The following is a 57,164-nucleotide window of genomic DNA, read 5'->3' on the forward strand; positions in this document are numbered from 1 at the left end:
CCGCCGCCCTTCGGTTAACCTGGGGCCCGTGGCGGCCACGGTCCACCTGGGGGCTCAAATGTGCGCCCCGCGGGGCGCCCCGGCGGGGGGGGGGGGGGGGGGCGGGGGGGGGGGGGCCTGCCCCCCGCGCGCCGGACCCGCGAGGAGGAGGAACACGGCCAGGACCGGGAGGTATGCGGTGAGTGCGTTCATGAGGTAAGCATCGTGCGCGCATGACGCTCATGACAGTGGCAGGACTGCCGCACCTCTGTGAATTCCTGCCATCCGCGGGCACACTGGCGGCATGCTGGAGAACGTGGCCGTGATCCTCCTCGACGGCGTGCACCCCTTCGAACTCGGCGTGGTCTGCGAGGTGTTCGGCATCGACCGCAGCGACGAGGGGCTGCCGGTCTACGACTTCGCGGTCGCCTCGGCGGAGGGGCGGGCGCTGAGCACCCCCGCGGGGTTCACCGTCGGCACGGAACACGGCCTGGAACGGCTGGAGAGCGCCGACCTGATCGCCGTGCCGGCCGGTGAGACGTACGCCGCCCGGGACTACCCGCCCGAGCTGCTCGACGCGCTGCGCCGGGCCGTGGACCGGGGGACGCGCGTCCTCAGCGTCTGTTCCGGGGTGTTCGTGCTGGGGGCGGCGGGCCTGCTGGACGGGCGGCGCTGCGCGGTGCACTGGCGGCACGCGGAGCAGCTGGCCCGGCAGTACCCGCGCACGGTCGTCGAGCCCGACGTGCTCTACGTCGACGACGACCCGGTGATCACCTCGGCGGGCACGGCCGCCGGCATCGACGCGTGTCTGCACCTCGTGCGCAAGGAGCAGGGCCCCGACGTCGCCAACAAGATCGCCCGGCGGATGGTGGTGCCGCCGCACCGGGACGGCGGCCAGGCCCAGTACATCGAGCGGCCGCTGCCCCGGTCGCGGTGCGACACCGTCGGCGGGGTCCTCGCGTGGATGGAGGAGCACCTCGACGAGGAGGTCACCGTCGAACAGCTCGCGGCCCGCGCCCACATGTCCCCGCGCACCTTCGCCCGCCGCTTCCAGCAGGAGACCGGCACCACCCCCTACCGCTGGATCCTGCGGCAGCGCGTCCTGCTCGCCCAGCGCCTGCTGGAGGCGACGGACGAGACGGTCGACGCGATCGCCTGGCGCACCGGCTTCGGCACGGCGTCCGCCCTGCGCCACCAGTTCGTGCGGGCGCTGGGCACCACCCCGAACGCCTACCGGCGTACGTTCCGGGGGCCTCGGGCCGCCTGAACGCACGCCGCAGGCGCGCCCCTCACCGGGGCAGCGGCTTCAGCAGCAGCCGCTGCGGACGGAGCGTGATGCCCACCCGGACCGCGTCGTCGGAGCCGGCGGCCTGCTCGAAGCGGAACGTCGACGCGAGCGTCGCCGTGACCAGGGTGAGCAGGGCCATCGAGAAGTGGTCGCTGGGGCACTTGCGGTTGCCCACGCCGAACGGCCGCATGGCGTACTTCGGCACGTCCTTCGACCGCTGCGGGTGCCACCGGTCCGGGTCGAACTCCAGGTGCCGTTCGTAGGAACGCGGGTCACGCTGGATCGCGTACGGGCTGTACACGATGTCGGCACCGGCCGGAATGCGATACCCGCCGAGTTCCGTGTCGGTGACCGCGCGCCGCGTCAATATCCATACGGCGGGCAGCACCCGCATGGCTTCCAGGACGACGTTGTTGGTGTGCGTCAGCTTGCGTACGTCGTCGAATGCGACGGGCCTGCCTCCGGTTACGGCCTCGACCTCGGCGCACACTTTGTCCGCGTGTTCCGGATGATCCGCGAGGACCAGCAGCAGCGACATGATCGTGGACGCGATGGTTTCGCTGCCCGGAGTCAGTATCGCGACGACCTGGTCGTGGATCTCCTGTTCCCCGATGGGGTCGCCATTGTCGTCCTTCGCTTCCAGCAATGCCGTCAGCAAATCGTCCGGCTTTTGACCGGACGCCCGGCGTTCGGCGATGATCTCGTCGACCAGGAGATGCAAATCGGCCAGGGCGCGGTTGAATTCGCGGTTGGCCGGGAACGGCAGCCTGTACAGCGGTCCGAGCGGCACCACCATGCGGTGGTACATCCCTTGGAACACACTGGCGAGCGCGGTGCACAGCCGTTCGGCGCGCTCGTCCATGAACCGCCCGCGCAGCAGACAGCGGGCGGCCACCCGCACCGCTATGCGGAACGACTCCGAGGTGCAGTCGATCGTCCCGCCGCCCTTCCAGCGCCCGGCGAGCGCGCGGGTCTCCTCCTCCATGATCGGTCCGTAGGCCGGGATGGCGTCGAGCCGGAACGCGGGCTGGACGGTGCGCCGCTGGCGCCGGTGCAGCGGCCCGTTGGCGGTGGCCACGCCCTCCTTGCCGAGCAGGCCCTCCAGGGACTCCCACAGGGGCCCGGCGATGATGTAGTCGGGGCTGAGGGCCAGCGCCCCGGTCAGGTCCGGATCGGTGACGGCGTACACCGTCTTGGGGCCGAGCTTGATGCGGACGACGTCCCCGTGGTCGCGCAACCGGCTCATGAAGGCCAGGGGATCGCGGGCGAGCCTCCAGCCGTGGCCCAGAAGCGGAACCCCGCCACCGGCCGGCGGCGGCTCACGCAGTGGCGACGCCCCGGGTGTCGTGGGCTGCACCGACTCGACGGTCATTTCTCACCTGCCGCTTCGTTGTCGACGTACGGAGGGGTGGACCGGTCGTCCCAGCTGTCGACCCTGTAACGGCCCGACTCGTGGTGGAACCAGTAGACGGAGCTGAACCAGTTCCGCATGTTCCCGAGGCAGGCGTGCACGGCGACGCTCAACTGCTTCCCGCGGACCGTCCCGTCGGCGAGCCGGTCGGCCAGCCGCAGCACGTCCTTCTCCGCGACCAGGAATGCGGATGTGCATTCCTCGACGCGCCGCCGGACTTCCTCGACAGCTTCTTCCAGGGTCAGCCCCTCGTGGGTGACGAGACTGATTCCGAGATTGTGCACCTCCTCGCCCGCGATTTCCTTCGGGAGCGAACAGAGGTCGTTGTACCAGGCGGCGAATTCCTGGCTCAGCAGGGCCGCGCGCCGATAAGCCGGATGTTTCCGCACCGGGTCCGGGAGTTCGCATCCCGCACTCGGCTCCAGCAGGTCCGTCCAGATCCAGTGGGCGAAGGTGAGCCGGCGCAGCTCGAGGTACTCCTCGACGGTCGGTATCCGCCCCTCGACGCGGTTGCGGAATTCACGGTCGTACGCCTCGATCACGGCGTGGAAGTGCCGGGCGAACCGCGCGTTCCACGTCGCGGACAGGAAGGAGTACAGCCGGCCCACGCTGTCCGCGAGCCCGGCGACCAGCGGATCCGCGTGGCGCAGATGGGCCGCCGGGTCGTCCAGGGCCGCGTGCAGGCGGAGCCTCAGCCGGCGCCAGGCGCCGGGGCGGCCGTGCACGATGTCACGGTCGTGCCGGTCGTCCCAGACGAAGAACCACGCACTGTAGTCGGCGATGGCCTGGAGCACCTCGTCGGACGCGCCGACGTAGTAGCCCGCCATCAGGTCGGTGTAGCACAAGCCGTCGGCATATTCCGCGACCTTGTCCGCCGGCATGAGCCGCTTTTCCAGCAGCCACGAGCGCGTCCTCTCCTGCAACCGGGGCCAATACGGGTGCAGTCGCCGGGGAAACACCGCCTCGATGACCGGAAGGGAGAGCGAGGGAGGCACCGCCGCCGCGGTCACCGTCGCCGTGGTGTCGTATGCGGTCCTGCAGGTGGTGCTGTGTGGGAAAGCTGGCACGAACAACCCCTCTCAGCCGCCTGTCGCGCACACCCCTCCGCGCCGTGCCGGGCGTGCGCCGTCGCCTATCCCCGCACGTCCCATTCAGCACTACAACAGACCGTTCCGGGAACGGATTTGCTTTATTCACCACCCCAGCCTGCCGAGAATCCCGGCTTCGCATGACGGGTCCTGCACCGACAGATGCGCATAAGCGATCGAACGTGCGTCGGACACACGAACGACGCCCGGCCGGGAGCGGTCCCGGCCGGGCGTCTCGTGAGGGGTGTGCGGTTCAGTCGTTGGCGACCACGGGGTAGCGGGGCTCGTTCTCGGCCATCTGCCGCAGCGCGTCCTTGCGTTCCCGCTTGGAGAGGCGGTCGATGTAGAGGTACCCGTAGAGGTGGTCGGTCTCGTGCTGCAAACACCGTGCGAAGTAGCCGGTGCCGCGCACCTTGATCGGGTTGCCCTTCTCGTCCTGACCGGTCACCTCGGCGTAGTCCGGCCGCGCGAGCGGCGCGTACGCGGTCGGCACCGACAGACAGCCCTCGTTGCTGTCGTCCAGCCGGCGCCGGTCCGCCGGCAGTTCGACCAGCCGGGGGTTGCAGACCACGCCGACGTGCCGCACGCCCTCGTCGTCGGGGCAGTCGTAGACGAAGACCTTCAGGTCCACACCGATCTGGTTGGCGGCCAGGCCCACGCCCTCGGCGGTGCGCTGCGAGGCGAACATGTCCGCGACCAGCCGCTGGAGCTCCTCACCGAACTCGGTGACGTCCTGGCACTCCTTGTGCAGCACCGGGTTGCCGACGACCGTGATCGGCCGCGAGGTCCCGGCCTCCCGCCAGGCCTGCTCGCGCTCCTCCGTCTCCTCGGTGTCGATGACGAAGCCCTCGTCGTCCACGGGGAGCACGCCCGCGTGCTGCTGATCGGTGTCCTGCTGCGCCATGACCGACGTACGCCTTCCTCAGGAGAACAGGGGGTAGATGCTCGATACAGGGTACGGGGAACGCGCCCCCGCGGGACGCGGGACCGTACCGGTGCGCGGCTCCGCCGTCAGCAGACCTCCTCGAGGTCCCGCCAGTCCCTGGAGTCGGGGCTGTCGGCCACCCACCCGTCCAGCAACCCCCTCACCAGCGACGCCGGCGCGGCCACCCCGCACTCCCGCTCCGGCACCCACAGCTGCCCGTCCGTGCGGTGGCCGAGCGGCCCGGGATGACCCGGCTCGCTGTGGTCGTGCGGGTCGAGGTGCTCGCCGTCGCCCTCGTCGGACGGCATCCGCGACTCCGAGCACATCCGGCACAGCAGCCGCACCGACGACGACCAGTCCTCGGCCGCGAAGCCCGCGTCCGCGGCGAGCTGCTCCAGGGCGTCCCGGTCGGCCTCGGTGGCCGCCTCCAGCAGGACCACCCAGGTCGGCACGGGAGACGGCGCCCACAGCTCGATCTCGTCGAAGACGGGGTAGGCGTGCCCGGTCGACGTGGTCCGCTCGCCGTGCGGCACCCCGTCGTGCAGGACGACCTCGCCCCAGCGCCGCCCCGAGGACGGCAGCGGGATCGACAGCACCTCTATCCGGGCGGGGTCCAGCCGCCGCCCCCACACCACCTCGGCCTCGCCCTCGGGCGACAGCCGTACGGCGGCGCTGCCCAGGGCCATCCCGAGGGGCTCGCCGGCGGCGGTGGCGCCGCCCGGCACGTGCAGTCCGTAGGCCTGCCAGGCGCGCCGGGCCAGCGGCCAGTCCTGGAGGGCGGTGGCCGCGATGCCGACGTTCCACCAGTCCGGGGCCCCGGTCCCCCGCTCCAGCAGGGCGACCGCCCGCAGACCGGCGGAGCGGGCCTGCTCCCAGTCGTGCCGGAACTTGTGCAGCAGGGCGAGGTTGAACCAGGACTCCGACAGCCAGGGCTCCAGGTCCGCGGCACGTGTCAGCAGCGCGCCCGCGTCCTCGTACCGGCCGTCGCCGATCAGCGTGAACGCACGGTCGGTGGCCTGCCGCCAGGAGGCGGAGGGCCGGTGCCGTCCCTTGCCGAAGATCCTCACGATTCCCGCCTGCCAGTTCCGTGGTGTGGGCTGGCCGGTGCCCCCGGACACCCTCTCCCTCGCATCCAACCACGTGGGGCTGGAAGGTCGCTCATTACCCATGGGTTACCCACCGGCGGGGAGGGTCAGACAGTCCCGTCGCCGCCCGGCGGCCCGCCCTGCCGGGGCGCTCACGCGCCGCACCCCTGGTTCAGCAGGACCCGGCCCAGCGCCTCCACCACCTCGGGCGCGTAGTCCCCGCCCGTCCCCAGCCGCAGCTCCTCCAGGGCGGTGAGCGGCCCGCCGGGACCGGCGTCGCGCACCTTCTCCTCGTAGGCGTTGACCACCCGCACGATCCGGGCGGCCACCGGCTGCTCCGGGTAGGGGTCGGCCTGCCGCTCCACCACCCTCGCCACCTGGGCGCTCGCCCCGGTCTGCCGGACGACGGCCCCGCCGAGCAGCGCGATCCGCCGCTGCTCGGCGACCGGCAGCCCGGCCGTCGCCCCGGCCGGGACCGGGTCGACGAGGCTGAGCTGCCCGATGTCGTGCATCAGGGCCGCGTACTCCAGGACGGTCAGCTCGGGCTCCGTGAGCCCCAGGTCCCGGCCCACCGCCTGGCTGAGGGCGGCGACCCGGCGGGCGTGCCCGGCGGGGGTGTACCCGGCGATCTCGGTGGCGCGGGCCAGCGAGGCGATGGTCTGCCGGTAGGTGGCGCGGACGGCGGCGTACCGGCGCAGGGAGCGCTGGGTGAGCAGCAGCGGCACCGAGAACACCGGCAGCGCCCAGAGCCCGACCACGGCCACCGCGAGCGCCATCACCGCGCCGGTCGCGCACACGGCCGACCCGATCCCGGGCACCGACCGCAGCTCGTCGCGGAGCAGCGGGCCGAACGGCCAGCAGGTGCGGGAGTGCGCGAGCGCGGCGGCGACCACGGTGTCGCACAGCACGGTGAGGACGAGCAGCGCGAGCAGCAGCAGCGCGTACGCCGGGCCGCTCCAGTCGTCGAACACCCCGCGGTTGTAGAGGGGCTGGAAGCACACGGCGGCGAAGCCGACGGCCAGCACCCGCCGGGTGAGACGGTCCGGTACGGACCCCTCCTGGCCGCGCGCGAGGTGCGGCACGCTGCCGAGCAGCGAGGCGGCGAACACGACCGAGACGACCTGGACCACCCCGTGGTGCGTGGGGTGCCCGGCCTGCTCCCCGAGGAGCGCGTACGACAGCGACCCGGCGGCTCCGAGCGGCGCGGTTCCGCGCAGCCCGGGGCCGCTCGTCCGGCTCCCGCCGCTCAGCGGGGCCCTTCCGCCCGGGCGGGTCCGGGTGGGCGGGACGCACCCGGCGTGGGGGAGGGTCAGCTCGCCGACGGCGATCAGCACGCCGAAGGCGAGGGCGACGGGCCGCTCCTGGACGCCCGAGCGCAGGGTGGCGAGGAGGCAGACGGCGACGAGGACGGCCGCGGTGGCGTGCAGGGCGGCCAGGGGGCTGCGGAGGGTCACCGGCGCGCTCCGGGCCGGTCGGGGACCGGCGCCTGGGACGGCACCGCGGGCCATGTCTCGTCGGCGGTCACCACCGGGTGCCATCCGTCCCGCGCGACGACCCGCACCAGCGCGGTGACCATCCGGGGGTCGAACTGGCTGCCGGCGCACCGCTGGAGCTCGGCCAGGGCCGCCTCCACCGGGCGGGCCCTGCTGTACGAGCGGGTGGAGGTCATCGCGTCGAAGGCGTCCGCGACCGCCACCACCCGCGCGCACTCCGGGATCTGGCTGCCCACCAGCCCGTAGGGGTAGCCCCTGCCGTCGACGCGCTCGTGGTGGTGGAGGATCGCCGAGCGGGCCTCGCCGAGGAAGGAGATGCCCCGGGTGATCTCGTGCCCGTACTCGGGGTGCAGTTCGATCACGCGCCGCTCCTCGGGGGTCAGGGGCCCGTCCTTGCGCAGCAGCCGGGTGGGCACGCCGAGCTTGCCGACGTCGTGCAGGATCCCGGCGAAGCGCAGCACCTCGACCCGTCCCTCGTCCATGCCCAGCTCGCGCCCGATCATCATCGAGGCCTGTCCGACCCGTTCGCTGTGCCCGCGCGTGTAGCCGTCCTTGATGTCGACGGCCCGCACCAGCGCGCGGACGGTCGCCTGGTGGGCGGCCCGCTCACGGTGGTACTGGGCGAACACCCACCAGGAGACGGCCATCGGGAACAGCACGAGCAGCGCGGCGAACGGGCCGAAGGGGCTGCGCCACAGGACGGCCATCATGAGCCCGGCCAGTCCGTGCACCGCCACGGGTGCGAGGGACCGCAGGAAGAGCCCGCGCCGGACCCGGCGCAGCGGCGACCCCTCGGCCAGCGCGAGGATGACGCCGTCGAGCGCGCTGAGCACCAGGCAGAACACCAGGACGGCGGCTCCCGCCGGCACCAGGACCCGGGGGAAGTCGGAGGCCTCGACGGCGTCCCGCGCGTCCAGCGCCCCGTGGAGCCGGGCCGCGGCCCACACGGCGATCACCAGGTGCGCGGCCCGGCAGATCCGCCGCAGTGCGAAGGGCCGCTGGTCGACGGCGGAGAACAGCGCGCCGGGCAGCGGGACGAGCGCGGCCGCGTGCGGCGGCAGCAGGAAGGCCCCGGCGAGCAGCACGGGGTAGAGGGTGCCGGCGAAGGGCCGGCGGGCGATCCGCTCGCCGGCGGCGTACAGCGCGGCGAGCGGCGGGGCCGCCCACCAGGAGGCGGGGGCCGACGGCGGCGGGAGCAGGCAGAGCAGGGCGCCGAGGGCCACGCAGATGACGTAGGCACGCGCCCGTGCCGGGATTCCCGCCATGTCGCCCTCCCCCCGAGCACGCCCTCTCAGGCTCCGGTTCAGGCTCCGGAGCCTAGGGTGGCGGGGGGTGGCACTGCGGGCGTATCACCCGCGGATTAGCACATTCGGGTGATGCCGCCCGGTCAGGACTCCGGCGGGGTGCCGGCCACGTCGTGCTCGGGCACGGCCTGGCCGGACCGGATCAGCTCGATCCGGCCCATGACCTTGGAGCGCAGGTCGGTCGGCACGTCGTCGTGCCCGCAGCACCGCTTGACCAGCTTCTTCACGGCCTCTTCGAGGCCGTACTTCTCCAGACACGGCGAGCACTCGGTGAAGTGCTGCTTGAACTTGTCGCGATCGACGTCCGGCATCTCACTGTCGAGGAACTCGTAGAGATGACCGAGGACCTCACTGCAGTCCGTCTCGTGCGGCTCTCCGCAGCTCATGAGCCCGAGCCTTTCGCTTCGTCCGACTCTCCGGCGCCGGCCGGGACCAGCCCGCGCTCGCGGGCGTAGTCCTCGAGCATGCCGCGCAGCTGACGGCGGCCCCGGTGCAGTCGGGACATCACCGTACCGATGGGTGTCCCCATGATGTCCGCGATCTCCTTGTACGCAAAGCCCTCTACATCGGCGAGGTACACGGCGATGCGGAATTCCTCGGGAATGGCCTGAAGTGCCGCCTTCACGTCCGAGTCGGGCAGGTGGTCCAGCGCCTGCGACTCGGCCGAGCGCAGACCGGTCGACATGTGCGACTCGGCGCGCGCCAGCTGCCAGTCCTCGATCTCCTCGGCCGCGGAGCGCTGGGGTTCGCGCTGCTTCTTGCGGTACGAGTTGATGAAGGTGTTGGTCAGGATCCGGTACAGCCAGGCCTTGAGGTTGGTGCCCTCGCGGAACTGGTGGAAGGACGCGTACGCCTTGGCGTACGTCTCCTGCACCAGGTCCTCGGCGTCCGCCGGGTTGCGCGTCATGCGCAGCGCGGCCGAGTACATCTGGTCGAGGAACTCGAGCGCGTCCCGCTCGAAGCGCGCACTGCGCTCCGCGGCCGACTCCGCGCTCGCCTCCACGCCCGTGCCCTGGCCCTCGGGCAGCTCCGCCTGGCCGTTGTCGGTCCCTGCGTCGGTACCGGTGACCGGACCCACCTCCTCAAGTTCTCGGGCAGGACCGAAACCGATCCCACTCGAATCGGAGGATAGACGACGACCGGTACCTGATGCCGCTCCGAACGGAGCGGTTCTGGCCGCGTGCAGCACCGTCCAGTCCAGGTCGGCGCGGCCGGAGCGGCTCGCATCAGGTTCTGCCGGGGGCGGCCCGTCCACGAGATGGCGGGTGGCGGGCGGGCAGATGGTCGAACCCATGCGGCGGACTTCCTCTCCCGATGACATCCGTGCCGGATGTCCGGCACCTCGTCGACGTCAACAGTCGGCGCCACCGCGGCATTCCCGAATTTTTACCCGAGGGCCCCGGTCCACTTCACGACGGCGTCGGTGACGACCGCCACGGCCTCCTCCTGTCCGATCTCCGCCCGCTTGGGCACGGCGAAGCCGTGATCGCCGTACGGCACCTCGACGATCTCGTAGTCCCCCTCGGGGAACTCGCCGGGCCGGCCGAAGGTGTCGTTGCCGCCCTGGACGACGAGGGTGGGCACCCCGGCGCCGAGCAGCTCGCCGGCGCGGGACTTCTCCGGCCTGCCCGGCGGGTGCAGCGGGAAGCCGAGCGCGAGCACGGCGTGCGCGCCGAGCACGGTGGCGGTGCGGCAGGCCACCCGGGCCCCCGCCGACCGCCCGCCGGAGATCACCGGCAGCCCCTTGCGCGCGACCGCGGGCCAGATCCCGCGCCAGCCGGCGTCGAGCGTCCTGGGCGCGGGCGCCACCTTCTTCCCGGCCACCCGCCAGGGCTGCTCGACGAGGGCGACGCTCACCCCGTGCCCGGGCAGCACGCGCGCCAGCGCCTGGAGGTCCCGGGCCTCGATCCCGCCCCCGGCGCCATGGCTCACGGCGAGGACCAGCCGCGCCCTCACCGCCTCGTGCCAGGTGATGCGGGCGTCGCCGGCGTCGGTGGGGATGAGGTCGGTCGTCACAGTGGTCACGTCAGAAGAGTGTGCCCTCCTCGGGACCCTCCAGCTCCCGCAGCAGCTCCGGGCCGTTGTTGCGGACGTTGCTGACCGCGGTGGCCACCGGGTAGGCGCGCATCAGTCCGGCGGGCGGCGCGTCGAGGAGCCCGCGCAGCTCGTCCACGTCCGTGCGGGCCGGGTCCAGCCAGGCGTCCCAGCGGTCGGGGGTGAGCATCAGGGGCATCCGGGGGTGGATGTCGGCCAGGGTGCGCGGGCCCTCGGCGGGGGCCACGGCCAGCGGGCTCCGCTCGGCCTCCGTGGTGATGACCGAGCAGGTCACCCACCAGGCCCGCGGGTGGTCGTCCGGCAGGGTCCGGTCCCGCCAGAACTCGTACAGCCCGGCCATCGCGAAGACCGAGCCGTCGGCCGGGAGCACGAAGTAGGGCTGCTTGCGGGGCCGCTTCTTCTTCCCCTCGACCTCCAGGTCCCGCTCCTGCTCGCCGGTGACCCACTCGTAGTAGCCGTCCGCGGGCAGGATGCAGCGCCGGGCGGCGAAGGGGCGGCGGTAGGACGGCTTCTCGTGGACGGTCTCGGCGCGCGCGTTGATCATCCGCGCGCCGCCCTCGGGCGACTTCGCCCAGGAGGGCACGAGCCCCCACCTCAGTTTGCGCAGCTGCCGAACCGGGCGTTCGTCGTCGGCGTCCTTCAACGGACGGTCGAGGACGGCGTAGACCTCCTTGGTCGGCGCCACGTTGTAGTCGGGGGCCAGGGTCTCCTCGGGCTCCCACTTGTCGATGTCGAAGATTCCCGCGAGATCCTCGGGGCTGCGACTCGCTGCATACCGTCCGCACATACGTGCCACACTGCCAGGCCCACCCGTCACCCGGCCACCACGCCCGACGGCGCAGCGCGCCGCCCCCATCGATCACGAGGACAGGGAGCCACCAGGAAACATGGACAGCACCGCCGCCACCGCGCTGCCCGACCTCTGGGACCGTCTCGTCGGCACCCAGCCCGACCCCGACCTGTGGGTGGTGCTGGCCACCATGGCCGCCGCGCTCGCCCTCGTCGTCCCGCACGGTCTGTGGCGGCTCTCGCGCAACGCCGTCACGATCGCCCACGAGGGCGGCCACGGTCTGGTCGCGCTGCTGACCGGCCGCACGCTGACCGGCATACGCCTGCACTCCGACACCAGCGGCCTGACCGTCAGCCGCGGCAAGCCGTACGGCCTCGGCATGATCCTGACCGCGGCCGCCGGCTACACCGCTCCCCCGCTGCTGGGGCTGGGGGGTGCCGCGCTGCTCGGCGCCGGCCGCATCACGCTGCTGCTGTGGCTGGCGACGGCCCTGCTGGTGGCCATGCTGGTGATGATCCGCAACGCGTACGGGGCACTGACGGTGGTGCTGACCGGCGGCACGTTCCTGCTGGTGTCCTGGCTGGCCGGACCGCAGGTGCAGGCGGCGTTCGCCTACGCGGTGGTGTGGTTCCTGCTGCTGGGCGGTGTGCGGCCGGCCTTCGAGCTCCAGGCGAAGAGGGCGCGGGGCGGGGCGGGCGACTCGGACGCGGACCAGTTGTCGCGCCTGACGCACGCGCCCGCCTGGCTGTGGCTGTTCCTGTTCCACGCGGTGAGCCTGTGCTCGCTGCTCGGCGGCGGCCGGTGGCTGCTGGGGATGTGAGGCCCGGCGGACCGGGTACGCGGCTCGCCGACCGGTGGTCGGCGGTCCCGCCGGGTGACGAGCACCGGTCCGTGGTCCCGCGCGGTGATGAGCCGTGATCCCGTCGGCGCCGGTCGGCAGTCCCGCCGACGCCGGCCCACGATCCTGTCGGCGCCGGTCCGCGGCTCCGCCCGGTCTTGGTCCACGATCCCGCCGACGCCGGTCCGCGGCTCCGCCCGGTGAGGTCCACGATCCCGCCGACGCCGGTCCGCGGCTCCGCCCGGTGAGGTCCACGATCCCGCCGACGCCGGTCCGCGGCTCCGCCCGGTGCCGGTCCACGATCCCGTCGGTGCCGAGCCGTGGTTCCGCCCGGTGCCGGTCCACGACCCCGCCGACGCCGGTCCGCGGCTCCGCCCGGTGCCGGTCCACGATCCCGCCGACGCCGGTCCGCGGCTCCGCCCGGTGAGGTCCACGATCCCGCCGACGCCGGTCCGCGGCTCCGCCCGGTGCCGGTCCGCGGTCCCGTCGGTGCCGGTCCGCGGCTCCGCCCGGTGCCGGTCCACGATCCCGTCGGTGCCGAGCCGTGGTTCCGCCCGGTGCGACCAGCCCCTACGGCGCCGCATCCGAACCTCGCCCCCTGCCGTCGGAGACTAAAGTGGGCGCATGCCCGAAATCCCCGCGCACAGCGCCCTCTGGCCCGCCCCGCACGCGAGCGGAGCCGTCGACGCGACGGTCCACGTGCCCGGGTCCAAGTCCGTCACCAACCGCGCCCTCGTGCTGGCCGCCCTCGCCTCCGAGCCCGGCTGGCTGCGCCGCCCGCTGCGCTCCCGCGACACCCTGCTGATGGCCGACGCCCTGCGCGCCATGGGCGTCGGCATCGAGGAGACGGTGTCCTCCAGCTCCGCCGTCGCCGGCGGCCCCGGGAGCGGCGGCGAGGCCTGGCGGGTGCTGCCGAACGGCTTCAGCGGTCCGGCCACGGTCGACGTGGGCAACGCCGGCACGGTGATGCGGTTCCTGCCGCCGGTGGCCGCGCTCGCCGACGGCCCCGTCCGCTTCGACGGCGACCCCCGCTCGTACGAGCGCCCCCTGAACGGCGTCATAGACGCGCTGCGGGTCCTCGGTGCCCGGATCGACGACGACGGCCGGGGCGCCCTGCCGCTGACGGTGCACGGCGGCGGCGCGCTGGACGGCGGCCCGGTGGAGATCGACGCCTCCTCGTCGTCCCAGTTCGTGTCGGCGCTGCTGCTGTCCGGCCCGCGGTTCAACCAGGGCGTCGAGGTCCGCCACACCGGCTCGACCCTGCCCTCGCTGCCGCACATCCGGATGACGGTGGACATGCTGCGCGCGGTCGGCGCCCAGGTGGACACGCCGGAGTCGGGCGGCGAGCCGAACGTCTGGCGGGTCACGCCGGGCGCCCTGCTCGGGCGGGACCTGACGATCGAGCCGGACCTGTCCAACGCGCAGCCGTTCCTGGCGGCGGCGCTGGTCACCGGCGGCAGGGTCGTCGTCCCCGACTGGCCGGCCCGCACCACCCAACCGGGCGACCGGCTGCGCGAGATCTTCACCGAGATGGGCGGTTCCTGCGAGCTGACCGAGTACGGGCTCGTGTTCACGGGTTCCGGCGCGGTCCACGGCATCGATGTCGACCTCGGTGACGTCGGCGAGCTGACCCCGGGCATCGCCGCGGTCGCCGCCCTCGCGGACTCCCCGTCCACCCTGCGGGGCGTGGCCCACCTGCGGCTGCACGAGACGGACCGGCTGGCCGCGCTCACCAAGGAGATCAACGAGCTCGGCGGGGACGTGACGGAGACGGCCGACGGCCTCCACATCCGTCCGCGCCCGCTGCACGGCGGGATCTTCCACACCTACGACGACCACCGCATGGCCACGGCCGGCGCGGTCATCGGCCTGGCGGTCGAGGGCGTGCGCATCGAGAACGTGGCGACGACGGCGAAGACCCTGCCGGACTTCCCCGAGCTGTGGGCCGGGATGCTCGGGATCTGAGGACGTCCGCCATGCGCCGCTACGGCAAGCACACCGACGAGGACGACATCCGCAGCCGTCCGAACCGCAAGGGCAACCGCCCCCGGACGAACATCCGGCCCAAGCACGAGGACGCGGCCGAGGGCATGGTCCTCACCGTCGACCGCGGCCGTCTGACGTGTCTCGTCGACGACCGGGTCGTGATGGCCATGAAGGCCCGCGAGCTCGGCCGCAAGGCGGCGGTCGTGGGCGACCGGGTCGCCCTGGTCGGCGACCTGTCCGGCATGAAGGACACCCTCGCGCGCATCGTCCGCATCGAGGAGCGCACCTCGGTGCTGCGCCGCACCGCGGACGACGACGACCCCTACGAGCGGGTGGTGGTCGCCAACGCCGACCAGCTGGCGATCGTCACGGCCCTGGCCGACCCCGAGCCCCGCCCCCGCCTGATCGACCGCTGCCTGGTGGCGGCCTACGACGGCGGCCTGGAACCCCTGCTGGTCATGACGAAGTCGGACCTGGCCCCGCCGGACAAGCTCCTGGAGCTCTACGGCGACCTCGACATCCCGTACGTCGTCACCAGCCGCGAGGAACTGGAGAACGGCGACGCGGCGGACCGGGTGCGCGAGCACCTGGCGGGACGGAACACGGCGTTCGTCGGACACTCCGGCGTCGGCAAGACGACCCTGGTCAACGCGCTGGTCCCCGAGGAGCGGCGGCGGCTGACGGGCCATGTGAACGCGGTGACCGGACGCGGCCGCCACACCACGACGTCCGCACTCGCCCTCCCCCTGGCGGGCACGGACGACTGGGTCATCGACACCCCGGGCGTACGGTCCTTCGGCCTCGCCCACATCGATCCGTCCCGGGTGATCCACGCCTTCCCCGACCTGGAGCCGGGCACGGTGGACTGCCCGCGCGCGTGCAGCCACGACGAGAAGGACTGCGCGCTGGACGCATGGGTGGCCGAGGGCCACGCGGATCCCGCGCGGCTGTACTCGCTGCGGCGGCTGCTGTCCACGCGGGAGCGCACGGAAGGCGACTGACGGAAACGGGAGGTGACCGGCGGGAGTCGACCGACCTCCGCGTTGTTTGTGGGGCCGTGAGGCCGGTAAGTGCATAATCGCACCGAGCCGCACACACGGGAGGACAGCACATGGCGTGGCTGCTGGTCATCGTCGCGGGACTGCTCGAGACCGGCTTCGCCGTCTGCCTGAAGCTCTCCCACGGCTTCACCCGGCTGTGGCCGACGATCGCCTTCTGCGTCTTCGCCCTCGGCAGCTTCGGTCTGCTGACCCTGTCCCTGAAGAAGCTCGACGTCGGTCCCGCGTACGCCGTGTGGACCGGCATCGGGGCCGCGGGCACCGCGATCTACGGGATGATCTTCCTGGGCGACCTGGTGTCGGTCCTGAAGATCGTCTCGATCAGCCTGGTGATCATCGGGGTGATCGGGCTGCAGTTGTCGGGGTCGGCGCACTAGGCGCAGCCGCCGGTGCCGCGTCGGCCGCGCGCTAGCCGACGGGTTGCCGGTGCAGTGCGCCGCGCACCAGGTCCGCGACCCCGCCCTCGCCGGGCGGGGCGGTCACGCAGGACAGCGCGAGCCGGACGGCCAGCTCGCAGGAGCGGGCCAGTTCGGTGGTGTCCGGCGTCGCCCCGGGGCCGGTGAGCGCGGCCACGGCCCGGTCCCGGACGATCGCCACGAGGTCGCCGGGTGAGGGCAGCGGCCCGTCCGCCCGGCGCTGCGCGGGCACCGAGGAGGAGGACGGCACGGCCGACAGCGTCGGCGCCGGCAGTCGTTCGGTCCAGCACCCGGTGAGCACGGCCCGCACGAGCACGTTGGTCCGGGCCACCGACGCCGTCCACTCGGCGGTGGCGGTGAGCCGCTCCCGGGCGTCGCCGCGCACGGCCAGCGCCCGCTCGACGCCGGCGAGGTAGCCGTCGGCCTCCCGCCTGACGAGCGCCCGGGCCAGCCCTTCCTTGCTGCCGAACTCGTTGTACAGCGTCTGCCGGGACACCCCGGCCGCGGCGGCGACGTCCACCATGCGCACCGCGGCCCACGGCCGGCGCGCGAGCGCCGTCAAGGCGGCGTCCAGTAGGGAATCCCGGGCTGCCGGCATCATCGCCTCCCTGGGGCGAGCGGCTCTGCGCCCAGATTTGACGCGTGCTCAGGCACTGTCAAGGGGCCGCGGGAGGGCGGAGGGGGCCGTGCGCCCCGGAGTCGGGGGCGGGAGGGGGCGCCGACGCCCGGGCGGACCGCGGGCACGTGCTCACGCCCGCCGGGCGGGCGCCGGACCGTCCGCTCCCCGAAGCCCCGGTGTGGCACCGGGCCGACCTCGGCGGATACCGTTTGTCCCATGCCGGACTACCTCGACGACCTCCGTCTCGCGCACGTCCTCGCGGACGCCGCCGACGCCGCGACCATGGACCGCTTCAAGGCCCTCGACCTCAAGGTCGAGACCAAACCGGACATGACCCCGGTGAGCGAGGCCGACAAGGCCGCCGAGGAGATCATCCGCGGCCAGCTCCAGCGTGCCCGCCCGCGCGACGCGGTCCTCGGCGAGGAGTACGGCGTCGAGGGGACCGGCCCCCGCCGCTGGGTGATCGACCCGATCGACGGCACCAAGAACTACGTGCGCGGCGTCCCGGTCTGGGCCACGCTGATCTCCCTGATGGAAGCGGCGGAGGGCGGCTACCGGCCCGTCGTCGGCGTCGTCTCCGCGCCCGCCCTGGGCCGCCGCTGGTGGGCGGCGAAGGGCCACGGCGCCTACACCGGGCGCAGCCTCTCCTCCGCCTCCCGGCTGCACGTCTCCCGGGTCTCGAAGCTCTCGGACGCCTCCTTCGCGTACTCCTCGCTGAGCGGCTGGGAGGAGCAGGGGCGGCTCGACGGCTTCCTCGACCTCACCCGGGAGGTGTGGCGCACGCGCGCGTACGGCGACTTCTGGCCGTACATGATGGTCGCCGAGGGTTCGGTGGACCTGTGCGCCGAGCCCGAGCTGTCCCTGTGGGACATGGCGGCCAACGCGATCGTCGTGACGGAGGCCGGCGGCACCTTCACCGGTCTCGACGGGCGGCCGGGCCCGCACAGCGGCAACGCGGCCGCGTCCAACGGCCTGCTCCACGACGAGCTGCTGGGGTATCTGAACCAGCGCGACTGACCGACACACATGAGCGCGTGCGCCCTCAATTGGTCGCGCGCGCCCCCTTGTTGACCCGTGCTTTACCTGGGACTCTGGGGCCACCCTCAATGTGTGAACTTGTGAACCGCTGAACCACCCCGGTGGTCCGGGCGGTTCCCAGGAGGTGACCCGGAACCCATGCTCGTCCGCGACGCCATGAGCTCGGTGGTCCTCACCATCGGCCCCACCCACACCCTCCGTCAGGCCGCCGCCCTGATGTCCGCACGCCGCGTCGGCGCGGCCGTGGTCCACGACCCGGACGCCGGCGGCATCGGCATCCTCACCGAACGGGACGTCCTCGACTCCGTCGGCCTGGGCCAGGACCCGGACACGGAGCCCGTCCACGCCCACACCACCACCGACGTCGTCTTCGCCGCCCCGACCTGGACCCTGGAAGAGGCGGCCCGCGCCATGACCGACGGCGGCTTCCGCCATCTCGTCGTCCTCGACCGCGGCGGGCCCGTCGGCATCGTCTCGGTCCGCGACATCATCCGCTGCTGGGTGCCGGCCCGGGAGCGGATCCCGGCCTGAGCGGGCGGGACCCGCCCCGGGCCCCGTCCGGGCACGCGAACGGGCCGGACCCCCACGGGGGGATCCGGCCCGTCGCTCGGTTCACGCGGTGCGTGCCGTCAGGCTCAGACCAGGTCGAACCGGTCCAGGTCCGAGACCTTGGCCCACGCGGCGACGAAGTCGTTCACGAACTTCTCCTTCGCGTCGTCGCTCGCGTAGACCTCCGCGAGCGCGCGCAGTTCGGAGTTCGAGCCGAAGACCAGGTCGGCGCGGGTGCCGGTCCACTTGACCTCGCCCGTGGCCGCGTCGCGGCCCTCGTACGTGGTCTGGTCCTCGGACGTCGACTTCCACGTCGTGCCCAGGTCGAGCAGGTTGACGAAGAAGTCGTTCGTCAGCGTGCCGGGCCGGTCGGTGAAGACGCCGTGCTTCGACTGCTGGTAGTTCGCACCCAGGACGCGCAGGCCGCCGACGAGGACCGTCAGCTCGGGCGCGCTCAGGTTCAGCAGGTTCGCCTTGTCGATCAGCAGGTACTCGGCGGGCAGGCGCTGGCCCTTGCCGACGTAGTTGCGGAAGCCGTCGGCCTTCGGCTCGAGCGCGGCGAAGGACTCCACGTCCGTCTGCTCCTGCGTGGCGTCGACCCGGCCCGGGGTGAAGGGCACCTCGACGTCGAAGCCGGCGTCCTTGGCGGCCTTCTCCACGCCCGCGGCACCCGCGAGCACGATCAGGTCGGCCAGCGAGACCTGCTTGCCGCCGGTCTGGGCGGCGTTGAAGGACTCCTGGACGCCCTCCAGGGTGCGCAGCACCGAGCGCAGGCGGTCGGGCTCGTTGACCTCCCAGCCGATCTGCGGCTCGAGGCGGATGCGGGCGCCGTTGGCGCCGCCGCGCTTGTCGCTGCCGCGGAAGGAGGCGGCCGACGCCCACGCGGTGGACACCAGCTCGGACACCGACAGGCCCGACTCGAGGACCTTCGCCTTGAGGGAGGCGACGTCCGCGGCGTCGATCAGCTCGTGGGTGCGCTCCGGCAGCGGGTCCTGCCAGATCAGCGTCTCGGAGGGGACCTCCGGGCCGAGGTAGCGCACGACCGGGCCCATGTCACGGTGGGTGAGCTTGAACCAGGCCCGCGCGAAGGCGTCCGCGAACTCGTCGGGGTTCTCGTAGAAGCGGCGCGAGATCTGCTCGTAGACCGGGTCGAAGCGCAGCGCCAGGTCGGTGGTGAGCATCGTCGGCCGGTGCTTCTTCGACGGGTCGTGCGCGTCGGGGACGATGGCCTCGGCGTCCTTGGCCACCCACTGCTTGGCGCCGGCCGGGGACTCGGTCAGCTCGTACTCGAACTCGAAGAGGTTCTTGAAGAAGCCGTTGCTCCACTGGGTGGGCGTGGTGGTCCAGGTGACCTCGAGGCCACTGGTGATCGTGTCGCCGCCCTTGCCGCTGCGGTAGGTGCTCTTCCAGCCCAGGCCCTGCTCCTCGAGCGAGGCGGCCTCGGGGTCGTTGCCGACGTGGTCGGCCGGGCCGGCGCCGTGGGTCTTGCCGAAGGTGTGACCGCCCGCGATCAGGGCGACCGTCTCCTCGTCGTTCATCGCCATGCGGCGGAAGGTCTCGCGGATGTCGCGGGCCGAGGCGATCGGGTCCGGGTTGCCGTTCGGGCCCTCCGGGTTGACGTAGATCAGACCCATCTGGACCGCGCCGAGGGGCTCCTCCAGCTCACGGTCGCCGGAGTAGCGCTGGTCGTCGAGCCAGGTGGTCTCGGGGCCCCAGTACACGTCCTCGTCGGGCTCCCACACGTCCGCGCGGCCGCCGGCGAAGCCGAAGGTCTTGAAGCCCATCGTCTCCAGGGCGACGTTGCCCGCGAGGATCATGAGGTCGGCCCAGGACAGGCTCTGGCCGTACTTCTTCTTGACCGGCCACAGCAGACGGCGGGCCTTGTCGAGGTTGGCGTTGTCCGGCCAGCTGTTCAGGGGGGCGAAGCGCTGCTGACCGGCGCCGGCGCCACCGCGGCCGTCGCTGATCCGGTAGGTGCCGGCGCTGTGCCAGGCCATACGGACGATCAGCGGGCCGTAGTGACCGAAGTCGGCCGGCCACCAGTCCTGCGAGGTGGTGAGCACCTCGGCGATGTCACGCTTGACGGCGGGGAGGTCCAGCGACTGGAAGGCCTCGGCGTAGTCGAACTCCTCGCCCAGCGGGTTCGCCACGGCGGGGTTCTTCGCGAGGATCTTCAGGTTGAGGCGATCCGGCCACCACTGGCGGTTTCCGCCGCCCTGGGTGGGGTGCGCGGCGCGCCCGTGCGCGACCGGGCACTTGCCTGCCTCCGCCGGCTTCTCGTCAGTGACGATCGCGTCATGGTTCTCGGTCATGGGGGAATCCTTTTGGGGGGCTGGGCGGATCACGGGCTCGGGAACCACGGGCGCGCGGACGGCGGGGCGCTGACCCCGCCGTCGCTCGTTCATGGTGCCGACGTCGCTTCTTCCTGGACCGCCTGGACCTGATTTCTCCTGCTCCTGCGGCTTGGCCGAAGCCGATCCTGATCCTACAATGGACAATGTCTAAGTCAAGTGAGGCTCCAAAGTCACACCCGTTCGGGACCTGGTCCCCCTGCTGTTAGGCTGATTCGTATGAGTGACCTTCTGGAACGGCTGCGCGGCCGCGGATGGCGGATGACCGCGCAGCGGCGCGTCGTGGCCGAGGTCCTCGAAGGCGATCACGTCCACCTGACGGCCGACGAGGTGCACGCCCGGGCCGTGGCCAAGCTGCCCGAGATCTCCCGGGCGACCGTGTACAACACGCTGGGTGAACTCGTGTCGCTCGGCGAGGTCATCGAGGTCGCCACCGACAAGCGCGCCAAGCGGTACGACCCCAACGCCCACCGTCCGCACCACCACCTCGTCTGCGCGCGGTGCGGCGCGATCCGCGACGTCCACCCGAGCGGCAACCCGCTGGCCGACCTGCCCGACTCCGAGCGCTTCGGCTTCGCGGTCTCGGACGTCGAGGTGACGTACCGCGGCATCTGCCCGAACTGCGCGGCGGCGTGAGGGCACGAGGCACCCAGGTCCGCGAAAGGGCCCCGGCACGATGAGTGCCGGGGCCCTTTTTCGTCGCCGGAGGCGGCCGGGCGGGCTCGGGGCGGGCGGACACGCCGAAGGGCCCGGATCCTGGGATCCGGGCCCTTCGGGCTTCAGTAGCGGGGACAGGATTTGAACCTGCGACCTCTGGGTTATGAGCCCAGCGAGCTACCGAGCTGCTCCACCCCGCGTCGATGAAGGCAACGTTACGTCAATACGGCGGGAAGAGGCAAATCACTGTCCTGGGCCGGTTCGGCGCCGGCCGAGGACGGGGCGGGGGCGTGGTGGCGTGGAGGCGCGGGGGTGCAGGGGTGCGGGGGCACGGGCTCAGAGAGGACCGGGTGCGGTGCTCGCCCCCGCCGGGCCCGCATCCGCCGGGCCCGCATCCGCCGGACCAGGTCGGACCAGGCCTGGCCGGATTCGGCGCGGCCGGACTCGGCCCGGTCCCGGCTCGGGCACGGACGGGCGACGGGCTCGGGGCGCCGTCAGCCACCGGTCGGGACCGCGACGGCGGGGCCGCGACGACGGTCCGGTCCCCGGTCGGGGGCGCGCGGCCGGCCGCGACCGTCCGGTCCCGGGCGGGCCGCCACCGGGTTCCCGCGCGGCACGGCGGTGCCCGGCTCCCGCCCGGGGTGCCGCTAGGCGGACAGTTCCTCCCGCAGGGCGTCCCGCAGGCGAGCCGCGCGTTCCGCCACCTCGCGGGGCCCCAGCGCCACCGCCCGGTCCGCCCAGCGCTGGCCTTCCGCCAGCTCGCCGCGACGCGCGTAGACGAGGGCGAGCCGCAGCGCCGCCCGGCCGTGGCCGGCGTCGGCCGCCCGGGTCCACCAGACGGCCGCCTCCGGCTCGCTCCCCTCACGGGCCAGCAGCAGCCCGAGGTTGAAGGCGCCGTTGCGGGACCCGGCCTCGGCGGCCTGCCGGTACCACCGGGCCGCCTCCACCACGTCGCCCCGCGCGGCGGCCAGCATGCCGACCCGCACCTGCGCCCGCCGGTGCCCCTGGGAGGCCGCCCGCTCGTACCACTCCTCGCACTCGGTCTTCTCGTGCGCCGGCTCCCCGAGCTCATGCGCGGGCGCGGGCGGCCGGCGCGCGTCCAGCACGGCCGCCAGCCGGTACGCCGCCTCCGCGTTCCCCCCGCCGGCGGCGCACCGCAGATGCCGTTCGGCCTCCTGTTCGTCCCCGTCGCGCAGCCGCGCCATTCCCACCTGGAGCGCGGCCTCGGTGTGCCCGGCCGCCGCCGCCCGCTCGTACCAGCGCAGCGCGTGTTCGTCCTCGCCCCGCCCCGCGAACAGGATGCCCAGGTTGAACGCGGCGTCGACGCTCCCCGCCTCCGCGGCCTTGGAGAACCACGGCTCGGCGCCGGCCGTGTCCCCGCCCTGGAGCAGCAGGACGGCGAGGGCGTTGGCCGCCTCCCGGTGCCCCGCGTAGGCGGCGCGCCGGTACCACTGCTCGGCCTGGGAGGTGCGGCCCTGCTCGGCGCAGAGCAGCCCGAGGTTGTAGGCGCCGTTGTCGTCACCGGCGTCCATCGCGGCCCGGTACCAGCGCTCGGCGGTCTGGGTCTGGCCCCGCTCGGCGTACAGCGCGCCCAGCGCGTTCGCCGCGTTGCCGTCGCCGTCCTGCGCGGCCCGCAGCCACCACATGGCGGCGTTCTCCGTGTCGCCGGCGTCGCGCAGCAGGAACCCGAGCGCGCAGGCGGCCTGCGGTTCGCCGTCCTTGGCGGACGTCAGGTACCAGCGACCGGCCTCCTTGAGATCGCCCCGCCTCTCCAGGATCGCGCCGAGGTACAGGGCGGCCCGCCGGTGGCCGCGCGCGGCGGCCTGTCTGTACCACTGCTCGGCCTCCGCCGACGCGGGGCCCCCCGGTTCGGCGACGTCCGTCTCGCCGTCGGCGGTCCGCGCCCCCGGCGGCCGGTCGAGGGCGCGCGCCAGCCGGTACGCCGCCTCCCGGTGCCCCCGCTCGGCCGCGGCCCGCATCCACCGCTCGGCCTCCCGGTCCCCGCGGTGCTCCAGCAGGTCGGCCAGGGCGTACGCGCCCAGCACATGTCCCTGCTCGGCGGACTGGCGCAGCCAGTACTCGGCGGCGGGCTCGTCCCCGCGCTCACGGTGATGGCGGCCCAGCGCGTGCGCGGCGGCCGCGGAACCGGCGACGGCGGCGACCCGCCACCATCCGGCGGCGTCGTCGGCGTAGCCGCGCTGGTGGAGGAGGACACCGAGGTTGTTGGCGGCGGCACGGTCGCCGGCCGCGGTCGCGGCCCGCAGATGGGGCTCGGCGCCGTCGAGATCACCGCGGCGCAGCAGCATGGCCCCGAGAACGCTCATCGCCTCGACGTCGCCGGCCTCGGCGGCCAGCCGTCGGCGGACCTCCTCGACGGCCTCCCCCGTCTCGTCCCGGTTCATCTCCCGGTTGTCGTCCGCACTCTCGTCACTCTCGTCCAGGGTCGCTTCCTCACTGGAAGGCCGCACAAACCGCCCTGTCCCGTACAGAGTTGCCTTGTCCCCCATAACGTCCATCGTCGCACCACCTGCAACCCGGGTACACCTGGTATACCGCAGCCCGTGAGGTCACTTCAGCGTTTTGTCGACATGCCCACAGAGAGACAAGTCAAACACAGTTCCCCCAACTACCCGAGGCGGCACGGCGGTACGAGTTCCGAGTACATGCGTTCGCACACCACGAAGGCCCGGATCCTTTTCAGGATCCGGGCCTTCGCTTTCAGTAGCGGGGACAGGATTTGAACCTGCGACCTCTGGGTTATGAGCCCAGCGAGCTACCGAGCTGCTCCACCCCGCGCCGTGTTCCACAACCGTATCACGACGCGAGGTGGGCCTTGACCAGCCGCTTCGACCGGCCGCTCAGCTCGACGGCCCCGCCGGCAGCCGGGGCCGGTCAGCCGCTGGGGCTGGCCCCGGGGGTGGGACTGCTGCTGGGCTTGCCGCTCGGTGCGCTGCCCGCGCCCGGACTGGCGCTCGGACTCGGGCTGCTTCCGGCCTTGTTGCCGCCGCTTCCGCCCGTTCCGGCCTTGTCCGCCTCGGCCTGTGCCTTCGCGGCGCGCTGCAGTGCGGCCTCGAGGTCCTTCTGCGCCTTGGCGTACGCGTCCCAGTCGGGCTTCTTCAGTGCTTCCTGACCGGCGGTGAAGGCCTCCTGGGCGTCCTTCAACGCCTCCTGGACCGTCGCGTCGCCGGACGCCGGCGGGGTCGTGGTGCCGCCCTCGTCCGGTGGCGTCGGTGTCGTGCCCTCCGCCCCGAAGACCTTGTTGAGGGCCTCGTCGAGGGTGTCCTCGAAGGCGGTGACGCCTCCGTAGGTCACCAACACCTTCCGCAGCAGCGGGTACTTGAGTCCACCACCGCGTACGTAGACCGGCTCCACGTAGAGCAGTCCTCCGTCGAGCGGCACCGTCAGCAGGTTGCCGTACTCGACCTCCGAGTCGCCGCCTCTCAGCAGCCTGATGGACTCGGCGATGTCCTGTTCGGAGTTGAACTGGCTCTGCACCTGCTTGGGTCCGTCGACGGTCGTGCTCGTCGGCAGTTTCAGGACTCTGATCTTGCCGTAGTCCGGTGTCCCGGCCTCGGAGTCGACGGCCATGAACGCGCTGAGGTTGTCCCGGCCGTTGGGCGTGAACGTCGTCGTCAGCGAGAACGCCTGCGCCGCCTGGTCGGGCATCCTCATGCTCAGGTAGTACGGCGGCACCGCGTCACCCGACTTGTTGGTCGGGTCGTCCGGCACCTGCCACACCTCGCTGCCGCTGAGGAACGTCGTCGCGTCCTTCACGTGGTAGCGGGTGAGCAGCTCGCGCTGGACCTTGAACAGGTCCTGCGGGTACCGCAGGTGCGCCATCAGGTCGGTGGAGATGGCCGACTTCTTCTCCACCGTGCCGGGGAACGCCTTCATCCAGGTCTTCAGGACCGGGTCCTCGGTGTCCCACTGGTAGAGCTTGACCTCGCCGGTGTACGCGTCGACGGTCGCCTTCACCGAGTTCCGGATGTAGTTGACCTGGTTCTGCTGGGCCACCACCGCGCGGTTGTCGTTGGTGGCGGTCAGCGAGTCGGCCGTCGTGTCACCGAGGGTCGTGCGCGAGGCGTACGGGTATCCGTTGGTGGTCGTGTACGCGTCCACGATCCACTGGATCCTGTCCCCGACGACCGCCGGATAGGCGTCGCCGTCGATCGTCAGCCACGGGGCGACCGCCTCCACGCGCTCCTTCGGCGTCCGGTTGTACAGGATCCGCGATCCCTCGCCGATCGCACCGGAGTACAGGATCTGCGGCTCGCCGAACGCCACCGCGTAGGCGGCCCGGTTCACCGGGTTGGAGAGGTTGACGCCGCTCTTGCCGGTGTAGCTGGTGGTCTTCTCGCCGCTGTCGTCGGAGTAGTCGATCTCCTTCTGGGGACCGCCGACGATCGAGTACGTGGTCGTCTTCTCGCCGTAGTAGATCCGCTGCTGGTACTGCCCGAGGACCCCCTGGGACGGCAGGTTGGACTCGGTGAAGGAGGGCCGGCCCTCGGAGTCGGCGGTGGTGCCCTTGGCGGCGACCACACCGTAGCCGTGGGTGTAGCGGAAGTGGTTGTTGATCCAGTTCTGCTTGTCCACGCCCGCGAGGTTCAGCTCGCGCAGGCCGATGACCGTGTCCTGGTCCTCGCCGTTCACGCTGTAGCGGTCGACGTCCAGGTTGTCCGGGAAGGCGTAGTATTTCCGCATCTGCTGGAGCTGCTGGAACGTCGGCGACGCGATGTTCGGATCCATGATGCGGATGCTCGCCGTGGCGTCGACGTCGTCGCGCAGCCGCGTCTTGTCCTCGGTGTTGCTCGTCCCCGAGTACTCGGTGACCTGGGTGCCGTCGATGCCGTAGGCCTCACGCGTCGCCTTGAGGTTCTTCTCGACGTACGGGGCTTCCTTGGCCTGCTCGTTCGGCTGGACCTGGAACTTCTGGACGATCGCCGGGTACAGGCCGCCGATCAGGATCGCGGAGAGCACCATCAGGCCGAAGCCGATCACCGGGAGCTGCCAGGTGCGCCGCCACAGGGTGGCGAAGAACAGCAGCGCGCAGATGACGGCGATGCAGAACAGGATCGTCTTGGCCGGCAGGTAGGCGTTGGCGTCGACGTACCTGAGGCCCGTCCAGTTGTCGGTGGCCTTGAAGTCGCTGGACTTCACCGCCAGGCCGTACCGGTCGAGCCAGTAGGCGACCGCCTTCAGCGCGACGAAGACGCCCAGCAGCACCGACAGGTGCCCGGTGGCCGCGGCCGTGGCGCGCGCGCCGGGGCTGGTGACGCGCAGCCCGCCGTACAGGTAGTGGGTGAGCGCGGCGGCGATCAGGGAGAGGATCGTGGCGGCGAAGCCGAAGCCGAGCAGGAACCGGTACCAGGGCAGGTCGAAGGCGTAGAAGGACACGTCGAGGTGGAACTGCGGATCCTTCTGGCCGAAGGACACGCCGTTGACCCACATCAGCCAGGTGCGCCACTGCCCGGACGCCGAGGCGCCGGCGATCAGCCCGACCAGGGCGGTGATCCCGAACAGCAGCCACTTCTTGTACGGCGCGATGCCCATCCGGTAGCGGTCGAGGCTCTGCTGCTCCATCGACATCGCGCTCAGCGGCGGACGCAGCCGGTGGGCCAGCCAGATGTTCAGGCCGACCGCGAGGGCCATCAGCAGGCCGAAGACGAAGAAGAGACCGACCTTGGTCCACAGGGTCGTGGTGAAGACGGACGAGTAGTTCACCGACCGGTACCACAACCAGTCCGTCCAGAACCCGGCGAACATCGTGAACGCCATGCCGAGTACGGCAAGGACGCCCAGTGTCATGAGCAGGGTCCGGACACGCCGGGACGGGCGTCCCACTCTGATCCGCGGCCCTGTCGGGCCTCCGCCGCGGTCCGGCATCTGGAAAGCCAAGGTGTGCACCTCGAAAGTCGCTGTTGAGTCCGTCAGGCCCGCGTGTTCGTGGACCGTGGGTGGCCCCCCGTGATCGTGGGCCCACACCTATGAAACTTACTCACCGTTTACCCGGTTCCCGATTCCGTCCAGGAACGAGGCAGGATTGTGACCATGTCCAACACTCCCATGGCGGCGAGCCCGCTCACCCGGGCCGTGCTCGAGATCGACGAGTACGCCTCCGGCCTCGGCTGGGACCAGCCCGCCCGCCTCTTCGCCCTCGTAGACACCGCACGGCTGCGGGTCGAGGAACCCGCGCTCGCCGCCCAGCTCGGTCTGGAGGACGAGACCGAGACCACGGGTCTCACCCCGATCGAGCAGGACGAAGTGCCAACGGACAAGCCGCTCGACGAGTTCCTGGCCACGATCGCCTGGCCCGACGCCGTGGCCGGCTGCGCCCTGACCGTGGAGCGACTGATGCTGCCCCCGTCCGCCGAGGCCCAGGTCCCGCAGGGGATGAGCGAGGCGAAGCTGGCCCGGTGGGTGGCGGAGCACCCCGACCGCCAGGAGGTCCGGATGACGGTCGCCGTGCTGCGGGACGGCTCCCGCGAGTCGGCCCTGCGGCTGCGGGAGAAGGACGCGTCGACGGAGGTCCTCACGGGCTCCGGTCTGGTCCCGGGCCTGGCCGACGCCCTGTCGGCGACCTTCGAGGAGTAGTCGGCCGGCTCCGGACGGCGGCGGACCCGGCCGGCGCTCCCGCCCGCCGGGCTACCCGGCCGTGCACTTCGGCAGGCCGGCCGTGTCGCCGTCGCGGATGTCCTCCAGTGCGCCGAGGGCGTCCTCGATGGTGCCGACCTTGACCAGCGTGAGCCCGCCGGGGGTGTCCTTGGCGGCGGCCGCGCAGTTGTCGGCGGGCGTGAGGAAGTACTGGGCGCCCTTGTCGCGCGCGCCGACGGTCTTCATCTCGATGCCGCCGATCGGTCCGACCTTGCCGTCGTCGTCGATGGTCCCGGTGCCGGCGACGAACTTCCCGCCGGTGAGGCTGCCGGGGGTGAGCTTGTCGTAGATGCCGAGCGCGAACATCAGGCCGGCGCTCGGCCCGCCCACGTCGGCGAGCTTGATGTCGATGGTGAAGGGGAAGGTGTGGTCGGTCCCCGCCGAGATCCCGACGATGGCCCGCTTCTCGCCGCTGTCGTCGGAGGCCGCCGTGGTGATCGTCACGTTCCGGCTCTCGGTCGCCGTCCGCTTCTCCTTCTCGGCGGCGGCCTGTTCCTTCGCCGGCACGATCGTGAAGACGACCTTCTCGCCGGGCTCGTGCTTGGTCACCAGCTCCGCGACGTCGGAGGGCTGCTTGACGGCCGTGCCGTCCACGGCCTTGATCACGTCACCGGCGTGCAGCCTGCCCTCGGCGGGCGAGCCCTTCACCACGGTGGAGACGATCACCCAGGACTGCACCGGGATGTCCAGTTCCTTCAGGGCGGCGACCTTGGCGCTCTCCTGGGACTGGCTGAACTCCTCGGCGTTCTCCTGGGTGGACTCCTCCTCGGTCTTGCCGTCCGGGTACAGCGTGTCGTGCGGCACGACCTTGTTGTCGTGCGCGAGCCATCCGTAGACGGCCTCGACGAGGTTCATCCGGTAGTCGGCGCTGGTGACCCGCACGGTGGTCATGTTGAGGTGGCCGGTCGTGTCGTAGGTCTTCCGGCCGGAGATCTGCAGCACCGGCTCGCCGTCGTGCTCGCCCAGGGTGTTCACCGTGGGCCCCGGGGACATCTCCGCGTACGGCACGGTGATGAGCACTCCCGCGCACAGGAGCGCGATCAGCATCAGGGTGGAGGCGAGCATCGTCGCGGTGCGGCGTGGCATGCCTCGACAGTACGGGACGCTTCTGTCAGCGCACCGTCAGGGCCACCGCCCGGGTCACGGACCTCACGTACCGGAGTGGGTCTTCTCCATGGCCGCCCGGAACCTGGCGTATCCGTCCAGCTCGGGGCCGTCGCCGCGGGCCTTGCGGGTCCGGTTGGCCCAGCTGCCCCACAGACCGGCACCGATCGCAGCCACCAGCGGAATCAGCAACCAGGCAAGCGCCGCCATGCCGACCTCCCAACCCCATGCGAGCGACCGCGACTGACTGATCAGCAGATTAACCATTCGCACTGACAACGCTCACGGCAGGGGTGCGGTTACGCAACCGGAGTCCGGCGCGGGGCGGGGCCCTGCCCGGGAACCTGCGATCAGCAGGCGCCCACCCACTCCTCGGTCCCGTCGGAGAACCTCTGGTGCTTCCAGATGGGGACCTCGTGCTTGAGGTCGTCGATCAGCTTCCGGCAGGCCTCGAAGGCCTCGCCCCGGTGCGGACACGACACGGCGACGACGACGGCGAGATCGCCGACCGACAGGTCTCCCACCCGGTGCACGGCCGCGAGCGCCCGCACCGGGTACTCGGCGGCCACCTTCTCCGCGATCCGCCGCATCTCCGCCTCGGCACTGGGATGGCAGGAGTACCCGAGCGCGTCGACGTCGGCGCCCCCGTCGTGGTTGCGCACGGTCCCCACGAAGAGTGCCGTCCCGCCGGCCGCGTCGTCGCCGACGGCCGTGAAGACCTCGTCCACGGAGAGCGCGCGGTCACGGATCGCGATCAGCTTGACGGGGTCCTGAGCCGGCTGCTCACCGGGGTGATCGTTGCTGGGTGCCATGCCTTCATCGTGCCGCATGCCGGGGAGCGGCGGGAACGGTGTCGCCGACCGGCACGCGCGCGTGGGTCCCGGCGTCTCCTCCCGGGCGAGCGCTTCGGCGCGGGAGGCGCGGTCCGGCCCGTTCGTCGTCCGCGGGCCGGGGCCGCGTCAGGGCCGTCGGCGGCCGGGGGCCGGGCCCGTCCGCGCGCCCCCTGTCACCGCCGCGCTTCGTGGTCGCCTCCGCGCCGCGCCGTCCGGACGCGCCGTCCGGTCACCTCCGCCGCGCCTTCCGCGCCCTGCGCACCACGGCTGCCGCGCCCAGCAGGGCGACCGTCGCGCCCGCGGCGCCCGCGGCCGTCGCGTCCTTGCGGCCGAGCCGCCGGCCGGCCACCGTGTGCCGTCCGGACACCTCCTCCAGCAGCTCCGCGAGCACCTCCTCGTTGGTCCACTTCGCCCGCCACCCGGCATCGTGCAGCCGGCTGCCGCTCACCACCCACGGGTACATCGTGTACGCCAGGTCCCCCGCCGGAGACGGCGTGAGCCCGATGCGGTGCAGCCGGGCCGCGGCGCCCAGCGCGACCGCCGACGGCAGCTCCATCCGCCGGATCCCGCTGAGCTCCTCGACCTCCTCCTGCTCCAGCCAGCCGTCGCACCCGACGGCCAGCTCCCCGTCGACCTTCTCCAGGACGGCGTACTCCAGCGCGCTGCACAGGTCCTCCACGTGGCAGAACTGCCAGGCCGGCCGTGACCCGGCGACGACCAGGAGGCGGGGCGACTCAAAGTACCGGGTCAGCGCGGTGTCCGTACCGCCCACCAGCACCGCCGGCCGCACCACGGTGACGTTGAGCCCGGGGTGCGCCCGCGGGGCGCGCCGCGCCAGCCGCTCGATCTCCAGCAGGTCGCCGACGCCGGTCGCCTCGGCCGTCGCCTTCAGCTCCGCGTCCTCCGACAGCGGCAGCTCGTTGTCCGGCAGCGCGCCGTAGACCATCGCGGAGGTGCACAGCACCACGCGGTGCACCCCGGCCGCCGCGGCGGCGGTCAGCACCGTCTGCGTCCCCCGCACGTTGTACGCCGTCCGGGCGGCGCTGTCACTCCCCAGGTCGAGATCGAGCGCGAGGTGGACCACCACGTCCGCGCCCCGCAGCTTGTCGGCGATCGCCGGGTCGCGGACGTCGAGGATGTGCCACTGGGCCGGCTCGCACTCCCCCCGTCGCTCGTCGATGGCGACGACCTGCTTGATCTCGTCCGACGCGGCGAGGCGCTCGGTGAGCAGCGCACCCACTCCGGTCGCCGCGCCGGTGACGGCGACGACGGGCCCCCGGCCGCCGGCCGGGGTCGAGTGGTTTCGCGCTGCGCGAACCTGCGGATCTGGGGAACTCACCAGGTGTCTCCAGCGGTTGTTTTCCATACGAGCGCGAGTGACGCGTACGTACCAGGTGGCATCCATCCTGCCGCAGGCCGAGAGTCGGCGAAGCACCGAGGCCCGATCGAGCCGGGGTGTCTACGCTGGGTGGTGTTACAGGGCAGCCGCGCCGCCGGACGAGAGCCGGTGGCCTTACCAGCCGAGGAACCCCGTGAGTGACACCCCATTCGGATTCGGCCTTCCGCCGGAGGAGCCGGACGACGGCGACGAGGGCAAGAAGAAGGACCCGCAGGGCGGCGGTGGTCAGGGACCGGCCGGCCCGTTCGGTTTCGGGCTGCCCGGCGCCGGAGGTTTCGGCGGCCCGGGTGCCGACAATCCGCTCGCAGCCATGTTCGGCTCGCTGAACCCCACCGACCTGGGTGCCGCGTTCCAGCAGCTGGGCCAGATGCTCTCGTACGAGGGCGGCCCGGTGAACTGGGACATGGCCAAGCAGATCGCCCGCCAGACCGTCTCCCAGGGCACCGCCGACGGCGTCAAGGACACGAGCGTGGGCCCCGCCGAGCGCACCGCCGTGCAGGAGGCCGTGCGTCTGGCCGACCTGTGGCTGGACGACGTGACCTCCCTGCCGTCCGGCGCCGGCTCGGCCGTGGCCTGGTCGCGCGCGGAGTGGGTCGAGGCGACCCTGCCCGCGTGGAAGGAGCTGGTCGACCCGGTCGCCGAGCGGGTCGGCGCCGCCATGGGCGACGTCCTGCCGGAGGAGATGCAGGCCATGGCCGGCCCGCTGATCGGCATGATGCGCTCGATGGGCGGCGCGATGTTCGGCTCCCAGATCGGGCAGGCCGTCGGCGTGCTCGCGGGCGAGGTCGTCGGCTCGACCGACATCGGCCTGCCGCTCGGCCCGGCCGGCCGGGCCGCGCTGCTGCCGGTGAACATCGAGACGTTCGGCAAGGACCTCGGCGTGCCCAAGGACGAGGTGCGGCTCTACCTCGCCCTGCGCGAGGCCGCCCACCAGCGTCTCTTCGCGCACGTGCCGTGGCTGCGCTCGCACCTGTTCGGCGCGGTCGACGGCTACGCGCGCGGGATCAAGGTCGACACCGCCAAGCTGGAGGACGTGGTCGGACAGTTCGACCCGCAGAATCCCGAGCAGCTGCAGGACGCCCTCCAGCAGGGCATGTTCCAGCCGGAGGACACCCCGGAGCAGAAGGCCGCCCTGGCCCGTCTGGAGACGGCGCTGGCCCTGGTCGAGGGCTGGGTGGACGCGGTGGTGCACGCGGCCGCCAAGCCGCGTCTGTCGTCCGCGGACGCGCTGCGCGAGACCCTGCGCCGCCGCCGCGCCTCGGGCGGCCCCGCGGAGCAGACGTTCGCCACGCTGATCGGCCTCGAGCTGCGCCCCCGCCGGCTGCGCGACGCCTCCCGGCTGTGGGCCTCGCTGACGGACGCGCGCGGTGTCGACGGCCGCGACGCCCTGTGGGCCCACCCGGACATGCTGCCGACGGCCGCCGACCTGGACGACCCGGACGGCTTCGTGCACCGCGAGCACATGGACTTCTCCGAGTGGGACAAGATGCTCGGCGAGGCGGCGAGCGGCTCCTCGGGCGAGAAGCCGGACCTGAAGAAGGACGACGAGACCGACGGCGAGGGCGACGGCACCGAGTGAGCCTGCACGACGACGCGGTCCTCGTCCTGAAGCGGTACGAGGGCCAGGAGGCGCTGCGCCAGGTCTACCTGGAGCACCTGGAGGCCCACCCGGACGGCATGTGGAAGGCCTGCGGGGCCGGACACCTCACCGCGAGCGCCCTGGTGATCGACCCCGACCGGGGGCGGGTGCTGCTGACCCTGCACAGGAAGCTGCGGATGTGGCTGCAGATGGGCGGTCACTGCGAGCCGCAGGACGTCTCCCTGGAGGCGGCCGCCCTGCGCGAGGCCGCCGAGGAGTCCGGCATCGCGGGCCTGGCGCCGCTGCCGGGCGGCCCGGTCCGTCTGGACCGCCACCCGATCCCCGCCCCGTGCCACTGGCACCTCGACGTCCAGTACGCGGCCGTGGCCCCGGCCGGCGCCACCCAGACGATCAGCGACGAGTCCCTCGACCTGCGCTGGTTCCCGTACGCCGAGGTCGCGGACGTGGCGGACGAGTCGGTCGTACGCCTACTGGAGGCGACCCGCGCGCGACTGTGAGCGCGCGCGACGCGTTCGAGCCGGGACGTGTGACACGGCGGTGAGCGCGAACGTGCAAGGGGCGACCGCCTGGACGGTCGCCCCTTGCGTTCGCTTCCCGGACGGTGCGGGACCGTGCGGAAGCGGTCAGCTCCAGACGTTGCCCTGGTTCTGCCCGCGCGCGCCCTGCTGGCCCATGCCGTACTGGGCGGCGAGGCCGGATCCGATCTGGGCGTTCTGCGGCGGGAGCAGCTCACTCGGCTGGACGAGGGCGAAGCCCGTGCCCATGAAGCTGAGTTCCCAGCCCTCACCGGTGCTGCCGCGCCGGCGCCACACCCCGGAGGAGTGCGTCTGGGCCTGCATCTGCACCCGCAGCCCGGTGGACCAGGCGACGATCGCGTCCGCGTCGCAGTTGACGTACTTGTCCGGCGTGACCTGGAGCATCAGCGGGGCGCCCGAGGTCATCAGGGCCACCCGGCCGCGGCCGGTGATGTTGAGCTGGTACTTCCCGGAACCGGAGATGCCGTAGAGGCTGTCGACGGCGATGACCTCGTGGTGGAGCGAGGAGTCCATCGCCAGCACGTAGCTGCTGTCGACGGTCAGGCCGTCGTTCTCCACGTCCACCAGGTGGACGTGCTGGGCGAGGTTGGCGAGGTAGACGGTCCCCTGGCCGTGACAGCGCATCAGGTCCAGGCCCTCGCCGGTGCGCGCACGCGCGCGTGACTGGCTGTTGGTCTGGAACTCGGCGTCGAACTCGACGAGGCCCTGGTAGGCGACCATGGTGCCCTTGCGGGCGAGGACGTCGTCGTGGCCCTCCAGGGCGACACGGAGCATCTGCTTGTTCTGCAGGCTCCACCGCTCCTGGGTCGGCTGGTCGTTGTAGGCGAAAAGCGGGCTCTGCATGGTGACTCTGGCTCCCCCTCAGCCCCGGATCCGGAGGCGGTCGGTGCTGTCCTCGCTGGGCTGGACGACGACGATCCCCTCACCGGAGAAGGCCATCTGGTAGGCCTCGCCGCTGCCCCGGCCGATGAGCGACTGCGCCCTGAAGCTGCGCTTGCCCTTCACCTTGAGGTTCGGCGACCAGGCGACGAGTGCGTCGGGGTCGACGTACGTCTCGTTCTCGCCGCCGCCGCAGTCCACGACGATCGGCTTGCCCCGGGAGGTCAGCGCGACCCAGCCCTGCCCGGAGATCTTCGTGTTCCACAGGCCCTGGCCGGCGAACTTCGCCAGCCCCTTGACCCGCTCCACACCCCAGGTGAGATGCGCGTCGAAGGCGAGCAGGTTGGTGGCGTTGACCGAGATGCCGTCGCCGTTGAGGTTGATCACGACGACGTTGGCGCCGTAGTCGGCGAGGTACAGCAGGCCGTCGCCGGAGCACTTCATCAGGGGGGCGCCCTCGCCGGTCATCCAGTCGCGCGCGATCTGGCGCACGGCGGGCGGGTTGGGCTCGTACTGCACGAAGCCCTCGTAGGCGACCATCGAGCCCACGCGCGCGAAGAGGTCGTTCCCGGTCTGCATGGCGACCTTCAGCATGTGGTTGCCGTGGTTCTCCATGCGGGCGGTGACGGGTGCGGAGGCGTAGCCCGCGAGTGGCTGGTTCATGACGGGCTCCCTCAGACCTCGTACGGCTGGACGACGATGAAGTTGCCGGGCGCGCCCCGGAACTGGAGGTTGACGCTCTCGCCGGTGTCGCCGGGGTAGGCGTTGCGGCGCATCCGCACCTGGCTGGAGACGACGACCTGCGAGGCGGCCGACCAGGCGACGACGGCGTTGCAGTCGGCGAAGGTGGTGGGCGTGACCGGCAGGACGACGGGGACGCCGTGCGTCTTCACGACGATCGTGCCGGTGCCCGTGAACTGCATGGTGAACAGCGCGCCGCCGGGGATGCCGTGGCCCTCGATGCGGCGGACCTCGTACTGGAGGCCCTCGTCGAAGGCGAGGACGTTCTCCGCGGAGACGCAGATGCCGTCGCCCTGGAGCTCGATGGGGTGCAGCATGGTGGAGTTCTCGGCGAGGAACACCTGTCCCTGGCCGGTGCAGCGCATCAGCTGCATCTCCTGGCCCGTCGCGTTGCCCACGATCCGGCCCGCGAACCCGGCACCCTTGTAACTGAAGTCCACTTTGCCCTGGTACAGCACCATGCTGCCCTGGCGGGCGAGCACGGGCTGGCCGCCGACGCCGAGGTCGACGCGGACCATCTTCCGGTTCTGCTGCGTCCAGCGCTGCCCGGTGGGGGTCTCCTTGAACTGCTGGAGCGCGGCGGCCACACCGGCGCCCGCCTGGGGCGCGCCCTGCGGCACACCGTACGGCTGCTGGCCCGGCACCTGCCCGAACGGGGGCTGCTGGCCGTAGCCCGGCGGCGGGGCCGGCTGCCCGTAGCCGGGCGGGGCCGGGGGCTGGGCGTAGCCGGGCGGCGCGGGGGCGGTCGGCGCGGCGGCCTGGCCGTACGGCGGCTGCTGGGGCGGCTGGCCGTAGGGCGGCTGCTGGCCGTGGGGCGCGGGAGCCGGGGCCGGCGGCGGGACCTGGACGCCGCCGGGCGGAGTCATGGGCGCGACGATGGTGGGCGCGCTGTGCACCGGCTGGGCCGGGGGCGGAGTCGCGGCCGGAGGCGCCGCGGCGGGCGGGGCGAAGCCCTGCGGCGCGGGCTGCGGCTGCTGCGGGGCGGGCGCGGGAGCCGAGGGGGCGCCGAACGCGGGCGGTGCGGCGGCCTGGGCGGGCGGGGCGAAGCCGGGCGCGGCGGCCTGCGGCTGCTGCGGGGCAGCGGGCGCCTCCTCCTCGGCGACCTCGCCGCCGAAGTTCTTCAGCAGCGCCTCCAGGCCGCCGTCGAAGCCCTGACCGACGGCCGCGAAGCGCCACACGTCCTTCAGGTAGAAGTCGCCCAGCATCACCGCTCGTTCGGTGGAGAACTCCGAGCCGTCGAACGCGTAGCGGGCCACCTCCTCGCCGCCCGCGACGATGCGGATGTACCCGGGACCGATCTGCGACATCTGTCCGGCGCCGTCGACGGTCGCCGTGAAGGACAGCTTCCGGATCTGCGGCGGGATCCGGTCCAGGGTGACGCGGAAGGACTCCGTGTCGCCGGCCTGGGCGCCCAGGAGCTGGATGGACTCCTCGGGCGACTTCGGCTGGTTGAAGAAGACGAAGTACCGGTCGTCCGAGAGCCGCTCGTCGGCGTCGAGGCCGAAGCAGCTGATGTCGAAGGTCAGGCCGGGGGCGGAGATCTGCACGCCTACGTACAGATCCGTGCCCGCCGTGAGGTCACTGATCCTGGCCTTGTGGCCGCGTTGGAATTCCCTGGGCATGCGTAACGACCGTCCCCCATCCCGAATGCGAGTGCGTCGCGCCAGGCTAACGGCAAACTCCGACACCGGACGAAGTCGGTACGGACCCGGTACACAACCCGTGCAGGACGGTGCCGCGGGACCCGCGGGCCGGGCGTCCCGTCCGCCTCACGCGTCGCGCGTGCCGCCTCACTCTCCGCGCGCGCCGGGCAGGTGCGGCAGGCGCTGCGCGGCCACCACGCCCTCGAGGTAGCCGCGGGCCCGCTCGGTGCGCGGGTAGGCCTCCAGCAGCCGCCAGAAGCCGGGGCCGTGGCCCGGCACCAGCAGGTGCGCCAGCTCGTGCAGGAGCACGTAGTCGATGACGTACTCGGGCATCCCCTTCAGCCGGTGCGACAGACGGATGCTGCCTTCGGCCGGGGTGCACGAACCCCAGCGCGTGTTCTGGTTGGTGACCCAGCGCACCGAGGCGGGGCGGGCCCGGCCGTCGAAGTACTGGTCCGACAGCCGCTCGGCGCGCTCGGCCAGATCGGCGTCGCCGGGTACGCGCCGGCTCTCCTGGGCGGCCAGCTTGTCGAGCATGACGCTCACCCAGCGCCGCTCCTCGGCCTCGGACATCCGGGCGGGGATGAGCACCACGGTGCGATCGCCCTCGCGGTACGCGGAGACCGTCCGGCGTCGCCGGGTGCTCCTGCGGACCTCGATCGCGCTCGCCAGCGAGCCGCTCGGCGGCTGGCTCGTCGTGCTGCGCTGTGGTGTTCCGGCGCGGTGCGGTGGGTCGGCGGGCACGCCAAGACGTTACCCGGTGCGCCTGGCGGAAGTCCCGGTCCCGGGACGGTTCGGCGGTGAGCCTCCCCCGCGTGTTCGCCACGCACGGCGGATTTATACGAACAATCCGGCCGCCTGTGGACAACTTGCGGCACGCCCTCGGAGGGACCCGGCATGCTGGCAGGCGTCGGTGGAGCGAGGTCGCCCCCACGCCCCCGCTCCGCCGGCGTACGGGGAGTCTCCAGTGGACGGGGGTCTGCGATGCATCCGGTGGTGAAGCCCGCACTGCGGCGCGGCTGGCGTGACCTGAACACCGTGCAGTTCGGGATGACACCGGCGCACGCGATGACGCTCGGTCCGGTGGACACGGCGACGGGCAGCTTCCTCGACCTGCTGGACGGCACCCGCGGGCTGGCGCTCCTGAGGGAGGAGGGACGCCGCATGGACCTGCCCGACGGCCATGTCGACCGGCTGGTCGAGCGGCTGGCGCGGGCGGGCCTGCTGGACGACGCGCGCGGGGGCGGACCGGACGCCGCCTCGCTGCGGGAACGGAAGGAGGCCCTGGACCGGTTGCGCCCCGACCTCGCGTCACTGTCGCTGACCACGCAGGAGCCGGGCGAGGCCCTCGGGCACCTGGCGGCCCGGCGCCGGCTGCGGGTGCAGGTGCGGGGCGCGGGCCGGGTGGGCGCGGCGCTGGCCTCACTGCTGTCGGGTGCCGGGGTCGGCGACGTGTGCGTACGCGACGGCGGCCGGGTGGAGGCGGGGGACGTCGCACCGGGCGGGCTCGCGGCCGAGACGGTCGGCGAGCGCCGGGACGAGGCCGCCCGCCGTGCCGTGCGGCGGGCGGCCCCGGACCGCCCGCCCCGCGGAAGCACCCGGTCAGCGGCCGAGACGGACGCCCCCGGTCTCTCCCTGGTGATCCTCGCCCCACGGGACGACGTGTCCGTGCACGCCCCCGCGCCGGCGGCCGCCGAGGGCCTGATCGCCTCGGGCACCCCGCACCTCTACGCCGGGGTCGTGGAGGCGACCGGAGTGGTCGGCCCGCTCGTCCTGCCCGGTGAGACGGGCTGCGCCGGCTGTCTGCACGAGGCGCGCACCGACCGGGACCCGACCTGGCCGCGGCTGGTCGCCCAGTGGCACTCCGGCAGACGCCGCGGGGCCCGCGCCTGCGACCTGACGCTGGCGACGACGGTCGCCGGACTGGCGGCCGCCCACGCGCTCGCCTTCCTCGACGGCCGGCTCCCGTCGACCGCCGGGGCACGCTGGGAGGTTTCCCTGCCCGCCCTCCAGTGGCGGGCGAGCCCGGTGCGGGCACACTCCGCGTGCCCGTGCGGGGCCGCGGCGAAAGGTAACGAGGAACACACCCCCGAGGACCTGGAACCCCGCGAGACAATGGCGGAGCAACGGCAATCGAAGGAGTTGCGCCGTACGTCGGACGCGGCGCGGCGGGCTGGGACTTGGAGGGCGCATGTCTGATCTTCCCCGGAAGGCGGTCACCCGGACCGCCAAGCTCGCCGCACTCCCGCTCGGCTTCGCCGGACGGGCGACCTGGGGGCTGGGCAAGCGGATCGTGGGCGAGTCCGCGGAGATCGTCGGCCGTGAGCTGCAACAGCGCACGGCGGAGCAGCTCTTCAAGGTTCTGGGCGAGCTGAAGGGGGGTGCGATGAAGTTCGGGCAGGCGCTGTCGGTCTTCGAGTCCGCGCTGCCCGAGGAGGTCGCCGGCCCCTACCGCGCGGCCCTCACCAAACTCCAGGACGCGGCACCGCCGATGCCGACCAGCACCGTGCGCTCCGTGCTCGCGGAGCGGCTCGGCGAGGACTGGCCCGAACTGTTCCTCGAGTTCGACGACAGGCCGGCCGCGGCGGCCTCCATCGGACAGGTGCACCGGGCGGTGTGGCACGACGGACGCGAGGTCGCGGTCAAGGTCCAATACCCCGGAGCGGGCGAGGCCCTGCTGTCCGACCTCACCCAACTGAGTCGTTTCGCCCGCCTGTTGGGCCCGCTCATCCCCGGCATGGACGTCAAGCCCCTGATCACCGAGCTCAGGGACCGTGTCTCCGAGGAGCTGGACTACAACCTGGAGGCCCGGGCCCAGCAGGCGCACGCCCAGGAGTTCGCCGACGACCCCGACGTCGTCGTGCCGGCGGTGGTCCACCAGAGCGACCAGGTCCTGGTCACCGAGTGGATCGACGGTGTGCCCCTGTCCGCGGTGATCACCGACGGCACCCGGGAACAGCGGGACCGCGCAGGCCAGTTGCTGTCCCGGTTCCTCTTCTCCGGCCCGGCCCGCACCGGTCTGCTGCACGCCGACCCGCACCCCGGCAACTTCCGCCTGCTGCCGGGCGGTCCCGGCGGTGACGACGACTGGCGGCTGGGTGTCCTCGACTTCGGCACGGTCGACCGGCTTCCGGGCGGCCTGCCGGACCCGATCGGGGAATCGCTGCGGATGACGCTCGACGGCGAGGCGGACGAGGTCTACGCCCTCCTGTGCGCGGAAGGCTTCGTCAAGGAGTCCATCGAACTGGACCCGGACGCGGTCCTGGACTACCTCCTGCCGATCATCGAGCCGGCCCGGGTCGACGAGTTCACCTTCACCCGTGACTGGATGCGCGGCCAGGCGGCCAGGATCGCCGACCCCCGCTCCCCCGCCCACCAGCTGGGCAGGCAGCTGAACCTGCCGCCCGCCTACCTTCTGATACACCGTGTGACACTCAGCACGATCGGGGTGCTGTGCCAGCTCGGTGCGACGGTGCGCCTGCGCGACGAGTTGGAGGAGTGGCTTCCGGGGTTCGCCCAGGACCCGGAGGCCGGGTCGGCGACGGCGGAGGAGTCGGTGGCGGAGGCGTGAGCGCCGGGCGGCGGCGTCTCCGCCACCCGCAACCACGTGCCGCCGACGGAACGCCCGGCACAACGCGCCGCGGGGGCCGGTCCGTTCGGACGGACCGACCCCCGCGAGGAGAGCTTCGCCTCCCTGACGGAAGGCCACCGCTTCAGGTGGGAAGGGTTACTGCATCACGGCCATGGCGAGCGCCCGGCGGGCACGCAGCGAGGCGCGCTCGGCCCGGCGCTGCATCCGGCGGGCGGTCGCCAGGCGCACGGCCCGGCGCTCCCGCTCGGCCTCGTGCAGTCGCTCGTGCATATGCGCACGAGCCAGGGCTTCTGGGATGAGTTGCATCTCTCGGGTCCTGTTCTGACGCGACTCCATCGCGCCGGTGGTGGTGACGTCTTCGGTCGCGGAGCCTGCGGGCTCGCTGGTGAACGGCTTCATCGGGGCCTGCTTCTGGGGGTCTTGCGTGAGGGGACGGTCGATCGTTCCTGCGGTGTTCATGCCGTGACCGGGTTCTTGCGCGGGCGACCACGCGGCCGCTTCCGGGCGACGACGACACCCTGGACGAACAGCTCGCCGCCCCAGACGCCCCAGGGCTCGCGCCGCTCCTTGGCGCCGGCGAGGCAGGCCTCGATCAGCGGGCAGGTGCGGCACAGGGACTTGGCGTACTCGACGTCCGCGGGCGACTCGGCGAAGAAGACCTCCGGGTCGTAGGAGCGGCAGGGGACGGGTACGCCGAGGTTCTCGATGGCGTCGTCGAGCGCGGTGAGCGCGGTGAGCGGGGTCAAGGTGGAGTCCTTCGTGAGGCCGGGCGGGGGGATCGTTTCGGAAGGCGGTACGGACGGGGCGTGCGCTTCGAGTTGCACGGTTCGTCTTCCTCGTCTGGTCGGTCCGGCCCTGTGGGGCCGAGTGGCGGCTGGTACCGGGTTCTTTTCTTGTCCCGAGGCCCCTTCGCTCCGTCGTCCCCGTTCGAGGACAAACAGAAGGGCCGCGGATCCCGGATGGGGTTCCGCGGCCCTGAAGGCGCCGGCCTGATCGAAGATCAGGCTGGATCACTCCAGGGTTCTGGCCCACGGAAGGCCCACATCAGGTGGTGGTGCGTCGTCTGCTTCCGGAATCCGGCACCGGTCGCCGTAAAGGCATAGGCCTTCGCCTGTGCCGCTACTGCCGCTTCCAGTGCCTGGGTCGGTCGCTCGCTGCGCTCACGGACGGGAAGGCCCGCGGGAGCAACGGAGAGGGCGGCCGGCCGCTCGGCACGAATGCCGGACAGACCGGTGCCCAGGTTCGAGGCGCCGAGCATGCACAGGGAGACGATCGAGCGATCGGTCAGTTTGACGGTGCTGGTGGAGCTGGTGTTGGTGATGATCACTGGAATCGCCTCCTCTCGGCGTCTCGAGGACCAGGGGTGAACCCGGTCCGACGGATATGCAAGTACAGCACGGAATCAGGGCCTTCGAGAAGGCCTCCGTTCTCGTGCCTAAGAACCTATGGGGATTGCCGGGGCATGTGCAAACTATTTTTTCGACGAGTTCGCATCAATCGCCCTCAGCCTCCCCTCCCAGGTCCTGGCCTGCACAAATGGCCAGAACATCGGCTCCATAGCGGTGGAACTTGCGCATGCCGACCCCCGGGATCCGCGCCAGCTCGCCCGCCTCCTCGGGGACGGTCTCGGCGATCGCCATCAGGGTCTTGTCGGTGAAGACGCAGAAGGCGGGCTGTCCGTTGCGTCGCGCCTGGAGCGCGCGCCAGGACCGCAGCCGCTCGTAGAGCCCTTCGTCCATGTCGGACGGGCAGTCCTCGCAGCGCATCAGCTTCATCTCGCCGGCGTCGGTCAGGGTGCGCCCGCAGACCCGGCAGCGCGCCGGAACCCGCTGCGTCCGGCGCGGCACGGCGGCGGCCCTCGCCGCCGCGCCCGGAAAACCGCGCTCGACGCCTCCGCCGCCGGCAGCACCGGCCCGGCCGGCCGCGGCGCCCGAGCCGGGGCGCAGCCCGTCGAGGAACCGGCTGGGACGGCGGCTGGGACGGCCGCCGGGCGAGCGGGAGAGGGCCCAGGACACGTACAGGCGCTCACGGGCCCGGGTCACCCCCACGTACAGCAGGCGGCGCTCCTCCTCCACCTGCTCGTCCGTCCTGGCGTAGGTGATCGGCATCATGCCCTCGGAGACGCCGACCAGGAAGACGACGTCCCACTCCAGGCCCTTGGCCGAATGCAGTGAGGCGAGGGTGACGCCCTGGACGGTCGGGGCGTGCTGGGCGTTCGCCCGCTCGTCGAGCTCGGCGACCAGGTCGGCGAGGGTGGCGCCGGGCCTGGCGGCGGCGAAGTCCTGCGCGAGACCGACCAGGGCGGCCAGCGACTCCCAGCGCTCCCTGACGGCGCCGGAACCGGCCGGCGGCTGCGGGGTCCAGCCCTCGCCGGAGAGGACGGCGCGCACCTGGGAGGGCAGGTCGACGGCGTCCTCGAGGAGGGTGTCGTTGCCGCCGAAGCGGGCAGCGCCGCGCAGGGCGACACCGGCCTTGCGCACCTCCGGACGGTCGAAGAACCGCTCGGCGCCGCGCAGCTGGTAGGGGATGCCGGCGTCGGCGAGGGCCTGTTCGTAGGTCTCGGACTGGGCGTTGGTGCGGAACAGGACGGCGATCTCCGCGGCCGGGACGCCGGCGTCGAGGAGTTCCCGGATGCGGCGGGCGGCGCCCTCGGCCTCGGCGGGTTCGTCGGTGTACTCGGTGTAGACGGGCTCGGGCCCCGGGCCCCGCTGGGAGACGAGCTCGAGGCGGTGGTCGGCGGCCCGGCCGCGGGCCTGGGCGAGCAGACCGTTGGCGAGGTGGACGACCTGGGGCGTGGAGCGGTAGTCGCGGACCAGCTTGACCACGGTGGCACCGGGGTGACGGGTGCGGAAGTCGAGGAGGTGGTCCGGGGTGGCTCCGGTGAACGAGTAGATCGTCTGGCTGGCGTCGCCGACCACGCACAGGTCGTCCCGCTCGCCGAGCCACAGCTCGAGGAGACGCTGCTGGAGGGGGCTGACGTCCTGGTACTCGTCCACCACGAAGTGCTGGTACTGCGCGCGGACCTGCTCGGCGATGTCCTGACGGTCCTGGAGGATCGCCACGGTCAGCAGCAGGACGTCCTCGAAGTCGATGACGCCGCGCTCGCGCTTGAGGTCCTCGTAGGCGGCGTAGAGCTGGGCGATCTCCGCGGGGTCGCGGGGCGCCTCGCGGCCCGCCTCGGCGGCGGCCGGCGCGTAGTCGGCGGGGACGGTCTGGGTGACCTTGGACCACTCGATCTCCGCGGCCGCGTCCCGCAGCTCGCCCCGGTCGAGTCGGATCCGGCAGACGGCCGCCGCGTCGGCGACGAGCTGGATCTTGCGGTCCACGAGCCGGGGCAGGGAGCCACCGACTGCTTTCGGCCAGAAGTACTGCAGCTGACGCAGGGCCGCCGAGTGGAAGGTGCGGGCCTGGACGCCATGAGCGCCGAGCTGGCGCAGCCGGCCGCGCATCTCCCCGGCGGCGCGGTTGGTGAAGGTGACGGCGAGCACGCTGGAGGGGAGCAGGACGCCGGCGCGCACCCCGTAGGCGATGCGGTGGGTGATCGCCCGGGTCTTGCCCGTGCCGGCTCCCGCCAGCACGCACACCGGTCCGCGCAGGGCGGTCGCCACCTCGCGCTGCTCGGGGTCGAGCCCGTCGAGCACCGCGTCGGCCGAGTCCGGTACCTGCGGGAAAAGGGTGGAGTGCGTTGCTGCTGTCACACAGCCATGCTGCCAGGTCACCGGAGACGGGAGAGCCGGTTGTCCACAGGCGGGGCCCTGCAGTCGTACTGATCGCGGCGATGCGGCAGGCGTCACGCTTCCGCGCGGCGTGCCGTCCTGCCCACGTGGGGGACGTCCCGTCCTGCCCGTGCGGCAGGGGTCACGTCCGGCCGGACGCCCCGGGCGGGAATGGTGCGCCGCTCGCACGCGTTCCCCTCCTCGACGACCTTCCCGAGCTGCCAGAGGAGCGCGAGCGAGATGCAGGGGTCTGTGACGATGTACAGCACCACGTGGTGCGGCTACTGCCGCCGGCTGAAGACCCAGCTGGACCGCGAGGGCATCGCGTACACCGAGATCAACATCGAGCAGGACCCGGAGTCGGCCGCGTTCGTGGAGAAGGCGAATGGCGGAAACCAGACGGTCCCGACGGTGCTGTTCGCTGACGGATCGACGCTGACGAACCCGTCGCTGGCGCAGGTGAAGCAGAAGATCGGCGTGTGAGCGGCGCGCGGTGAGCGGCCGGTGGCGGGCGGCCGCCGGTGCGCCCGCGAAAGGGGTGGCGGTCCCGGACGGGGACGGCCACCCCTTCGTCGTGTCCAGTCGTGTTCAGAAGAAGTTCCGCGTCGGCAGCGGCTTGCCGTACCACATCTCGATCAGGCGGGCCGCGATCGAGATGCCGTAGGGCGGCAGGACCTCGCCGGACTCGAAGGCGGCGCTCAGTTCGTCGCGGGAGAACCAGCGGGCCTCGTGGATCTCGTCCCCGTCGACCTCGATGTCGGTGGAGGTGGCGCGGGCCATGAAGCCCAGCATCAGGCTGGACGGGAAGGGCCAGGGCTGGCTGGCGACGTACTCGACGTGGCCGACGGTGATGCCGGCCTCCTCGAAGACCTCGCGGCGCACGGACTGCTCGATGGACTCGCCGGGCTCGACGAAGCCGGCCAGCGTCGAGAAGCGGCCCTCGGGCCAGTGGACCTGCCGGCCCAGCAGGATGCGGTCGTCCTCGTCCGTGACCGCCATGATCACCGCCGGGTCGGTGCGCGGGTAGTGCTCGCCGCCGCAGGCGGGGCAGCGGCGGATGTGGCCGGCTGCGGCGATCACCGTGCGCTCGCCGCAGCGGGAGCAGAAGCGGTGGGTGCGCTGCCAGTTCTCCAGTCCGACCGCGTGCACCATCAGGCCCGCGTCACGGGGCGACAGCAGCAGGCCCGCCTCGCGCAGGCCCGCCGGGCGGGCGGACTGGTCGATGCGGCCGGGCAGCGCGTCCTTCTGGAGGGCGAAGTAGCTGACGCCGTCCTCGTCGATGCCGAGGAAGTAGCGGTGTGCCTCGGTCAGGGGGGCTTCGAAGGAGGGGGTCATGACGAGTTCGGTCCGGCCGTCCGCCGTCTCGTCGATGAGGACCTGGCCGCCGGAGACCACGAAGCAGCGGGTCGTGGGGTGGCTCCACGCCGCGGCGAGCCAGGCCTCGTCGAGCCGGTGGTGGGCGGCGCGGTCGATGCCGCTCGGTGCGGTGAGTGAGACGGGCAGGTCGGCGTTCTGGTCGGTCCAGGTGGTCACGGGTGCTTCCAACTCCCCCGGTGTAACGGTTGTTTCGGCGGGCGGTTCAGCGGGACGTGCGGCGGAGGGCGACCGGGTCCGGTGCGGCGTCGCGGTGCGGGGCGGTCCCTCCAGTGTGCCCCGCGCGCGGTGTCGCTCCGGACCGAGCGGGGGCGTCAGGGCGCATGGCGCCAGTTCTCCCCCAGGTCGCTCCAGAGGTACGCGGTGGTCTCGACGCCCTTGAGGAGGAGGTCCAGCTCGACCTTCTCGTTCGGGGCGTGCCAGCCGTCCGAGGGGACGGAGATGCCCAGGAAGAGGACGGGGGCTCCGAGGACTTCCTGGAGGTCGGCGGCCGGGCCCGAACCGCCCTCGCGGGTGAAGCGGACGGACCCTTCGAAGGCGCGTCCCATGGCGCGGACCACGGACTGCAGGGCGGGGTGGTCCAGCGGGGTCAGGCACGGGCGCGTGGCGGGGCTGAACCTGATCTCGTGCCGGATGCCGGCGGGCACCTGCGCGGCGGCCCAGGTGCGGACGGCCTTCTCGACGTGGTCCGGGTCCTGGCCGGCGACCAGCCGGAAGGACAGCTTCACGAAGGCCGAGGACGGGATGATCGTCTTGCTGCCGGGTCCCTGGTAGCCGCCTCCGATGCCGTTGACCTCGGCGGTGGGGCGGGCCCAGATGCGTTCCAGCGTGGTGTGTCCGGCCTCGCCGTGGGTGGCGTGGGACTTGGCGGTGCGCAGCCACTGGTCCTCGTCGAAGGGCAGTTCGGCGAAGAGCGCGCGCTCGCGGTCGGTGAGCTCGACGATGCCGTCGTAGAAGCCGGGGACGGCGACGCGTGCGTGTTCGTCGTGCAGGGCGGCGACGAGGCGGGCGGCCGCGGTGGCCGGGTTGGGCACGGCGCCGCCGAAGGAGCCGGAGTGGATGTCCTGGTCGGGGCCGGACAGCCGGATCTCGCATTCGGCGAGGCCGCGCATGCCGGTGCACACCGTGGGGGTGTCCGCCGACCACATGCCGGTGTCGGAGACGATCACGGCGTCGGCGGCGAGCCGCTCGGCGTGCTCCTCGACCAGGGCGCGGAAGTGCGGGGAGCTGGACTCCTCCTCGCCCTCGATCAGCAGCTTGAGGGTGACGGCGGGGGTGGTGCGGCCGGTGGCGGCGAGGTGGGCGCGGACACCGAGGGTGTGGAAGAAGACCTGGCCCTTGTCGTCCGCCGCCCCGCGTGCGTAGAGGCGGTTGTCGCGGACGACGGGTTCGAAGGGGTCGCTGTCCCAGCCGTCCTCGCGGGCGGCGGGCTGGACGTCGTGGTGGCCGTAGACCAGGACGGTCGGTGCCTGCGGGTCCTCGGAGGGCCATTCGGCGTAGACGGCGGGTGCGCCGGGGGTCTGCCAGACCTCGGCGGTCGGGAAGCCGGTCTCCTTGAGCCGGGCGGCGAGCCACTGAGCGCTGTGCTGCACGTCGGGCGCGTGGTCGGGCCGGGCCGACACCGACGGGATGCGCAGCCATTCGGCGAGGCCGTCGAGGAAGGCGGCGCGATGGTGCTCGATGTACGCGCGGACGGCGCTGACCTCACTGTCAACGGGATGGCTCATGCTCACGAGCCTATCGGCCCGCGCCGACGTCCTCGGCGGGTCCTTCGGCCCTGTCCTCCCCCGCGGCCGGTCCTCCCGGGCCGCCCGTGAACGCCTCCTGCCGCGTCAACAGGCGCTCCAGCGCGGCCCGATCCGGCAGATCTCCGGGGCGCACGACCTCGCCGGTGCGCACGTACAGGAACGCGGCTGTGACGGATTCCACGGGCACTCCCTGCTGTTCGGCCCAGGCGAGCCGGTACAGCGCGAGCTGGAGGGGGTCGGCCGTGCGGCCCCGGTTGGTCTTCCAGTCGACGATCTCGTACGTCGCCGTCTCGCCGTCGCCCTGTTTGTAGACGGCGTCGATCCGGCCTCGTACGACGCGGCCGGCGAGGGCGAGCTGGAAGGGGGCCTCGACGCGGTGGGGCGTGCGGCGGGCGTACTCGGTGCGCTCGAAGGCCTCCTTGAGGGCTTCCAGGTCGCGCTCGTCGGCGATCTCCGCGTCCTCGCCGGGCAGTTCCTCCGGCTCCAGCAGCGGAAGGGTCAATTCCTCGTAGCGGGCTTCCACCCATGCGTGGAAGCGCGTGCCCCGGCGCGCGGCAGGTTGCGGGGGGCGTGGCATGGGGCGCGCGAGTTCCTGCGCGAAACCGTCCGGGTCGGCGGCGAGGCGCAGCAGCTGCGAGGCGGTCAGCGTCGTCGGCAGGGGCACGTCGGTGACGCTCCGCCGGGCGCGCAGGAGCTCTCCGGTGAGCGCGTCGAGGTCGCGGTCCCAGGAGGCGATGGTGCGGGCCTCCTCCGGGGTGAGCCCGGCGTGCGGCGGCTCGGGGCGGCGGGGGCGTGCGACGGGGGGTTCGGGGGCGGTGGCCTGGTGGGGGACGGCCGGCCGGGTGGGGGACCACTGGTCCCAGTCGGTGGTGTCCTCGTGGTCGGGGCCGGCCTGCGGTGCGCCGGCGGATCCGGGGTGCGGGTCGTCGTCGAAGGGGGTGGCGAGGTCGTCGTCGAAGGGGTCGGCCTCGTCGTGGGGGGGTTCGTCGTCGTCGGGCGGCGGGGGCCAGTCGGGGTCGTCGTAGGTGTCCGGGTCGTGCGTGGCGGCGGGGTGGCCGTCCTCGTGGCGGGCGAGGTCGTCCAGGTGGGCGAGGACGGTGTCGGCGGCGGCGCGGCGGCGGGCCAGGGCGCTGTCGTCCAGGGGCAGCGGCCAGAGCCGGTCGGCGGTGCTCCGGTGGAGCGTGGGGTTCTCGGCGTCCTCCTCCGGTTCCTGCGCCCAGGCCTCGATCTCGCCGTGGCCAGCCGTGCAGTGGTCGTGCAGGGCCTGGAGGAAGGCGGAGGGGCCGCGGGGTTTCTTCTGGGTGGGTCCCCACCAGTGGCCGGAGCCGAGGAGCAGGGAGCGGGGACGGGTGAAGGTGACGTAGCCGAGGCGGAGCTCCTCGGTGTGCTGGTGGTCCTTCATGGCCTCGTGGAAGGCCTTCATGCCCCGTGAGTCCCAGGCCTCGACCTCGGGGAGCGTGTCGGCGTCGCCGCGCAGTTCGTGCGGCAGCACCTTGGCCTGGGCGGTCCACTTCTCGCGGCCCTGGCCGCTGGGGAAGGTGCCGGTGACCAGGCCGGGGACGGCGACGACGTCCCATTCGAGGCCCTTGGACCTGTGCGCGGTGAGCACCTTGACGGTGTTCTCGCCGCCGGGCAGTGCGTTGTCGAGGCCCTTTTCGTACTGGGCGGCGGTGCGCAGGAAGCCCAGGAAGGCGAGCAGGCTCGCCTCGCTCTCGCCCGCGGCGAAGGAGGCGGCGATGTCGAGGAAGTTGGACAGGGTCTCGCGGCGGCGGGCGGCCAGGGCGTGCGGGGACGCCGACAGTTCGACCTCCAGGCCGGTGACGGCGAGGACGCGGTGCAGGACGTCCATCAGGGGGTCGGCCAGGGAGCGGCGCAGGTCGCGCAGCTCGGTCGCGACCCGGGCGAAGCGCACGCGCGCGTCGGGCGAGAAGGGCAGTCCGTCGTCGTCCCCTCCGTCCAGGCGGGTCTCCAGGAAGGTGTCGAGGGCGTCCGCCAGCGACACCACTTCGAAGGGGTCGACGCCCTCGACGGCCTCGGCGAGCCGCCGGTCCGGGTCGTCGGCGTCGTCCGTGCGCGCGTGGGAGACCAGCAGTCGTGCGCGCCGTCCCAGCAGGGCGAGGTCGCGCGGCCCGATGCGCCAGCGCGGTCCGGTGAGCAGGCGGACCAGGGAGGCGTTGGCGCCGGGGTCCTGGAGGACCTCGCAGACGGCGACGAGGTCGGCGATCTCGGGCAGGTGCAACAGGCCGGACAGACCGACCACCTCGACGGGGACGTCCCGGGCGACGAGCGCGCCCTGGATCTGTGCGAAGTCGGTGGCCGTACGGCACAGGACGGCGATCTCACCGGGGGCCGTGCCGGTGTTCACCAGGTGGGCGACGGAGTCGGCGATCCAGTCGATCTCCTCGGCGTGGGTGGACAGCAGGGCGCAGCGGACCGTGCCGTCGCGTTCCGCGCCCGGGGCCGGGCGGAGGGCCTCCACGCCCGCGTGCATGGCGCGCAGGGGTTCCGCGAGGCCGTTGGCCAGGTCGAGGAGGCGACCGCCGCTGCGGCGGTTCTCGCTGAGCGCCTGGCGGGTGGCGGGCCGGCCGTCGGCCCGGGAGAAGTGATCGGGGAAGTCGTCGAGGTTGGCCACGGACGCGCCGCGCCAGCCGTAGATCGCCTGGCAGGGGTCGCCGACGGCCGTCACCGGGTGGCCGGTGCCACCGCCGAACAGGCCCGCGAGGAGGATGCGCTGGGCGACGGACGTGTCCTGGTACTCGTCGAGCAGCACCACGCGGAACTCGTCGCGCAGGATCCGGCCGACCTCGGGGATCCGGGCCAGCTGCGCCGAGAGGGCGATCTGGTCGCCGAAGTCGAGCAGGTCCCGTTCGCGTTTGGCGGTTCGGTAGCGCTGCACCAGGTCGGCGAGTTCGCGCCGGGCGGCGGCCGTCTCGGGCACCTTGCGCAGGTCGGCGTTGGTGAGCTTGGCGCCTTCCAGGGTGCGCAGCAGCCCGGCGTCCCACGCGCGCAGTTCCTCGGGGCGCACGAGGTGCTCGGCGAGCTCGGCGTCGAGGGCGAGGAGGTCGCTGACGAGGTCGGCGAAGGAGCGGGTGAGCGCGGGGTAGGGGCCGGGCGCCTCGCGCAGCACGCGCGCGGCGAGCTGGTAGCGGGTGGCGTCGGCGAGCAGCCGGGACGTCGGCTCCAGGCCGATGCGCAGCCCGTGGTCGGTCAGCAGGCGGCCCGCGAAGGCGTGGTAGGTGGAGATCACCGGTTCACCCGGCGGGTCGTCCGGGTCGATGGCCTCGGGGTCGGTGACGCCCGCCTTGACCAGGGCCTTGCGGACGCGCTCGGCCAGTTCCCCGGCGGCCTTGTTGGTGAAGGTCAGGCCGAGGACCTGCTCGGGGGCGACCTGGCCGGTGCCGACGAGCCACACGACGCGCGCGGCCATCACCGTCGTCTTGCCCGATCCGGCTCCGGCCACGATCACCTGCGGGGCGGGCGGCGCGATGATGCAGGCCGTCTGCTCCGGGGTGAACGGGATGCCAAGGAGTTCCTTGAGCTGCTCGGGGTCGGTGATACGGGTGGACATCTCGCAGAGGCTAGCGGCGAGCACTGACCGTCGATGACACATCACCCTGCCGGACCGGAAGGAGCGCAGGTCAGCACGTGCGGTGTGGTCCGTCACACCGGGAGCGCCCACCGGCCGGGGGCCGCGTCCGCCCGCTCGCGTCCCGCGTCCGCTCGGCCGGGGGGCCGTGTCCGTCCGCTCGTGGCCGGCGCCGGCTTCGCCCGCCGCGGGCGTCTCACTCGACCACGTGCCGCCCCTCCGGCCGGGCGCTGCACGACGCGCGGAAGGCGCAGTGCGTGCAGTGCTGCCCGGCGGTGGGCGTGAACCGCTCGTCGAGGACCTTGCCGGCCGCCGTGGCGAGCAGTTCCCCGACCCACTCCCCCGCGGCTCCCTTCAGCGCCTCCTGGGCCTGCACCTTGGGCAGGCTCTCGCCGCCGTCCCGCCGGGCGGCGCCCTGGCGCAGGTGGACGAGTTCGGCGCCGCCCGGCTCCGGACGCACGCCGTCGAAGGCCTCGTCCAGGGCGCCCTCGCGGACGGCGAGCTGGTACACGGCGAGCTGGGGGTGCCGTTCGACCTCGCGCGCGGTGGGCGCCTGTTTGCCGGTCTTGAAGTCCACGACGTAGGCGCGGCCGTCGCCGTCCGTCTCGACGCGGTCCATCTGGCCCCGGATGCGGACCTCGTAGTCGCCCGCTTCGAGGGTGACGTCGAAGTCGTGCTCGGTCGCCACCGGTGTGCGGCCCGCGCGGTCCATGACGTGCCACTTCAGGAAGCGTTCGAGCGCCACGCGCGCGTTGTCCTTCTCCTGCGCCGACTTCCAGGGCGCGTCGAAGGCGAGCGCGTTCCACACGGAGTCGAGGCGTTCCATGAGGACGTCGAGGTCGGCCGGGGTGTGCCCGGAGGCGACCTCGTCGGCGAGGACGTGCACGACGTTGCCGAAGCCCTGGGCGGCGGTGGCGGGCGCGTCGGCCTTGACCTCGCGGCCCAGGAACCACTGCAGGGCGCAGGTGTTGGCGAGCTGGTCGAGGGCGCTGCCGGAGAGCACGACGGGCTTGTCGCGGTCGCGCAGCGGGACCTTGCTCTCGGTGGGCTCGAACATGCCCCACCAGCGGTACGGGTGCGCCGACGGCACCAGCGGCCGGCCGTCCTCGTCGGAGAGGGCGGCGAGGCGGGCGAGGCGGCGGGCGGCGGCCTGCCTGAGGGGGGCGGACGCGCGGGGGTCGACGGTGGTGGCGCGCAGTTCGGCGACGAGCGCCGCGACCGACAGGGGGCGGCGGGGGCGGCCGGTGACGTCCTTGGGCTCGACGCCGAGTTCGGTGAGGAACCGGGAAGGCTGGTCGCCGTCGTCGGCGGGCGCCTTGACGGCGGTGACGACGAGGCGGTCACGCGCGCGCGTGGCGGCGACGTAGAACAGGCGGCGCTCCTCGGCGAGCAGGGCACCGGGGGTGAGCGGCTCGGCGAGTCCGTCGCGGCCGATGCGGTCGGCCTCCAGCAGCGAGCCGCGCCGGCGCAGGTCGGGCCACAGCCCCTCCTGGACGCCGGCCACGACGACCAGGTTCCACTCCAGGCCCTTGGCGCGGTGCGCGGTCATCAGGCGGACCGCGTCGGGGCGCACGGCACGCCGGGTGAGGGTGTCGGCGGCGATGTCCTCGGCCTCGATCTCGGCCAGGAAGTTCAGGGCTCCCCGGCCGCCGGTGCGCTCCTCCGCGCGCGCGGCGGTGGCGAACAGCGCGCACACGGCGTCGAGGTCGCGGTCGGCGTTGCGGCCGGCGGCGCCTCCGCGCCGGGCGGCCCGCTCCAGGCGCGTGGGCCAGGGCGTGCCCTCCCAGAGGTCCCACAGGGCCTCCTCGGCCGTGCCTCCGCCCGCGAGCCGCTCCCGGGCCTTGCGCAGCAGCACACCGAGGCGCTGGGCGGCGCGCGCGTACGCCGGGTCGTGGGTGACCAGGCGCTCCGGTTCGGCCAGCGCCCGCGCCAGCAGGTCACCGGAAGGGGGCGGGAGGGGGTTGCCGGCGGCTCGCTCCTCCTCGCGCAGGGCGCGTCCCAGGCGTCGCAGGTCGGCGGCGTCCATGCCGGCGAGAGGGGAGGCGAGGAGGGTGAGGGCGGTCTCGGTGTCGAGCCAGCAGGCCTCTGCGGCGGGAGCGGGATCCTCGCTCCCGCCGTCGGGGGCGGCACCGCCGGTCCCCTCCGCGGGGAGGTCCGCGGGCGTCTCGCCGGGGACGGCGACGGCCTGCTCCCCGGCGTTGACGGCCGCCTGCTCCGTGCCGACGACGACGGCCTGTTCCCCGGCGACGGCGGCCGCCTGCTCCATGTCGACGACGACGGCCTGCTCCCCGGCGACGGCGGCCGCCTGCTCCATGTCGACGACGCGTGCCCGCTCCGCGTCCGAGGCCGCACCGGCCTCCTCCCCGGGCCCGGCGGGCGCCGCGGCGCCCGCCTCCGGTCGTGGCTCCGCCTCCGCCGCGGCCACCGCGCGCAGGGCCGTCAGCAGGGGCGCCACCGCCGGTTCGTGGCGCAGGGGCAGGTCGTCGCCGTCGATGTCGAGGGGGACGCCGGCGGACGTGAGGGCGCGGCGGACCGTCGGGATGGTGCGCGAGCCGGCGCGCACCAGGACGGCCATCTCGCTCCAGGGGACGCCGTCCTCCAGGTGCGCCCGGCGGAGGATGTCGGCGATGTTGTCCAGCTCGGTGCCGGGCGTCGGGTACGTGTAGACCTCGACGCGGCCGCCGTCGCGCACGGGGGCGAGGTCGCGGTGGGCGCGGACCTTCTCGGCCGGGAGGCGGGTGAGGGGCATGCGCCGGGTGAGCAGCCGGGTGGCGGCCAGCAGGGCGGCGCCGGAGCGGCGGGAGGCGCGCAGGACCTCGACGGGCGCCGGGCGGCCGTCGGGGCGCGGGAAGGCGCGGGGGAACTCCAGGATGCCGTTCACGTCGGCGCCCCGGAAGGCGTAGATCGACTGGTCGGGGTCGCCGAGGGCGACCAGGGTGCGGCCGCCGCCGGCGAGGGCGTGCAGCAGCCGCACCTGGGCCGGGTCGGTGTCCTGGTACTCGTCGACGTAGACCGCGTCGTACTGCGCGGCGAGCCGCTCGGCGGCCTCGGGGCGGCGGGCGAGGAGGACCGCGCGGTGCACGAGCTCCGCGTAGTCGATCACGCCGTGCAGGTCGAGGACGTCGAGGTACTCGGCGAGGAAGGAGGCCGCGGCCCGCCAGTCGGGACGGCCGATGCGGCGGGCGAAGGCGTCCAGGGCCCCGGGGTCCAGCCCCAGCTCCCGGCTGCGGGCGAGGACCGCGCGGACCTCGTCGGCGAAGCCGCGCGTGGTGAGGCAGGCGCGCAGGTCGTCGGGCCAGCGCACATGGGCGAGGCCGAGCCGCTGCAGGTCGAGCTGGCCGGCCAGCAGTTCGCGGACGGCCACGTCCTGTTCGGGGCCGGACAGCAGCCGCAGGGGTTCGACGAACAGGTCGCTGTCCTGGTGGGCGCGGACCAGGGCGTAGCAGTACGAGTGGAAGGTGGTCGCCCGGGGCGCGCGGGCGGCGCCCATCCGCAGGGCCATCCGGTCGCGCAGTTCGACGGCGGCCTTGCGGCTGAACGTCAGCACCAGGATGCGCGCGGGATCGCCGCCGCGGGCGACGCGCGCGGCCACGGACTCGACGAGGGTGGTGGTCTTCCCGGTGCCCGGACCCGCGAGGACCAGCAGCGGGCCGGTGGTGTGGTCAACCACACAGCGCTGTGCCGCGTCCAGACGAGGGGGATCCACCCGCTCCGGCGGGGTACGCACCAGCCGGTAGGCGCCACGGCTCCCCTGCCGCCCCTGAGGGGGCGACAGGCGCCTGGTGGAGGAAGAGGAGCTCACGTGGTTCGCCGGTCCTGGTGGTTGTGCTGGTGGGCAGACGGCCGCTCGGGGAGGGCGGTGGTCGGGGGATGAGGGAGCCGCGTGACGGCGACGCTACGCCGACGGACGGCCTCGAAGGACGGCTTCCGCTTCTTCCCTCAGGGCCCGTGGGGCCCGCCGGTCCCACGAGCCACACATGTCCCTCGCCCCTCGAACGTACGCCATGCCACGCACGTCCCCCGTTTCCCCCGTACGGGCCACAGGGTCCCGCTGGACGGGTCCGATGGCGGAAGCTGTCAGGTGTGACCCTCCGCGCGCTCATCGCCGTCCCACCGCGCCCGTCTCATGTCCAGGCGCGGCAGATGCCCCTGGGCGGCCCTGCTCGCGTCCTTCAGGGGCGTGCCCTCGGCGCGGTAGTGGTCGAGGGCCCGCAGCTCGTGGCCCGGCAGCAGCACCCCGTCGGCGCGCACCACGCGCCACCAGGGGACGGCGCCCCCGTGAAGAGCCATCACCCGGCCGACCTGCCGGGGGCCGCCCTCCCCGAGCCACTCGGCGACGTCCCCGTACGTCATGACCCGCCCGGGCGGGATCAGCTCGGCGACGTCGAGGACCCGCTCGGCGTACTCGGGCAGCGCGTCCGCGTACTGCGGGCGGGCGTCGTCCGAAAGGCTCTGCTCGCTCATCCGCCCCATCCTGCCCCACCCCACCGACAGTGCGACGGGCCCGCGACCGTGCGTGAGCCTCGCCCGCGGACGAGGCTTCGGGCAGACTGTGCGCCCCCGCGTTCGCACCCTGATGCCCCCGTGTGCCGGCGGGACGTGCCACCATCGTGCGGGCGGTGACCGGTGATACGAGATCAAGAAGAGACGATGAAGCAGCAGGGTGTGCATCCCGAGGACGCGGAGGGCACCTCTGACGCTGCGTCGCGCCCGGACACCGCCGGCGCGGCGGAACACGGCGTGGATCACGCCGATGTCACGCACGTCGACGCGGTGGAGGGCGACGAACCGCTGCTCCCGGCGCGCGTGCACCGCCCGTCCGACCTGATGCGGCTGCTGGTGGGCGTGCTCGCCGTCATCGTGCTGCTGGCCGTCGCCGCGTTCGCGCACGGGACGACGTCGGGCCTGGAACAGGACATCAACAAGGGCACCGGGCAGGCGCCCGACCTGCTCATCAAGATCGCGGGGCTGGCCTCCAGCATCGCGATCCTGCTGGTGCCGGTGGCCTTCGCCATCGAGCGGCTGATCAAACGGGACGGGTTGCGCATCGCCGACGGCGTGCTGGCCGCGGTCCTGGCGCACGGAGTGACCCTCGCCACCGACCTGTGGGTGGCCAAGGCGGCGCCGGACTCGATCCAGGAGGCGCTGACCCAGCCCTCCCCCGGGGACATCCACGCCCTGACCGACCCCGTGCACGGCTACCTCGCGCCGGTCATCGCGTACATGACCGCCGTGGGCATGTCACGCCGCCCGCGCTGGCGGGCCGTGCTGTGGATCGTGCTGCTCCTCGACGCGTTCTCGATGCTCGTCACCGGTTACACGACACCGTTCTCGATCATCCTGACGGTCCTGATCGGCTGGACGGTGGCCTACGGGACGCTGTACGCGGTCGGCTCGCCGAACGTCAGGCCGACCGGACGGACGCTGATGGCGGGCCTGCGCCACGTCGGCTTCCGCCCGGTGAGCGCCGCGCGCGAGGAGGCCCCGGACACCCAGGAGACCGGCGATCGCGGCCGGCGCTACTTCGTCACCCTGGAGGACGGTCCGCCGCTGGACGTCACGGTGGTCGACCGCGAGCAGCAGGCCCAGGGCTTCTTCTACCGTGCGTGGCGCAACCTCACCCTGCGCGGCTTCGCCACCCGCAGCAGCCTCCAGTCGCTGCGCCAGGCCCTGGAGCAGGAGGCGCTGCTGGCCTACGCGGCCATCGCGGCCGGTGCCAACGCACCGAAGCTGATCGCGACCTCCGAGCTCGGCCCCGACGCCGTGATGCTGGTCTACGAGCACACCGGTGGCCGCACGCTGGACTCGCTGCCGGACGAGGAGATCACCGACGAGCTGCTGCGGGACACCTGGCACCAGGTGCGCGCCCTGCAGTCCCGGCGCATCGCGCACCGCAGACTGGTGGGTGACGCGATCCTGGTGGATCGTTCCGGCACGGTGATCCTCACCGATCTGCGGGTCGGTGAGATCGCGGCCGGCGACCTGCTGCTGCGCATGGACACCTCCCAGCTGCTCGTCACGCTCGGTCTGCGAGTGGGCGCCGAGCGCGCGGTCGCCTCGGCGGTGAGCGTCCTCGGTCCCGACGCCGTCGCGGACTGTCTGCCGATGCTGCAGCCCATCGCGCTCAGCCGCTCCACGCGCGCGACGCTGCGCAGACTCGCCCGGGAGCGGGCACAGCGCGAACGCGACGCGGTGCTGGAGGCGTCCCGGCAGGCCAAGCAGGCCCGTCAGGAGGCAGCGGGACACGGGACGGAGCCGGCCCTCGACAAGGCGGGCAAGAAGGCCGAACGCGCGGAGGCGCGGGCCGAGAAGCGGGCCATCGACGAGGCGCTGGAGGAGGCCCGCGAGGAGGACCTGCTGACGCAGATCCGGCACGAGGTGCTGCGGATCCGGCCGCAGGCGCCGGTCGAGCCGGCCCGCCTGGAGCGGGTGCGGCCGCGCACCCTGATCAGCTTCATCGCCGGCGCCATCGGCGCGTACTTCCTGCTGACGCAGCTCACCCACATCGAGTTCGGCCCGCTCGTCGCCAACGCCGAGTGGGGCTGGGTCGCCGCGGCCGTGCTGTTCTCGGCACTGAGCTACGTCGCCGCGGCGATGAGCCTGCTGGGCTTCGTGCCGGAGCGGGTGCCCTTCCCGCGGACCGTGGCGGCACAGGTCGCCGGTTCCTTCGTGAAGATCGTGGCCCCGGCCGCGGTCGGCGGGGTCGCCCTGAACACGCGCTTCCTGCAGCGTGCGGGGGTGCGGCCCGGGCTCGCGGTGGCGAGTGTCGGCGCCTCGCAGCTGTTCGGTCTCGGCTGCCACATCCTGATGCTGCTGTCCTTCGGCTATCTGA

General features: G+C 72.9%; 46 protein-coding genes and 2 tRNA genes (1 of these 48 only partly in view). 15 read left to right on the plus strand and 33 right to left on the minus strand.

From position 1 onward, the window contains the following. Positions 1-283 precede the first annotated feature (283 nt). Entirely contained in the window at positions 284-1,246 is a 963-nt protein-coding gene (locus ACH4F6_RS10395; RefSeq protein ID WP_397959512.1) for a GlxA family transcriptional regulator, read from the plus strand. Between the two features lie 22 nt (positions 1,247-1,268). On the opposite strand, the gene ACH4F6_RS10400 is transcribed toward ACH4F6_RS10395, so the two are convergent. From ACH4F6_RS10400 to ACH4F6_RS10445, 10 genes are all read right to left on the minus strand, one after another. Then, complete coding sequence (locus ACH4F6_RS10400) at positions 1,269-2,639, minus strand: cytochrome P450 (RefSeq protein ID WP_397959513.1); 1,371 nt, start codon at positions 2,637-2,639, stop codon at positions 1,269-1,271. Next, positions 2,636-3,745: an epi-isozizaene synthase gene (cyc1, locus tag ACH4F6_RS10405; protein WP_397959514.1), complete on the minus strand. Its 1,110-nt coding sequence runs from the start codon at positions 3,743-3,745 to the stop codon at positions 2,636-2,638. Before cyc1 ends, ACH4F6_RS10400 begins: the two co-directional genes overlap by 4 nt. 274 nt (positions 3,746-4,019) lie before the next feature. Further along, complete coding sequence (def, locus tag ACH4F6_RS10410) at positions 4,020-4,670, minus strand: peptide deformylase (protein ID WP_397959515.1); 651 nt, start codon at positions 4,668-4,670, stop codon at positions 4,020-4,022. A 107-nt stretch (positions 4,671-4,777) separates the two neighbouring features. Next, positions 4,778-5,758 (minus strand): tetratricopeptide repeat protein, encoded by a 981-nt coding sequence (locus tag ACH4F6_RS10415; RefSeq protein WP_397959516.1) that lies wholly within the window; start codon positions 5,756-5,758, stop codon positions 4,778-4,780. 170 nt (positions 5,759-5,928) lie between these two features. Further along, complete coding sequence (locus ACH4F6_RS10420) at positions 5,929-7,314, minus strand: HD-GYP domain-containing protein (RefSeq protein WP_397959517.1); 1,386 nt, start codon at positions 7,312-7,314, stop codon at positions 5,929-5,931. Then, positions 7,227-8,534, minus strand: coding sequence for an HD-GYP domain-containing protein (locus ACH4F6_RS10425; RefSeq protein WP_397959518.1), 1,308 nt, complete (start codon positions 8,532-8,534; stop codon positions 7,227-7,229). The genes ACH4F6_RS10420 and ACH4F6_RS10425 overlap by 88 nt, the downstream gene beginning before the upstream one ends. A 122-nt stretch (positions 8,535-8,656) precedes the next feature. Next, complete coding sequence (rsrA, locus tag ACH4F6_RS10430; RefSeq protein WP_397959519.1) at positions 8,657-8,959, minus strand: mycothiol system anti-sigma-R factor; 303 nt, start codon at positions 8,957-8,959, stop codon at positions 8,657-8,659. Further along, a complete protein-coding gene (gene sigR / locus ACH4F6_RS10435) occupies positions 8,956-9,651 on the minus strand; it encodes an RNA polymerase sigma factor SigR (RefSeq protein WP_397959520.1) in 696 nt (231 codons plus the stop codon). The genes rsrA and sigR overlap by 4 nt, the downstream gene beginning before the upstream one ends. Positions 9,652-9,959: 308 nt before the next feature. Further along, positions 9,960-10,589, minus strand: coding sequence for an alpha/beta family hydrolase (locus tag ACH4F6_RS10440; protein WP_397959837.1), 630 nt, complete (start codon positions 10,587-10,589; stop codon positions 9,960-9,962). Positions 10,590-10,599: 10 nt separating this feature from the next. Further along, positions 10,600-11,415 (minus strand): SOS response-associated peptidase, encoded by an 816-nt coding sequence (locus tag ACH4F6_RS10445; RefSeq protein WP_397959521.1) that lies wholly within the window; start codon positions 11,413-11,415, stop codon positions 10,600-10,602. Between the two features lie 100 nt (positions 11,416-11,515). On the opposite strand from ACH4F6_RS10445, the gene ACH4F6_RS10450 reads away from it, so the two are divergent. The 4 genes from ACH4F6_RS10450 to ACH4F6_RS10465 all read left to right on the plus strand — a co-directional run bounded on the left by ACH4F6_RS10450 (position 11,516) and on the right by ACH4F6_RS10465 (position 15,677). After that, a complete protein-coding gene (locus tag ACH4F6_RS10450; RefSeq protein ID WP_397959522.1) occupies positions 11,516-12,238 on the plus strand; it encodes a M50 family metallopeptidase in 723 nt (240 codons plus the stop codon). Positions 12,239-12,880: 642 nt separating this feature from the next. Then, complete coding sequence (aroA, locus tag ACH4F6_RS10455) at positions 12,881-14,221, plus strand: 3-phosphoshikimate 1-carboxyvinyltransferase (RefSeq protein WP_397959523.1); 1,341 nt, start codon at positions 12,881-12,883, stop codon at positions 14,219-14,221. 11 nt (positions 14,222-14,232) lie between these two features. Then, on the plus strand, positions 14,233-15,243 hold the full coding sequence (rsgA, locus tag ACH4F6_RS10460) for a ribosome small subunit-dependent GTPase A (protein ID WP_397959524.1): 1,011 nt from the start codon (positions 14,233-14,235) through the stop codon (positions 15,241-15,243). Positions 15,244-15,353: 110 nt separating this feature from the next. After that, the gene (locus ACH4F6_RS10465; protein ID WP_397959525.1) at positions 15,354-15,677 is read left to right on the plus strand and encodes a DMT family transporter; all 324 of its coding nucleotides are present in this window, start codon (positions 15,354-15,356) and stop codon (positions 15,675-15,677) included. Between the two features lie 31 nt (positions 15,678-15,708). Here the strand turns inward: ACH4F6_RS10465 and ACH4F6_RS10470 are convergent, their stop codons facing one another. Continuing rightward, the gene (locus ACH4F6_RS10470; RefSeq protein ID WP_397959526.1) at positions 15,709-16,317 is read right to left on the minus strand and encodes a TetR/AcrR family transcriptional regulator; all 609 of its coding nucleotides are present in this window, start codon (positions 16,315-16,317) and stop codon (positions 15,709-15,711) included. Between the two features lie 234 nt (positions 16,318-16,551). On the opposite strand from ACH4F6_RS10470, the gene hisN reads away from it, so the two are divergent. Together hisN and ACH4F6_RS10480 are read left to right on the plus strand one after the other, a co-directional pair. Next, entirely contained in the window at positions 16,552-17,352 is an 801-nt protein-coding gene (gene hisN, locus ACH4F6_RS10475; RefSeq protein WP_397959527.1) for a histidinol-phosphatase, read from the plus strand. Positions 17,353-17,511: 159 nt separating this feature from the next. Next, entirely contained in the window at positions 17,512-17,904 is a 393-nt protein-coding gene (locus tag ACH4F6_RS10480) for a cyclic nucleotide-binding/CBS domain-containing protein (RefSeq protein WP_397959528.1), read from the plus strand. A 104-nt stretch (positions 17,905-18,008) separates the two neighbouring features. On the opposite strand, the gene katG is transcribed toward ACH4F6_RS10480, so the two are convergent. Continuing rightward, positions 18,009-20,234 carry a catalase/peroxidase HPI gene (gene katG / locus ACH4F6_RS10485; protein WP_397959529.1) on the minus strand — a complete coding sequence of 742 codons (2,226 nt, stop codon included), beginning with the start codon at positions 20,232-20,234 and terminating at the stop codon, positions 18,009-18,011. A gap of 258 nt (positions 20,235-20,492) precedes the next feature. Here katG and ACH4F6_RS10490 point away from each other — a divergent pair, with 258 nt between their 5' ends. Continuing rightward, a complete protein-coding gene (locus ACH4F6_RS10490) occupies positions 20,493-20,909 on the plus strand; it encodes a Fur family transcriptional regulator (protein WP_397959530.1) in 417 nt (138 codons plus the stop codon). Positions 20,910-21,056: 147 nt separating this feature from the next. Here the strand turns inward: ACH4F6_RS10490 and ACH4F6_RS10495 are convergent. The 4 genes from ACH4F6_RS10495 to ACH4F6_RS10510 all read right to left on the minus strand — a co-directional run bounded on the left by ACH4F6_RS10495 (position 21,057) and on the right by ACH4F6_RS10510 (position 26,813). Further along, positions 21,057-21,130, minus strand: a tRNA-Met gene (locus tag ACH4F6_RS10495). Between the two features lie 447 nt (positions 21,131-21,577). Continuing rightward, the gene (locus ACH4F6_RS10500; protein WP_397959531.1) at positions 21,578-23,446 is read right to left on the minus strand and encodes a sel1 repeat family protein; all 1,869 of its coding nucleotides are present in this window, start codon (positions 23,444-23,446) and stop codon (positions 21,578-21,580) included. A 206-nt stretch (positions 23,447-23,652) separates the two neighbouring features. Continuing rightward, positions 23,653-23,726, minus strand: a tRNA-Met gene (locus ACH4F6_RS10505). A 96-nt stretch (positions 23,727-23,822) separates the two neighbouring features. Then, the gene (locus tag ACH4F6_RS10510; protein WP_397959838.1) at positions 23,823-26,813 is read right to left on the minus strand and encodes a UPF0182 family protein; all 2,991 of its coding nucleotides are present in this window, start codon (positions 26,811-26,813) and stop codon (positions 23,823-23,825) included. 165 nt (positions 26,814-26,978) lie between these two features. On the opposite strand from ACH4F6_RS10510, the gene ACH4F6_RS10515 reads away from it, so the two are divergent. After that, complete coding sequence (locus ACH4F6_RS10515; RefSeq protein WP_397959532.1) at positions 26,979-27,521, plus strand: PPA1309 family protein; 543 nt, start codon at positions 26,979-26,981, stop codon at positions 27,519-27,521. Positions 27,522-27,572: 51 nt separating this feature from the next. Here the strand turns inward: ACH4F6_RS10515 and ACH4F6_RS10520 are convergent, their stop codons facing one another. The 4 genes from ACH4F6_RS10520 to ACH4F6_RS10535 form a co-directional block, all read right to left on the minus strand. Beyond that, positions 27,573-28,667, minus strand: coding sequence for a PDZ domain-containing protein (locus ACH4F6_RS10520; RefSeq protein WP_397959533.1), 1,095 nt, complete (start codon positions 28,665-28,667; stop codon positions 27,573-27,575). Positions 28,668-28,730: 63 nt separating this feature from the next. Then, positions 28,731-28,862 (minus strand): hypothetical protein, encoded by a 132-nt coding sequence (locus tag ACH4F6_RS10525; protein WP_397959850.1) that lies wholly within the window; start codon positions 28,860-28,862, stop codon positions 28,731-28,733. 173 nt (positions 28,863-29,035) lie between these two features. Beyond that, a complete protein-coding gene (locus ACH4F6_RS10530) occupies positions 29,036-29,497 on the minus strand; it encodes a molybdenum cofactor biosynthesis protein MoaE (RefSeq protein WP_397959534.1) in 462 nt (153 codons plus the stop codon). A gap of 250 nt (positions 29,498-29,747) precedes the next feature. Then, positions 29,748-30,857 (minus strand): SDR family oxidoreductase, encoded by a 1,110-nt coding sequence (locus ACH4F6_RS10535; protein ID WP_397959535.1) that lies wholly within the window; start codon positions 30,855-30,857, stop codon positions 29,748-29,750. A gap of 193 nt (positions 30,858-31,050) precedes the next feature. Here ACH4F6_RS10535 and ACH4F6_RS10540 point away from each other — a divergent pair, with 193 nt between their 5' ends. Next, on the plus strand, positions 31,051-32,496 hold the full coding sequence (locus ACH4F6_RS10540; RefSeq protein WP_397959536.1) for a zinc-dependent metalloprotease: 1,446 nt from the start codon (positions 31,051-31,053) through the stop codon (positions 32,494-32,496). Next, positions 32,493-33,014 (plus strand): NUDIX hydrolase, encoded by a 522-nt coding sequence (locus ACH4F6_RS10545; protein WP_397959537.1) that lies wholly within the window; start codon positions 32,493-32,495, stop codon positions 33,012-33,014. Before ACH4F6_RS10540 ends, ACH4F6_RS10545 begins: the two co-directional genes overlap by 4 nt. A gap of 126 nt (positions 33,015-33,140) precedes the next feature. Here ACH4F6_RS10545 and ACH4F6_RS10550 read toward each other — a convergent pair whose 3' ends face one another. The 4 genes from ACH4F6_RS10550 to ACH4F6_RS10565 form a co-directional block, all read right to left on the minus strand. Beyond that, on the minus strand, positions 33,141-33,896 hold the full coding sequence (locus tag ACH4F6_RS10550) for an AIM24 family protein (protein ID WP_397959538.1): 756 nt from the start codon (positions 33,894-33,896) through the stop codon (positions 33,141-33,143). An 18-nt stretch (positions 33,897-33,914) separates the two neighbouring features. Beyond that, positions 33,915-34,595, minus strand: coding sequence for an AIM24 family protein (locus tag ACH4F6_RS10555; RefSeq protein ID WP_397959539.1), 681 nt, complete (start codon positions 34,593-34,595; stop codon positions 33,915-33,917). Positions 34,596-34,606: 11 nt separating this feature from the next. Then, positions 34,607-36,295 (minus strand): TerD family protein, encoded by a 1,689-nt coding sequence (locus tag ACH4F6_RS10560; RefSeq protein WP_397959540.1) that lies wholly within the window; start codon positions 36,293-36,295, stop codon positions 34,607-34,609. Positions 36,296-36,463: 168 nt separating this feature from the next. Then, a complete protein-coding gene (locus ACH4F6_RS10565) occupies positions 36,464-37,060 on the minus strand; it encodes a M48 family metallopeptidase (protein WP_397959542.1) in 597 nt (198 codons plus the stop codon). Positions 37,061-37,300: 240 nt separating this feature from the next. Here ACH4F6_RS10565 and ACH4F6_RS10570 point away from each other — a divergent pair, with 240 nt between their 5' ends. Both ACH4F6_RS10570 and ACH4F6_RS10575 read left to right on the plus strand, forming a co-directional pair. Further along, a complete protein-coding gene (locus tag ACH4F6_RS10570) occupies positions 37,301-38,515 on the plus strand; it encodes a TOMM precursor leader peptide-binding protein (protein ID WP_397959543.1) in 1,215 nt (404 codons plus the stop codon). After that, complete coding sequence (locus ACH4F6_RS10575) at positions 38,508-39,887, plus strand: ABC1 kinase family protein (protein WP_397959544.1); 1,380 nt, start codon at positions 38,508-38,510, stop codon at positions 39,885-39,887. Before ACH4F6_RS10570 ends, ACH4F6_RS10575 begins: the two co-directional genes overlap by 8 nt. Positions 39,888-40,043: 156 nt before the next feature. On the opposite strand, the gene ACH4F6_RS10580 is transcribed toward ACH4F6_RS10575, so the two are convergent. The 4 genes from ACH4F6_RS10580 to ACH4F6_RS10595 all read right to left on the minus strand — a co-directional run bounded on the left by ACH4F6_RS10580 (position 40,044) and on the right by ACH4F6_RS10595 (position 43,606). Continuing rightward, entirely contained in the window at positions 40,044-40,367 is a 324-nt protein-coding gene (locus ACH4F6_RS10580; RefSeq protein WP_397959545.1) for a hypothetical protein, read from the minus strand. Then, a complete protein-coding gene (locus tag ACH4F6_RS10585; RefSeq protein WP_397959546.1) occupies positions 40,364-40,732 on the minus strand; it encodes a WhiB family transcriptional regulator in 369 nt (122 codons plus the stop codon). Before ACH4F6_RS10585 ends, ACH4F6_RS10580 begins: the two co-directional genes overlap by 4 nt. 176 nt (positions 40,733-40,908) lie before the next feature. Further along, on the minus strand, positions 40,909-41,235 hold the full coding sequence (locus tag ACH4F6_RS10590; RefSeq protein ID WP_397959547.1) for a hypothetical protein: 327 nt from the start codon (positions 41,233-41,235) through the stop codon (positions 40,909-40,911). A 166-nt stretch (positions 41,236-41,401) separates the two neighbouring features. Then, positions 41,402-43,606, minus strand: coding sequence for an ATP-dependent DNA helicase UvrD2 (locus ACH4F6_RS10595; RefSeq protein WP_397959548.1), 2,205 nt, complete (start codon positions 43,604-43,606; stop codon positions 41,402-41,404). Between the two features lie 258 nt (positions 43,607-43,864). Between ACH4F6_RS10595 and ACH4F6_RS10600 the strand changes: the two genes are divergently transcribed. After that, positions 43,865-44,107: a mycoredoxin gene (locus ACH4F6_RS10600; protein WP_397959549.1), complete on the plus strand. Its 243-nt coding sequence runs from the start codon at positions 43,865-43,867 to the stop codon at positions 44,105-44,107. A gap of 105 nt (positions 44,108-44,212) precedes the next feature. Here the strand turns inward: ACH4F6_RS10600 and nudC are convergent, their stop codons facing one another. The 5 genes from nudC to ACH4F6_RS10625 all read right to left on the minus strand — a co-directional run bounded on the left by nudC (position 44,213) and on the right by ACH4F6_RS10625 (position 54,796). Next, positions 44,213-45,157: an NAD(+) diphosphatase gene (gene nudC / locus ACH4F6_RS10605; protein WP_397959550.1), complete on the minus strand. Its 945-nt coding sequence runs from the start codon at positions 45,155-45,157 to the stop codon at positions 44,213-44,215. A gap of 155 nt (positions 45,158-45,312) precedes the next feature. Beyond that, a complete protein-coding gene (locus ACH4F6_RS10610; protein WP_397959551.1) occupies positions 45,313-46,725 on the minus strand; it encodes a dipeptidase in 1,413 nt (470 codons plus the stop codon). A 10-nt stretch (positions 46,726-46,735) separates the two neighbouring features. Next, positions 46,736-50,314 carry a UvrD-helicase domain-containing protein gene (locus ACH4F6_RS10615; protein ID WP_397959552.1) on the minus strand — a complete coding sequence of 1,193 codons (3,579 nt, stop codon included), beginning with the start codon at positions 50,312-50,314 and terminating at the stop codon, positions 46,736-46,738. Between the two features lie 214 nt (positions 50,315-50,528). Next, complete coding sequence (locus ACH4F6_RS10620; RefSeq protein ID WP_397959553.1) at positions 50,529-54,134, minus strand: ATP-dependent helicase; 3,606 nt, start codon at positions 54,132-54,134, stop codon at positions 50,529-50,531. A 275-nt stretch (positions 54,135-54,409) separates the two neighbouring features. Continuing rightward, positions 54,410-54,796, minus strand: a complete 387-nt coding sequence (locus ACH4F6_RS10625) for an MGMT family protein (protein WP_397959554.1) — start codon at positions 54,794-54,796, stop codon at positions 54,410-54,412. Positions 54,797-54,982: 186 nt separating this feature from the next. Here ACH4F6_RS10625 and ACH4F6_RS10630 point away from each other — a divergent pair, with 186 nt between their 5' ends. Beyond that, positions 54,983-57,164: the 5' portion of a lysylphosphatidylglycerol synthase domain-containing protein gene (locus tag ACH4F6_RS10630; protein WP_397959555.1), read on the plus strand. 524 nt of this gene lie beyond the right edge of the window; 2,182 of the gene's 2,706 nt are visible here — the first part of the coding sequence; the start codon lies at positions 54,983-54,985; the stop codon falls past the right edge of the window.

Origin of the sequence: Streptomyces sp. NPDC017936 (genome assembly GCF_044328485.1) — a bacterium.
Lineage (GTDB): Bacteria > Actinomycetota > Actinomycetes > Streptomycetales > Streptomycetaceae > Streptomyces.

Bases quoted from the DNA above. Each gene is read 5' to 3' on its own strand.
- ACH4F6_RS10395 (WP_397959512.1), top strand. From the start codon at position 284: ATGCTGGAGAACGTGGCCGTGATCCTCCTCGACGGCGTGCACCCCTTC.
- ACH4F6_RS10400 (WP_397959513.1), bottom strand. From the start codon at position 2,639: ATGACCGTCGAGTCGGTGCAGCCCACGACACCCGGGGCGTCGCCACTG.
- def (WP_397959515.1), bottom strand. From the start codon at position 4,670: ATGGCGCAGCAGGACACCGATCAGCAGCACGCGGGCGTGCTCCCCGTG.
- ACH4F6_RS10420 (WP_397959517.1), bottom strand. From the start codon at position 7,314: ATGGCACCCGGTGGTGACCGCCGACGAGACATGGCCCGCGGTGCCGTC.
- ACH4F6_RS10425 (WP_397959518.1), bottom strand. From the start codon at position 8,534: ATGGCGGGAATCCCGGCACGGGCGCGTGCCTACGTCATCTGCGTGGCC.
- rsrA (WP_397959519.1), bottom strand. From the start codon at position 8,959: ATGAGCTGCGGAGAGCCGCACGAGACGGACTGCAGTGAGGTCCTCGGT.
- ACH4F6_RS10445 (WP_397959521.1), bottom strand. From the start codon at position 11,415: ATGTGCGGACGGTATGCAGCGAGTCGCAGCCCCGAGGATCTCGCGGGA.
- ACH4F6_RS10450 (WP_397959522.1), top strand. From the start codon at position 11,516: ATGGACAGCACCGCCGCCACCGCGCTGCCCGACCTCTGGGACCGTCTC.
- aroA (WP_397959523.1), top strand. From the start codon at position 12,881: ATGCCCGAAATCCCCGCGCACAGCGCCCTCTGGCCCGCCCCGCACGCG.
- rsgA (WP_397959524.1), top strand. From the start codon at position 14,233: ATGCGCCGCTACGGCAAGCACACCGACGAGGACGACATCCGCAGCCGT.
- ACH4F6_RS10465 (WP_397959525.1), top strand. From the start codon at position 15,354: ATGGCGTGGCTGCTGGTCATCGTCGCGGGACTGCTCGAGACCGGCTTC.
- ACH4F6_RS10470 (WP_397959526.1), bottom strand. From the start codon at position 16,317: ATGATGCCGGCAGCCCGGGATTCCCTACTGGACGCCGCCTTGACGGCG.
- hisN (WP_397959527.1), top strand. From the start codon at position 16,552: ATGCCGGACTACCTCGACGACCTCCGTCTCGCGCACGTCCTCGCGGAC.
- ACH4F6_RS10480 (WP_397959528.1), top strand. From the start codon at position 17,512: ATGCTCGTCCGCGACGCCATGAGCTCGGTGGTCCTCACCATCGGCCCC.
- katG (WP_397959529.1), bottom strand. From the start codon at position 20,234: ATGACCGAGAACCATGACGCGATCGTCACTGACGAGAAGCCGGCGGAG.
- ACH4F6_RS10490 (WP_397959530.1), top strand. From the start codon at position 20,493: ATGAGTGACCTTCTGGAACGGCTGCGCGGCCGCGGATGGCGGATGACC.
- ACH4F6_RS10500 (WP_397959531.1), bottom strand. From the start codon at position 23,446: ATGGACGTTATGGGGGACAAGGCAACTCTGTACGGGACAGGGCGGTTT.
- ACH4F6_RS10510 (WP_397959838.1), bottom strand. From the start codon at position 26,813: ATGCCGGACCGCGGCGGAGGCCCGACAGGGCCGCGGATCAGAGTGGGA.
- ACH4F6_RS10515 (WP_397959532.1), top strand. From the start codon at position 26,979: ATGTCCAACACTCCCATGGCGGCGAGCCCGCTCACCCGGGCCGTGCTC.
- ACH4F6_RS10520 (WP_397959533.1), bottom strand. From the start codon at position 28,667: ATGCCACGCCGCACCGCGACGATGCTCGCCTCCACCCTGATGCTGATC.
- ACH4F6_RS10530 (WP_397959534.1), bottom strand. From the start codon at position 29,497: ATGGCACCCAGCAACGATCACCCCGGTGAGCAGCCGGCTCAGGACCCC.
- ACH4F6_RS10550 (WP_397959538.1), bottom strand. From the start codon at position 33,896: ATGCAGAGCCCGCTTTTCGCCTACAACGACCAGCCGACCCAGGAGCGG.
- ACH4F6_RS10555 (WP_397959539.1), bottom strand. From the start codon at position 34,595: ATGAACCAGCCACTCGCGGGCTACGCCTCCGCACCCGTCACCGCCCGC.
- ACH4F6_RS10560 (WP_397959540.1), bottom strand. From the start codon at position 36,295: ATGCCCAGGGAATTCCAACGCGGCCACAAGGCCAGGATCAGTGACCTC.
- ACH4F6_RS10570 (WP_397959543.1), top strand. From the start codon at position 37,301: ATGCATCCGGTGGTGAAGCCCGCACTGCGGCGCGGCTGGCGTGACCTG.
- ACH4F6_RS10575 (WP_397959544.1), top strand. From the start codon at position 38,508: ATGTCTGATCTTCCCCGGAAGGCGGTCACCCGGACCGCCAAGCTCGCC.
- ACH4F6_RS10580 (WP_397959545.1), bottom strand. From the start codon at position 40,367: ATGAACACCGCAGGAACGATCGACCGTCCCCTCACGCAAGACCCCCAG.
- ACH4F6_RS10600 (WP_397959549.1), top strand. From the start codon at position 43,865: ATGCAGGGGTCTGTGACGATGTACAGCACCACGTGGTGCGGCTACTGC.
- ACH4F6_RS10610 (WP_397959551.1), bottom strand. From the start codon at position 46,725: ATGAGCCATCCCGTTGACAGTGAGGTCAGCGCCGTCCGCGCGTACATC.
- ACH4F6_RS10615 (WP_397959552.1), bottom strand. From the start codon at position 50,314: ATGTCCACCCGTATCACCGACCCCGAGCAGCTCAAGGAACTCCTTGGC.
- ACH4F6_RS10625 (WP_397959554.1), bottom strand. From the start codon at position 54,796: ATGAGCGAGCAGAGCCTTTCGGACGACGCCCGCCCGCAGTACGCGGAC.